Source organism: Anaerovorax odorimutans DSM 5092 (assembly GCF_000426305.1).
In the GTDB taxonomy this organism is placed as follows: Bacteria; Bacillota; Clostridia; order Peptostreptococcales; family Anaerovoracaceae; genus Anaerovorax; species Anaerovorax odorimutans.
Map to the genome: position 1 here is coordinate 57,672 of NZ_KE384518.1, position 57,671 is coordinate 115,342.

Annotated in this window: 52 protein-coding genes and 1 pseudogene (1 of these 53 only partly in view); 6 read left to right on the forward strand and 47 right to left on the reverse strand. The window is 31.2% G+C overall.

Going from position 1 to position 57,671, the window contains the following annotated elements:
* The 5 genes from ftsH to metG all read right to left on the reverse strand — a co-directional run.
* A protein-coding gene (gene ftsH, locus K292_RS0113005; RefSeq protein WP_027400186.1) for an ATP-dependent zinc metalloprotease FtsH crosses the window boundary here: on the reverse strand, nt 1-1,259 show its 5' portion. 817 nt of this gene lie to the left of the window's left edge; only the first 1,259 of its 2,076 coding nucleotides appear in the window; its start codon is at nt 1,257-1,259; its stop codon lies beyond the left edge, outside the window.
* Nucleotides 1,260-1,335: 76 nt separating this feature from the next.
* The gene (gene tilS, locus K292_RS0113010) at nt 1,336-2,727 is read right to left on the reverse strand and encodes a tRNA lysidine(34) synthetase TilS (RefSeq protein ID WP_051280744.1); all 1,392 of its coding nucleotides are present in this window, start codon (nt 2,725-2,727) and stop codon (nt 1,336-1,338) included.
* A gap of 116 nt (nt 2,728-2,843) precedes the next feature.
* Nucleotides 2,844-4,667: a SpoIIE family protein phosphatase gene (locus K292_RS0113015; RefSeq protein ID WP_027400188.1), complete on the reverse strand. Its 1,824-nt coding sequence runs from the start codon at nt 4,665-4,667 to the stop codon at nt 2,844-2,846.
* A 107-nt stretch (nt 4,668-4,774) separates the two neighbouring features.
* The gene (locus tag K292_RS0113020; protein ID WP_027400189.1) at nt 4,775-5,575 is read right to left on the reverse strand and encodes a TatD family hydrolase; all 801 of its coding nucleotides are present in this window, start codon (nt 5,573-5,575) and stop codon (nt 4,775-4,777) included.
* 36 nt (nt 5,576-5,611) lie between these two features.
* Nucleotides 5,612-7,525: a methionine--tRNA ligase gene (metG, locus tag K292_RS0113025; RefSeq protein ID WP_027400190.1), complete on the reverse strand. Its 1,914-nt coding sequence runs from the start codon at nt 7,523-7,525 to the stop codon at nt 5,612-5,614.
* Nucleotides 7,526-7,746: 221 nt separating this feature from the next.
* Between metG and K292_RS18750 the strand changes: the two genes are divergently transcribed.
* Nucleotides 7,747-7,983, forward strand: coding sequence for a hypothetical protein (locus tag K292_RS18750; RefSeq protein ID WP_156900544.1), 237 nt, complete (start codon nt 7,747-7,749; stop codon nt 7,981-7,983).
* Here K292_RS18750 and K292_RS0113030 read toward each other — a convergent pair.
* The 23 genes from K292_RS0113030 to K292_RS0113145 all read right to left on the reverse strand — a co-directional run bounded on the left by K292_RS0113030 (nt 7,980) and on the right by K292_RS0113145 (nt 34,387).
* Nucleotides 7,980-8,918, reverse strand: coding sequence for an AEC family transporter (locus tag K292_RS0113030; protein ID WP_027400191.1), 939 nt, complete (start codon nt 8,916-8,918; stop codon nt 7,980-7,982). The two genes, K292_RS18750 and K292_RS0113030, sit on opposite strands and share 4 nt — an antisense overlap.
* A 21-nt stretch (nt 8,919-8,939) precedes the next feature.
* Nucleotides 8,940-10,151 (reverse strand): CynX/NimT family MFS transporter, encoded by a 1,212-nt coding sequence (locus tag K292_RS17225; protein ID WP_037373217.1) that lies wholly within the window; start codon nt 10,149-10,151, stop codon nt 8,940-8,942.
* 112 nt (nt 10,152-10,263) lie between these two features.
* Nucleotides 10,264-10,614, reverse strand: coding sequence for a hypothetical protein (locus K292_RS0113040; protein ID WP_027400192.1), 351 nt, complete (start codon nt 10,612-10,614; stop codon nt 10,264-10,266).
* An 89-nt stretch (nt 10,615-10,703) separates the two neighbouring features.
* Nucleotides 10,704-12,269: a dipeptide ABC transporter ATP-binding protein gene (locus K292_RS17230; RefSeq protein ID WP_037373254.1), complete on the reverse strand. Its 1,566-nt coding sequence runs from the start codon at nt 12,267-12,269 to the stop codon at nt 10,704-10,706.
* Nucleotides 12,270-12,313: 44 nt separating this feature from the next.
* Nucleotides 12,314-13,861 carry an ABC transporter substrate-binding protein gene (locus K292_RS0113050; protein ID WP_027400193.1) on the reverse strand — a complete coding sequence of 516 codons (1,548 nt, stop codon included), beginning with the start codon at nt 13,859-13,861 and terminating at the stop codon, nt 12,314-12,316.
* Between the two features lie 57 nt (nt 13,862-13,918).
* Nucleotides 13,919-14,773 (reverse strand): ABC transporter permease, encoded by an 855-nt coding sequence (locus K292_RS0113055; RefSeq protein ID WP_037373218.1) that lies wholly within the window; start codon nt 14,771-14,773, stop codon nt 13,919-13,921.
* A complete protein-coding gene (locus K292_RS0113060) occupies nt 14,770-15,756 on the reverse strand; it encodes an ABC transporter permease (RefSeq protein WP_037373219.1) in 987 nt (328 codons plus the stop codon). Before K292_RS0113060 ends, K292_RS0113055 begins: the two co-directional genes overlap by 4 nt.
* A gap of 251 nt (nt 15,757-16,007) precedes the next feature.
* Nucleotides 16,008-16,940: a DUF4097 family beta strand repeat-containing protein gene (locus K292_RS0113065; protein WP_027400196.1), complete on the reverse strand. Its 933-nt coding sequence runs from the start codon at nt 16,938-16,940 to the stop codon at nt 16,008-16,010.
* Nucleotides 16,941-17,531 carry a DUF1700 domain-containing protein gene (locus K292_RS0113070; protein ID WP_027400197.1) on the reverse strand — a complete coding sequence of 197 codons (591 nt, stop codon included), beginning with the start codon at nt 17,529-17,531 and terminating at the stop codon, nt 16,941-16,943.
* Nucleotides 17,524-17,844 carry a PadR family transcriptional regulator gene (locus K292_RS0113075; RefSeq protein ID WP_027400198.1) on the reverse strand — a complete coding sequence of 107 codons (321 nt, stop codon included), beginning with the start codon at nt 17,842-17,844 and terminating at the stop codon, nt 17,524-17,526. The genes K292_RS0113070 and K292_RS0113075 overlap by 8 nt, the downstream gene beginning before the upstream one ends.
* 154 nt (nt 17,845-17,998) lie before the next feature.
* Nucleotides 17,999-18,343 carry a GIY-YIG nuclease family protein gene (locus K292_RS0113080; RefSeq protein WP_027400199.1) on the reverse strand — a complete coding sequence of 115 codons (345 nt, stop codon included), beginning with the start codon at nt 18,341-18,343 and terminating at the stop codon, nt 17,999-18,001.
* Nucleotides 18,344-18,436: 93 nt separating this feature from the next.
* A complete protein-coding gene (locus tag K292_RS0113085; RefSeq protein ID WP_027400200.1) occupies nt 18,437-19,120 on the reverse strand; it encodes an NAD(P)H-dependent oxidoreductase in 684 nt (227 codons plus the stop codon).
* Nucleotides 19,101-19,625, reverse strand: coding sequence for a flavodoxin family protein (locus K292_RS0113090; protein WP_027400201.1), 525 nt, complete (start codon nt 19,623-19,625; stop codon nt 19,101-19,103). The genes K292_RS0113085 and K292_RS0113090 overlap by 20 nt, the downstream gene beginning before the upstream one ends.
* A 27-nt stretch (nt 19,626-19,652) precedes the next feature.
* Complete coding sequence (locus tag K292_RS0113095) at nt 19,653-20,138, reverse strand: DUF6530 family protein (RefSeq protein WP_027400202.1); 486 nt, start codon at nt 20,136-20,138, stop codon at nt 19,653-19,655.
* Between the two features lie 314 nt (nt 20,139-20,452).
* Complete coding sequence (locus tag K292_RS17235) at nt 20,453-21,619, reverse strand: 4Fe-4S binding protein (protein WP_051280746.1); 1,167 nt, start codon at nt 21,617-21,619, stop codon at nt 20,453-20,455.
* A 542-nt stretch (nt 21,620-22,161) separates the two neighbouring features.
* A complete protein-coding gene (gene recQ / locus K292_RS0113105) occupies nt 22,162-23,973 on the reverse strand; it encodes a DNA helicase RecQ (RefSeq protein WP_027400203.1) in 1,812 nt (603 codons plus the stop codon).
* 10 nt (nt 23,974-23,983) lie between these two features.
* Nucleotides 23,984-27,316 carry an SNF2-related protein gene (locus tag K292_RS0113110; RefSeq protein WP_037373220.1) on the reverse strand — a complete coding sequence of 1,111 codons (3,333 nt, stop codon included), beginning with the start codon at nt 27,314-27,316 and terminating at the stop codon, nt 23,984-23,986.
* Nucleotides 27,317-27,474: 158 nt separating this feature from the next.
* On the reverse strand, nt 27,475-28,317 hold the full coding sequence (locus tag K292_RS0113115; RefSeq protein WP_027400205.1) for a MetQ/NlpA family ABC transporter substrate-binding protein: 843 nt from the start codon (nt 28,315-28,317) through the stop codon (nt 27,475-27,477).
* A gap of 73 nt (nt 28,318-28,390) precedes the next feature.
* Nucleotides 28,391-29,029 (reverse strand): methionine ABC transporter permease, encoded by a 639-nt coding sequence (locus tag K292_RS0113125; protein WP_456318588.1) that lies wholly within the window; start codon nt 29,027-29,029, stop codon nt 28,391-28,393.
* A gap of 16 nt (nt 29,030-29,045) precedes the next feature.
* Entirely contained in the window at nt 29,046-30,080 is a 1,035-nt protein-coding gene (locus K292_RS0113130) for a methionine ABC transporter ATP-binding protein (RefSeq protein ID WP_037373221.1), read from the reverse strand.
* 207 nt (nt 30,081-30,287) lie between these two features.
* Complete coding sequence (locus K292_RS0113135; protein ID WP_027400208.1) at nt 30,288-30,713, reverse strand: RrF2 family transcriptional regulator; 426 nt, start codon at nt 30,711-30,713, stop codon at nt 30,288-30,290.
* A 99-nt stretch (nt 30,714-30,812) separates the two neighbouring features.
* Nucleotides 30,813-32,642 (reverse strand): ABC transporter ATP-binding protein, encoded by a 1,830-nt coding sequence (locus tag K292_RS0113140; protein WP_027400209.1) that lies wholly within the window; start codon nt 32,640-32,642, stop codon nt 30,813-30,815.
* Nucleotides 32,642-34,387 carry an ABC transporter ATP-binding protein gene (locus K292_RS0113145; protein ID WP_027400210.1) on the reverse strand — a complete coding sequence of 582 codons (1,746 nt, stop codon included), beginning with the start codon at nt 34,385-34,387 and terminating at the stop codon, nt 32,642-32,644. The genes K292_RS0113140 and K292_RS0113145 overlap by 1 nt, the downstream gene beginning before the upstream one ends.
* A gap of 232 nt (nt 34,388-34,619) precedes the next feature.
* Between K292_RS0113145 and K292_RS0113150 the strand changes: the two genes are divergently transcribed.
* Nucleotides 34,620-34,817, forward strand: a complete 198-nt coding sequence (locus K292_RS0113150) for an HTH domain-containing protein (RefSeq protein WP_027400211.1) — start codon at nt 34,620-34,622, stop codon at nt 34,815-34,817.
* Between the two features lie 254 nt (nt 34,818-35,071).
* On the opposite strand, the gene K292_RS0113155 is transcribed toward K292_RS0113150, so the two are convergent.
* Nucleotides 35,072-35,854 (reverse strand): hypothetical protein, encoded by a 783-nt coding sequence (locus tag K292_RS0113155; RefSeq protein ID WP_027400212.1) that lies wholly within the window; start codon nt 35,852-35,854, stop codon nt 35,072-35,074.
* 377 nt (nt 35,855-36,231) lie between these two features.
* Between K292_RS0113155 and K292_RS0113160 the strand changes: the two genes are divergently transcribed.
* Nucleotides 36,232-37,233, forward strand: coding sequence for a biotin--[acetyl-CoA-carboxylase] ligase (locus K292_RS0113160; RefSeq protein WP_027400213.1), 1,002 nt, complete (start codon nt 36,232-36,234; stop codon nt 37,231-37,233).
* Nucleotides 37,234-37,271: 38 nt separating this feature from the next.
* On the opposite strand, the gene K292_RS0113165 is transcribed toward K292_RS0113160, so the two are convergent.
* From K292_RS0113165 to hisZ, 12 genes and pseudogenes are all read right to left on the reverse strand, one after another.
* A complete protein-coding gene (locus K292_RS0113165; RefSeq protein WP_027400214.1) occupies nt 37,272-37,856 on the reverse strand; it encodes a PBECR4 domain-containing protein in 585 nt (194 codons plus the stop codon).
* Nucleotides 37,857-38,206: 350 nt separating this feature from the next.
* Entirely contained in the window at nt 38,207-38,533 is a 327-nt protein-coding gene (gene hisE, locus K292_RS0113170; RefSeq protein ID WP_027400215.1) for a phosphoribosyl-ATP diphosphatase, read from the reverse strand.
* A gap of 76 nt (nt 38,534-38,609) precedes the next feature.
* Nucleotides 38,610-38,933 (reverse strand): phosphoribosyl-AMP cyclohydrolase, encoded by a 324-nt coding sequence (hisI, locus tag K292_RS0113175; RefSeq protein ID WP_027400216.1) that lies wholly within the window; start codon nt 38,931-38,933, stop codon nt 38,610-38,612.
* Between the two features lie 13 nt (nt 38,934-38,946).
* The gene (gene hisF, locus K292_RS0113180) at nt 38,947-39,705 is read right to left on the reverse strand and encodes an imidazole glycerol phosphate synthase subunit HisF (protein ID WP_027400217.1); all 759 of its coding nucleotides are present in this window, start codon (nt 39,703-39,705) and stop codon (nt 38,947-38,949) included.
* A 64-nt stretch (nt 39,706-39,769) separates the two neighbouring features.
* Nucleotides 39,770-40,483: a 1-(5-phosphoribosyl)-5-[(5-phosphoribosylamino)methylideneamino]imidazole-4-carboxamide isomerase gene (hisA, locus tag K292_RS0113185; protein WP_027400218.1), complete on the reverse strand. Its 714-nt coding sequence runs from the start codon at nt 40,481-40,483 to the stop codon at nt 39,770-39,772.
* A 19-nt stretch (nt 40,484-40,502) separates the two neighbouring features.
* Nucleotides 40,503-41,117 (reverse strand): imidazole glycerol phosphate synthase subunit HisH, encoded by a 615-nt coding sequence (hisH, locus tag K292_RS0113190; RefSeq protein WP_027400219.1) that lies wholly within the window; start codon nt 41,115-41,117, stop codon nt 40,503-40,505.
* 3 nt (nt 41,118-41,120) lie between these two features.
* Nucleotides 41,121-41,702 (reverse strand): imidazoleglycerol-phosphate dehydratase HisB, encoded by a 582-nt coding sequence (gene hisB, locus K292_RS0113195; protein WP_027400220.1) that lies wholly within the window; start codon nt 41,700-41,702, stop codon nt 41,121-41,123.
* A gap of 184 nt (nt 41,703-41,886) precedes the next feature.
* Nucleotides 41,887-43,062, reverse strand: coding sequence for an RNA-guided endonuclease InsQ/TnpB family protein (locus K292_RS0113200; protein ID WP_027400221.1), 1,176 nt, complete (start codon nt 43,060-43,062; stop codon nt 41,887-41,889).
* Nucleotides 43,063-43,078: 16 nt separating this feature from the next.
* Nucleotides 43,079-43,252, reverse strand: a pseudogene (locus K292_RS0113205) (MerR family transcriptional regulator); the annotation flags it as partial.
* A gap of 84 nt (nt 43,253-43,336) precedes the next feature.
* Nucleotides 43,337-44,398 carry a pyridoxal phosphate-dependent aminotransferase gene (locus K292_RS0113210; protein ID WP_027400223.1) on the reverse strand — a complete coding sequence of 354 codons (1,062 nt, stop codon included), beginning with the start codon at nt 44,396-44,398 and terminating at the stop codon, nt 43,337-43,339.
* Nucleotides 44,399-44,420: 22 nt separating this feature from the next.
* Entirely contained in the window at nt 44,421-45,728 is a 1,308-nt protein-coding gene (hisD, locus tag K292_RS0113215; protein ID WP_027400224.1) for a histidinol dehydrogenase, read from the reverse strand.
* A gap of 30 nt (nt 45,729-45,758) precedes the next feature.
* A complete protein-coding gene (gene hisZ, locus K292_RS19415; protein WP_084146016.1) occupies nt 45,759-47,399 on the reverse strand; it encodes an ATP phosphoribosyltransferase regulatory subunit in 1,641 nt (546 codons plus the stop codon).
* A gap of 376 nt (nt 47,400-47,775) precedes the next feature.
* Between hisZ and K292_RS0113230 the strand changes: the two genes are divergently transcribed.
* The 3 genes from K292_RS0113230 to K292_RS0113240 all read left to right on the forward strand — a co-directional run bounded on the left by K292_RS0113230 (nt 47,776) and on the right by K292_RS0113240 (nt 49,946).
* The gene (locus tag K292_RS0113230; RefSeq protein WP_027400226.1) at nt 47,776-48,342 is read left to right on the forward strand and encodes a biotin transporter BioY; all 567 of its coding nucleotides are present in this window, start codon (nt 47,776-47,778) and stop codon (nt 48,340-48,342) included.
* 128 nt (nt 48,343-48,470) lie between these two features.
* A complete protein-coding gene (locus K292_RS0113235; RefSeq protein ID WP_084146017.1) occupies nt 48,471-48,893 on the forward strand; it encodes a YbaN family protein in 423 nt (140 codons plus the stop codon).
* A gap of 105 nt (nt 48,894-48,998) precedes the next feature.
* Nucleotides 48,999-49,946: a DMT family transporter gene (locus K292_RS0113240; RefSeq protein WP_027400228.1), complete on the forward strand. Its 948-nt coding sequence runs from the start codon at nt 48,999-49,001 to the stop codon at nt 49,944-49,946.
* Nucleotides 49,947-50,004: 58 nt separating this feature from the next.
* Here K292_RS0113240 and K292_RS0113245 read toward each other — a convergent pair whose 3' ends face one another.
* The 6 genes from K292_RS0113245 to K292_RS0113270 form a co-directional block, all read right to left on the reverse strand.
* Nucleotides 50,005-51,393: a citrate/2-methylcitrate synthase gene (locus K292_RS0113245; protein ID WP_037373222.1), complete on the reverse strand. Its 1,389-nt coding sequence runs from the start codon at nt 51,391-51,393 to the stop codon at nt 50,005-50,007.
* A gap of 227 nt (nt 51,394-51,620) precedes the next feature.
* Nucleotides 51,621-52,388: a 4-hydroxy-tetrahydrodipicolinate reductase gene (gene dapB / locus K292_RS0113250; protein ID WP_027400230.1), complete on the reverse strand. Its 768-nt coding sequence runs from the start codon at nt 52,386-52,388 to the stop codon at nt 51,621-51,623.
* A 123-nt stretch (nt 52,389-52,511) separates the two neighbouring features.
* A complete protein-coding gene (locus K292_RS0113255) occupies nt 52,512-53,300 on the reverse strand; it encodes a hypothetical protein (RefSeq protein WP_027400231.1) in 789 nt (262 codons plus the stop codon).
* Between the two features lie 269 nt (nt 53,301-53,569).
* Nucleotides 53,570-54,406 carry an undecaprenyl-diphosphate phosphatase gene (locus tag K292_RS0113260; protein ID WP_027400232.1) on the reverse strand — a complete coding sequence of 279 codons (837 nt, stop codon included), beginning with the start codon at nt 54,404-54,406 and terminating at the stop codon, nt 53,570-53,572.
* 322 nt (nt 54,407-54,728) lie between these two features.
* Nucleotides 54,729-57,263 carry a M56 family metallopeptidase gene (locus K292_RS18045; RefSeq protein ID WP_051280748.1) on the reverse strand — a complete coding sequence of 845 codons (2,535 nt, stop codon included), beginning with the start codon at nt 57,261-57,263 and terminating at the stop codon, nt 54,729-54,731.
* A 4-nt stretch (nt 57,264-57,267) separates the two neighbouring features.
* A complete protein-coding gene (locus K292_RS0113270; RefSeq protein ID WP_027400233.1) occupies nt 57,268-57,654 on the reverse strand; it encodes a BlaI/MecI/CopY family transcriptional regulator in 387 nt (128 codons plus the stop codon).
* Nucleotides 57,655-57,671: the final 17 nt, after the last annotated feature.

The following is a 57,671-nucleotide window of genomic DNA, read 5'->3' on the forward strand; positions in this document are numbered from 1 at the left end:
TTTCTTTCTGTTTCACTTATTACTCTGCTCTTCTTTTCCGGTCCTGCAATTACCTTTGTAATGGATTCTTCAATTTCATCCATACGAATTTTTCTTCCGTTTCTTCTTGCAGTTAAAAGCGCTGCTTCATTTAATAAGTTTTCTATATCAGCAGGAGTAAATCCTGGTGTTCTTCTTGCTAAAACTTTAGGATCAACGGTCTCATCTAACGGCTTATTCTTTGAATGTACTTTAAAAATTGCCTCTCTGCCTTTAATATCAGGAATTCCGATAACAACTTGTCTGTCAAATCTTCCCGGTCTTAATAATGCAGGATCTAATACGTCCGGTCTATTTGTAGCTGCAAGAATGATAATTCCTGTATTTTCACCAAATCCATCAAGTTCTACAAGCAATTGATTTAAAGTTTGCTCACGTTCATCATTTCCTCCGCCTAAACCTGCGCCTCTTTTTCTGCCCACTGCATCAATTTCATCTATAAAAACAATACATGGTGAACTTTTCTTTGCCTGTTCAAATAAATCTCTTACTCTGGAGGCACCAACACCTACAAACATTTCTACAAAGTCTGAACCACTTATGCTGTAAAAAGGTACGCCGGCTTCTCCCGCTGCTGCTTTTGACAAATATGTTTTACCTGTTCCCGGAGGACCTACAAGTAAAACACCTTTTGGTATCCTTGCACCTAGATCCCTATATTTTTTAGGATTTTTAAGAAAATCCACTATTTCAGAGAGTTCCTCTTTTTCTTCGTCTAATCCCGCGACATCGTTAAAGGTCACTTTTTTTAAGTCCTCATCCTTATGCAGCTTGGCCCTGCTTTTACCAAAGGACATGACTTTTCCGCCGCCCTGGCCTTGATTCATAAACATGAGCCAGAAGATGACGAAAATAACAATAATCACAAGAGTAGGAAGCATAGATAAAAATATGGATTGCTTTTTCGGTTTTACACCGGCAACTTTTTTAATTTTTCCTTCCTTCATTTGAGGGAAAATATATTCTTCCTCAAGCATTTGTATTTCAAGGAAAGAAGGTGAATACATCACTACTTTTTCTCCTGATTTCAAGGTTCCTGATAATGTGGTATCAACTATTGTTATTTCTTTTACTTTTTCCTGATTTAAATATGAAGCAAAATCTGAATATGCTATCTCTTTTACCTCCTGTTGTTTACTGCCTTGATAAAACCAAGCTACTGCAAGAACAATGGCAAAAATAATAATATATATACCTAAATTTTTAAAATTTCTCTTCAATGTATGTTATTCCTCCCTTTACAATATATATGATTTTATTTTTTTGTACAAAATCACGTTTAACAGTTTATCATATCTAAATACTATATTCAAGTAAAAGGATATGCGCCGTTTCCTCTTTTAACCTATAATTTTCGCTGATCCTATAACCAATTATCCATATCACCTCTGAACCTAAGCAAACTAATGGGATAAAATCTCTTCTTTCTTTTTTAATTTTAGCATCTACAAAAAAATCTTGTAACTTCTTTGTACCTTTCATCCCTTTAGGACAAATATAATCACCTTGTTTCCTTGTCCTCAAAATTAATTTGCATCCACTATTTTTAATTTTATCATAATCAAAAGCCTGTGTATTCTCATTTAAACAAATATTCTTTAAATCCATTAAGATTTTTGACTTAAGATATCCGTTTAATTCATAATAATTATCTTTGTCATCATTTTTTTTATAAAGCTCTGCATTTCCATAAGATATCCTTATACCATAGTCATTAGGAAAATCTACACTAGATGAAGTTTTTGCTTCTTCTAAAATATTCTCTGCAGCTTTAAGATGTACTGCAGAAATATCTTGAATCAATCCGATTTTTTTAAAAAGCCTAATGATAACTCTATTTCTAACAGCAGGATATAAATTTTTAAGAATATTAAGATCAATGCTAATTAAATTTTCTTCATTTTGCTTAGCATACTTTTCAATTATTTTGTCAACAACACTATAAATATATTCTTTATCCTCTTTTGCAATATTAGCCAAACGATTTAATGCCAGCATAATATTTTTATTAAAGTTTTCCTCAATATATGGTATCAATTCAAGTCTCACTTTATTCCTTGTATAAATAGCCTGTAAATTTGTATGATCAATTCGGGGATTTAAATTATTCACAGCACAATATTCTTCTATTTCTTTTCTGCTTATATCAAGAAGAGGTCTTATTATTGAAAATCCTCCCTCACCACTACGCATATATTCAATTCCCGAAAGTCCATCTGTACCTGTACCACGTATTATTCTCATTAACAAAGTTTCTGCCTGATCATTAAGATTTTGAGCTACTGCTATTTTAACTTTTTGAGAATTTATTTTATTTGCTATTTTATAAAACGACTTATAACGGACATTTCTTCCTGCCTCTTCACCTGAAATTCCTTCATCACTTGCAATCTTATTTACATCATATGTAAAGCTATAACAAGGTATATCATATTTTTTGCAAAGTAATTCAACATAATTTTGATCCTCTTCTGCTGCACCTGGTCTAAATTGATGATTAACATGTACTGCATGAAGAGTAATATTAAATTCTTCCCTGATTTCATTAAGAACATGAAAAAGGCACACCGAATCTGGACCTCCTGAAAGTCCTATTACGATATGCTCTCCTTTTTCTAACAATCCATTATTTAAAATAGTATTTTTTACTTTTTCTATAATCATAATTTTATTATATTGTTTCCACATTATATAGACCACTTTATAACTGCAGACATGATTTCAATAATTTCCAACTTACAGCAACACTGTATCAATCATAGAAATCATTATAACATATTTTTCTATATTAGAGTTATTAATATTTAATTTACCACTGCTGTAATAACTGTCATATCATCTTTTTCTTTTAATCCATAACGTTCAACTGCTTTATTTATAATCAGATCAGACATGGTCTGCGGATCTTTTGACTTGATATTTACAATAGTATCTATAAGCCAGTCAAGCTGCCTGTCTTCTCTGTCTGCATCTGTAATCCCATCAGATACAATTATAATTTCATCACCTTTACGAACTTTAATATCTATAGAATCCACAGAAATCCTGTTTATTATACCTATTGGAAGTGCTGCAATTTTAATAGCCTCAACATGATCGCCTCTTTTAATAAAAGTAGCCGCCGCGCCGATTTTAAACAATTGCAGATTTCCCGTATTTCTATTCAAAATACCCATATCCACAGTGGAAAAAATTTCTTCTGTGGAATTAGCAAGAAGTAAAGAATTTATTGTTCTTAATGCAAGTTCTATATCGAAACCTGCTTTCAATAAATTATGCAAGGTTGAAATAGTAAGACCACTCTCATCTGCTGCCCGTCTTCCTTTTCCCATTCCATCACTCAAAGCAAGAATATAATCTCCATTTTTCATTTCCGTGCATAAATAACTATCACCCGAAATATTATCTTCTTTTGCATAACCTGAAACTCCCACGTCTACGTTATATCTCGGTTTTTGCATTATATTTGCCTTCTCGGGCTTGTCCAAATCCAAAATCATATTTTTTGTTAATCTTGTCAATGCTTTAAACTGCATAGGAATTATAGATTGACTATCTTTTGTTCTGCCATACAATGCAGCAAGTTTTTCAAAAGTTTCTAAATATCCATGCAATGTATTTTTAATTTTTTCTCTGGAAATAAGATCATAATATTGCTCACAATCTCTTAATCTTGCTAAAAGTATCTCCAATTTATAAATCAATTTTTGAGGCAGGAACATAAAAATTACAGCTGCGATAATAGGATCTGCCGCAGTTAAATAAAGTTCCGGATATCCTTTTATCATTCCAAATCCCAAACAGACTGCAATAAAACATGTTCCCGTCACTATTCTGCTTAATCCTGTAAAAAATCCTGCAACCATACCGCTACAGGCAAAAATCCCTATAATCGCAGGAGTTCCTGAAGCTACCATCATAAGTGTAAGTCCTGAAGCAATACCTGCCAAACCACCTTCCATTACACCCATTTTATACCCAATAAAAAGTGATATAAAAAGTGATACTACATACACAGGAGAAAAAAATGCAATCGTATCTATTCCGAGTCCGCCTACGGCAAGAATAGAAACTGCCGATAAGACTACAATGCCCTGAGCAATAGGTTTTTCTTTTTCATTGCTTTTATCCATTATATTAAAAAAGAAATAAAATAAATATACAAAACCAACAACTAATACAGCTTCCATACATAACATTATAATGTCATATTTAAAAACAATTGGTCCGGTAATAATTATAAATGCTTTTACAATACTGGTAATAGCAGCCGTTATTATCCCTACTCCAAGCAATGAAAGTTTTCTCTTATTCAACAAAAAGAATACTGCACCACAAATTACAGTGGCAATTATATCTCCCCATACATCATAGCCTGTCCACTTATTAGTAAACGATCCGAGAAGAATAAACGGCAGTGCATAAACATTGATTTTACCTCTTGACATTAATACCGCCGTTAACGCAGGTCCGCATGGGAAAATATTTTCAAATAAAGCTACTCTTCCAAGAAGAAATGAAACACCTGCCAAAGCAATTAAGTTTATATAATACCCTATTTTTATTTTTGTTCCTGCTATCGCAGATTTTTCTTTTTTATTAAACAATGCATCTAACAACAATTCCACTAAAATCACCCCTTTGTAAGTATTATAGCGAGATGATTTGTATAAATATGTTGTAATTTGCATAATATACGTAGTATTTTCCATCAATTTCTACGTAGTTTTTACAATTAATCTTGAATGTCGAAAAATTTCATTGCATTTTGACAAGTTGTATTCACCACTTGCTCATAACTGATACCTTTTATTTCTGCAATCTTTGCTGCTGTGTACTCTACAAAAGGAGGCATATTTCTTTTCCCTCTATGAGGTACAGGTGTCAAATATGGTGAATCTGTTTCTATTAACATTTTTTCTAAAGGAATAGTTTCTACAACCTCTATTCCTTTTTTTGCATTCTTATAAGTTATAGGTCCTGCTATAGAAATAGTACCTCCAAGCTTAATATATTGCTTTGCAAGTTCACTGCTTCCTGAAAAACAATGAATTAATAGCTTTGCATCTCCGTTAAACTTATCCAACCTGCTTTTACTGAAAACGCCTTCTTCTTTCAAAATTGTAAGCACATCTTCGTGTGCATCTCTGTCATGTATTACAATTGGCATACCAAGTTCAATGGCAAGTTGAATTTGACGTCTAAACCAATATTTTTGAACATCTCTTTCAGAATTGTCATAATAATAATCAAGTCCAATTTCACCAATTGCCTGCACTTTCTTTTTCTTAGCAAGTCCCTTAAACATAATCATAGCTGCCTCATCCATACTATTTGTGTCATGGGGATGACATCCTACAGCTGCATAACACCAAGGATATTTTGCAGCATGTTCTGTAGCTTTTACAGAGCTTTCCAAATCAAACCCAATATCCATAACATACGACATCTTGGCATCTTCTATTGCCTTTATAATTGTTTCTCTGTCAGAATCATATTCTTCTGAATTTATATGAGCATGTGAATCAAATAACATAAATAGACCATCCTTTTATTAAACAAATAGCTGTTATTATTGTACATTGTTTCCGTTCTGTGCTTCTGTAGTAACAAATTCAAGCTTATCCTTATTATCTGCAAATAATATCATACCTTTTGATTCTTCGCCTCTCAATTTAATAGGTTTTAAGTTGGCTACTACAATAACTTTTTTACCAACCATTTGCTCAGGTGTATAATGCTTTGCAACTCCGGAAACTATTTGTCTTGTATCTGTTCCGATTTTTACTTTAGATACTAGAAGTTTGTCTGCCTTAGGGTGTTTCTTACATTCTAAGATTTCACCAACCTTCAAATCTATCTTATCAAAATCTTCTATTGTAATTTCTTCTTTAAATTGTGTAGGAGGCTCATCAGGCTGTGCACTTGGCTTCATAGCTTCTAATTCTTCCAATTCCTTTTCAATATCAAGTCTTGGGAAAATAGCTTTGCCTTTTTTAACCTTTTCCATACCAAGCATATCGAATACAAAAGCATCCTTCCATTCTACATCAGCATACCATATTCCAAGTTGTTTTCTTATTTCTTTTGATGTAGTATGCATAAATGGATAAATTAATATTGAAATTATTCTAATTGATTCACAAAGATTATGAAGTACTGTATCCAATCTATCTTTTGTGGATTCGTCTTTAGCAAGCACCCAAGGCATAGTCTCATCTATATATTTGTTTGTTCGTCTTACGAGAATCCAAATTTCTTCTAACGCTTGACTAAAAGCAAATTTATTCATATTTGCTTCAACTTTAGAAGCTGCACCTATGGCAATTTCTTTTAAATCAGCATCAAATTCTCCGTCTCCCTTTACCGCAGGAATTGTTCCATCATTGTATTTTTCAATCATAGCAACAGTTCTGCTGACTAAATTTCCAAGGTCATTTGCAAGATCAAAATTCATACGGTTCAGCATAACTTCATTTGTAAATAATCCATCTTGACCAAAAGTATATTCTCGAAGCAAGAAATATTTTAAAGCATCAACTCCATATCTATCAATTAGAGCAACAGGATCTACAACATTTCCCTTTGATTTTGACATTTTACCGCCTTCAAGAAGCAGCCAGCCATGTCCAAGTACCTTCTTTGGAAGTGGTAAATCCAATGACATAAGCATTGCCGGCCAAATAATTGAGTGGAATCTTACTATTTCCTTTCCTACCAAATGAACATCACAAGGCCAATATTTATCATATTTTTCAGGATCATCGGGATATCCAAGGGCTGTGATATAGTTTGAAAGTGCGTCAAGCCATACATAAATAACATGTTTTTCATCTATTGGAACCTTAATTCCCCAATCAAAGGATGAACGTGAAATACAAAGATCTTCAAGACCTTGTTTTGCAAAGCTGATCATTTCATTTCTTCTTGTATCCGGTTGTAAGAATTCAGGGTTATTCTCAAATAAATCTATTAGCCTATCCTGATATTTAGAAAGCTTAAAGAAATATGCTGATTCCTTTGCCTTTTCCACAGGTCTTCCGCAATCAGGACATTTGCCGTCAACTGCTTGTGTTTCTGTCCAGAAGGCTTCACATGGAGTACAATACCAACCTTCGTATTCACCCTTATAAATATCTCCCTTTTCATACATCTTATTAAATATATATTGAACCCTCTTCACATGACGAGGTTCTGTAGTTCTTATAAAATCATCATATGATATTTCCATAGTTTTCCAAAGTTCTTTTATACCGCTGACAATTTCATCAACATGCTCCTGTGGCGTAATTCCTTTTTCATCAGCAATCTTTTGAATTTTTTGACCATGTTCATCAGTACCTGTTAAAAACATTACATCATAACCGCATAAGCGCTTAAAACGAGCCATAGCATCTGCCATAACAGTACAATACGTGTGTCCAATATGAAGATTGGAACTTGGATAATAAATAGGTGTAGAAATATAATATGTTTTTTTTGTCATCTCTTTATCTTCCTTTCATGCCCTGATTCGTATGGGAATCAGCAGCTTTATTATATTAAACAGCAACGCTGTCTCAATCATAGAAACCATTATAACATGACACAAGTTAACAAACATGTTTCAATGGTTCCTTCCTTGCAGCAACGCTGTCTCAATCATAGGAACCATTATATCATGTTTCCATATTCTGCAGACCACTTTATAACTGCAGACATGATTCAATGATTTCTTCCTTACAGCAACGCTGTCTTAATCATAGAAACCATTATAACATGACACAAGCTAACAAGCATGTTTCAATGGTTCCTTCCTTGCAGCAACGCTGTCTCAATCATAGAAATCATTATAACATGACACAAGCTACCAAGCATGTTTCAATGGTTCCTTCCTTGCAGCAACACTGTCTCAATCATAGGAACCATTATAACACAATTTTTAATGCTTACGCATGTCTTTAAATAAAACCTCCTACTTTTAGAACAGCTACCCATAAAAAAACAGTAATTATTGAAAAAGTGGAAGTAAAAACAACAATTTGACCTGCCAATTCATCATCAGAGTCCATCTGCTGTGCCATTACAAATGAAGAAATCGCTGTAGGTGATGCAAATACTGCAAGCAATGCTCCAATTTCAATACCTCTGAATCCAAGGTAAATCCCAATAGGCAGTACAACACCGGGTATAATTACTAGTCTTCCCATAACAGCAAAAATTAAAGGTTTTAAATTATGCTTTACACTGAAAAAATGGAAACTTGCACCTAAAAGTATAAGGGCCAGGGGAGTAGCAATATTTGAAATACTCACCATTGTACTTTCTAAAAATTCAGGTATTCTTATATGTAATAACAAGGACAAAACTCCTAAAGCAGAAGCAATTATTAAAGGATTAGTTATAATTCCTTTAATTAATTTTTTAAAATCTGCCTTCGTGCCCCTAAAAGTTTCTAATACAATAACTGCCAAAAAATTATATACAGGAACTACTGCTGCAATAAGTAATGAAATATGTCCTGCACAAGAATTTCCAAACAGTTCTATTGTAATAGGCAGACCGAAAAGAACAAAATTACTTCTAAAACAGCCTTGTATAATTGCACCGCATCTTTTTCTATTTTTACTTAAACGTGGTATTAATACAAATAATATCATATATTCCAGAAGAATACATATTAAAGCATAACTAACAAGTTTTATATTAAATGCTTCTTTTAAATTTGTTTGATATACATTTATAAAAAGCAGTAATGGTAAAAACACACGGAAGACCACATTATTCATTACCTTTAAAGTTTTGTCATCAAACATCTTTATACATTTCAAATAATATCCCAAAAACATCATTCCAAATATAGGAAATACTACTTCAAAGGATAAAATTAAGATATTCATATAAATAGCCTTCTTTCCTGCCTAGAGCTTATCTGTCCTCGTTATTAAAATACCAGAAAAAAGCATAATAATTACTATAGCTAATAAAAATCCGATAGTCATATTCCAATTACCATAAATATCATAGAGTATTCCTGATAAAGTTGGGCCCATGGCTGCAAATAAATAACCAACTGATTGTGACATTCCTGAAAGCAGTGATACCTCCCATGCATTTTTTGATTTTAAAGTCAAAATAACTATAATCCATGAATACGTAGCTGATGCTCCTATTGACGTAAAAACAAGTTCTGCCATAACTATTAAAACATGATTGCCAAAAGGAAGTGTAACAATTCCAATAAAGTAAAAAATACACATGGCAGCTGCAATGAAAGTTTGTCTTTCCTGCATTTTAGTTGATAGGATAGGTACTATAAAAGATATTGCAAGTCCTACAAGCTGAAACCAAAACGCCATATATCCGGCAGCCTGCGAAGTCATTTCTTTTGATATAAGAATTGACGGAAGCCATGCAGTTACGGAATAATAACAAAGTGACTGACTGCCCATAAAAATTGTAATATACCATGCTAATGGAGATTTTAACAAATGTTTTCTGGCCTCTTTTATTGTGTTTGTTTTCTTATTTTCCGTATGATCAGACGATAATTTAAATGAATCCTTTCCCAAATCAGAATCCACCTGCGGAAGCCACAGAAAAAGGGCAATGAGTGCCACTACTGACCATATTGACAAAGATATTTTCCACCCAAGACCGAAATTATCTGCAAGGGGATAGCTCAATCCAGCTCCCACCCCCGCAAATATACCTTGGCAAGTGATATATACACTTGTCACAATACCAATTTTATTTGGAAATTTCTTTTTTATAATACTTGGAACAAGTACATTTCCAACTGATATACCAATTCCGATTAGACCGGTTCCCAAAATAAGTCCTAAACTTCCTGTATACGAACGTATTATCCCTCCTGCTATTATGGCAAACATACCAAATGACATGGTTTTTTTAATGCCATATCTGCCTGCAAGATTAGAGACAAATGGAGAAAAAAACGCAAAAGCAAGCAATGGCAGTGTTGTAATAAACCCAATAAATCCGTTAGAAACTTCCAAATCATTACGAATAAGATCAGCAAGTGAGCCTACAGATGTAATGGGAGCTCTCAAATTAAAGCTTATAAATATAATAGCACTTATTAATAAAACTCTTTTGTTTGTTTTTGTCATTTAACCACCCCTTTATCGTCATGCATACTAGTATACAACATTTTTCAACATTTTACCAATAAAAGAGACAGACCTAAACATAAAGGTCTGCCTAAATTATATATATTTATTTTTACTTATCTTCTGAATTAATTAATTCTACAGTCTTCTGCAATTCTTCTTTAGCGCTATTTTCATCCTGGCACTTCTTGATTATGTAAGTTTCGCCATCAAACAATTGAGCATAAACTGAAAAGTTTTCTAAATATATGCTTTTTATGTTATTTATATTTATTAAAAGATTGCCATTTGCATTCATCAAAAATCTGGGTTTACCCCCAACCATTATAGTGAGTTTTTCTTCCCTTGGTTTTCTATTTGTATACTTTATAATAGAAATCAGGGCATAAATACCAAGCCCTATAAGGGCACCCCATATAATAACCATTAATAAAATCGGCAATATACTTGCGATAATTCCCATATTAACCTCTAACTTTCCCTAATATATAATTCTTAAATATAACTAACTATTATATATTATTATAGGTTTCTATATTTTTCAACAATATATTAACTAAGCCTGCCATTTTCCATGGACAAAATTCTGTCACTTATATGTCTTACCATAGGTAAATCATGAGCAATAAACAATATGGTTAAATTACGTTCTTTCTGTAATTTTTTGAACAAATGTACTATTTGAGCCTGTATAGATACATCTAAAGATGAGATAGGTTCATCTGCTACTATCAAGTCCGGATCTAAGCTTATGGCTCTTGCAATTGCCGCTCTTTGCCTTTGTCCTCCCGAAACATCATAAGGATATCTTTCTGCTAAGCCTACATCCAGTTCAACCTGTTTCATAAGACTGTAGACTTTATCTTTAAGTTCTTTTTTATTTTTATATATTTTTTTGATTCTAAGAGGTTCTGCAATAATTTCTTCTATAGTCATTCTTGAATTTAAAGCTGACATAGAGTCTTGAAAAATAATTTGTTTATTATCGCCATAGTATAAAATTTCTCCTGCTGTAGGTTTATAAATTTCCATTATGCACCTTGCCAATGTTGATTTTCCACACCCGGATTTACCTATCAAACCAAGTATTTCTCCCTTATAAATTTCTAAGGAAACATCATTTACAGCCTTGGTTATATTATGCTTGTCTAATTCAAAGTACATCTTCAAATTTTTTATATCAACTAATTTCTCTTTTACATTTCTATCTTGATATAAACTACTTTCAGTAATATCCCCTGTACTATGGGCATGTTTCTCTTTTTCAGAATGTTCATGGGCATGTTCATATCCATTGTGAAAATGAATTTTCCCATGAGTGTGACCTCTCCCTTTAGTATAATCTAAATAGCCAAGGAGTTTTTTTGTATACTCCTCTTTAGGGTTTTGAAAGATTTGTGAAACTATGCCTTCTTCAATTATCTTTCCGTCATACATGACTGCTACACGATCTGCCATATCTTCTACTAAGCCTAAATCATGGGTAATAAATATAACAGAAATATTTGTCTTCTTCTGAATGTCTTTAATAAGTTTAATAATCTGATCCTGTGTATTTAAATCTAACGCAGTTGTAGGTTCGTCAGCTAATAATATTTTCGGACTTGCGGCAAGAGCGATGGCAATGGCCACCCTCTGCCTCTGTCCCCCTGAAAAATGATGAGGATACTGTTTAAATCTTTTTTCGGCATTATCAATTCCAACTGTTTTTATCAGCTCTAAAGTTCTTTTCTTAGCTTCATCTTTTGTTATATTTTCATGAATCTGCATAACTTCCATTATCTGTTTTCCAATGGAAACAGTTGGATTAAGTGATGTCATAGGATCTTGAAAAATCATAGCAATATCTTTACCTCTTATTTCCATAATCTCTTTATCAGACATGGTTATAAGATCCTTACCGTTTAAAAGGGCATTTCCATCTTTTACCCTTCCTCTTTTGCATAATAATTTCAACATAGTTTTGCAGAGCACAGTTTTACCGCAGCCTGACTCCCCCACAAGTGCTAAAGTTTCTCCCTCATTTAAATAGAGAGAAACACCTTTTACCGCTTGAGTCTCACCAATCTGAGTTTGAAAAGATACTGTTAAATTATTAATTTTTAATATCTGATTCATGCTGTGCTCCTTAATGTTTAACCGGATTTTATTTTACTGTTATTTTATTTAATATCCCAGTCTTGAATATTCCAAAAGATTCCCACTCCATGATGTCCTAATACAGTCTCTGGAGTTATTCCTGTAACACCTTCCTTAGATACATACATGGCATCTATATAAGCTATGAAAGTATACGGAGGATCATTAGATAATTCCTTTTGAAATTCTTCATATAAAGGAAGCCTTGCTTCAAAGTCTTCTGTTTCTCTTGCTTTTTGAAGAATTTCATCTACCTTTTTATTTGAATATCCATTATAATTTGAGCCTTTATCTGTTCCAAACACTTTATAAGTATGATCATCCGGGTCAAATGGACTTCCCCATCCTACTAAAAATGAATCTTGATTCGCCCAATCTATTTTTGAATTTACTTCTACCTTTGCATTTACTCCTATATCTTGTAAATTCTGTGCACAAATGTTTGACATATCAACACGAACCTGATCTCCCTGTTTATTATTTATGGTAAATCCTAGTTCCTTGCCATCTTTTTCATAATATTCACTGTCTCCTATAATCCATCCTGCTTCTTCCAATATTTGTTTTGCTTTTTCAGGATTATATTCATATTTTTCTATATTAGGATTATTATACTCACTTATTTGAAGTGGAGAATAAGCAACTTCACCATGTCCTAAAAGTACACTGTCCACAATTGCCTGTCTGTCAATAGCATAGCTGAAAGCCTTTGGTAATTCTTTATTATTGCCAAATAGAGGATTATTGAAGTTGTACATAATTCCTCTGTAATCCGCCGTCTTCATTATATTTAACTTAAAGCCATCTTTATTTTCAAATTCCTTAGCAGCCTTTGGTGTTACTTGTGCCAAATCAAGCTCGCCTGATTTAAGCTGCAACGCTCTTGCATCATAATCTTCAACAATTTTAAATATTACTTTATCAAGCTTAGCTGCACCAAGATAAAAATCATCATATTTTTCTAAAGTAATACTTTGTCCTTTATCCCAATTAGAAAGCATAAATGGCCCTGTCCCTATAGGCTTTTGGTTAAAATCATCCGTTATTATATCTTTTCCTTCTAAAAGATGCTTTGGAAGAATCCCTATTGTCAAATAGTCTAACATAGCTACATTGGGAGCCTTCATTGAAATTTTTACAGTATAATCATCTACAATATCCACACTTGTAATGTCTTCATAATTTGAAGCAATCTCTGAACCATTATCAGGATTCATAATTGTTTCAAGAGTAAATTTTACATCTTCAGCTGTAAAAGGTTTTCCATCATGGAAAGTTACATCATCTCTTAAATGAAAAGTATAAGTATAAGAGCCTTCATCATAATCCCAACTTTTAGCAAGACTTGGAACCACCTTATTTTCACTGTTATGTGCAGTTAATCCTGTAAAAATAAGAGAATTAATTTCTCCATGTTCATATAGCGCCGGATTTATACTTGTATAATCTCCACTGCCATAAACAAGTACCTTTTCATCTGTGTCACCCTTAGTATCAGAGCCACAGCCTGCAAAAGTTCCAACTACCAGTGCTAAAATCAATACTATAACACCTATTTTGTTTAATTTCATTTCCTTTTCTCCTCTTTAAATTTTATTTAAATATACTCTTGAAAAATTAAAAGCTTTTTATAAATTGCTAAACTCTCTGTTATTTTTCTTTCGTATATAGTTACCTATATTTGTAATACAAACTAAAGTAGTTATTAAGAATATTCCCGGAATCAATATTATCCACCAAAAGTTAGATAATAAAGCTTTTTGTGAAAGTGCCATTAAACTTCCCCATGATATTATTTCCACGGGAAGTCCAATTCCTAAAAAGCTTAGAGTTGCTTCAGTTCCTATTGCATATCCAATATTTGTTACAACCATGAACATAATGGATGAAATAAAGTTAGGTAAAAGATGTTTTCTTAGAATATAGAAAAATCCGCCTCCCATGCTGCGTGCTGCCAAAATGTATTCGCTATTACGAATTTGTCTCACTTCACTTCTGACTATTTTGGAAATATTCATCCAGCTGGTAATTCCTATAGAAAATGCAATAGAGACTGCGTTGCTTTGACCTATTATAGCTTGAATAAAAATGACAATCAGTATTGACGGAATACTTAAAACTATTTCTGTAAAACGCATCATCGCATCATCTATATGTTTGCCCATAAGACCACTAATACAGCCATATACAATTGCAATCGTTGTTGAAATTACAGTGGCAAGTATGCCAATAAACAATGAAATTCTGCCGCCGTACCAAATCATGGAAAAAATATCTCTGCCTAATGTATCTGTACCGAACAAGTGATTTACCCTTGGACTTTGACTTATCTGTGCCAAATTCATATATGTTGGATCATAAGGCATGATTATATTTGCAAATATACATCCTAATATAATGATGGCAAGAATTGTTATTGAATAGTATGGTATTTTTCTGCTCTCTTCTATTATATTCTCTTTAGAACTTCTTAAGATATTCATTGTAAATCACCCCTCTCATACTTCATTCGAGGGTCAATTATTTCATTAATTATCTGAGCAGTTATATTTGCTGTTACCACCACAGCTCCTGTAATTAGGCATAATACAAGCAGCATATTATAATCATGAAATTGAGCACTTTCAAAACTCAAAGTTCCAAGACCGGGATAAGAAAAAACTTTCTCGACTACATAGGTTCCTCCTAAAATATGAGGAATAGAAATAGCCATAATGCTTATAAAAGACGGCATAATATTTTTTAAACAGTGTTTCCACATAATTTGTCTTTTACTTAAACCCTTTACTTTGCATAATAGGACATAATCTTGTCTTGTCTCTTCCAATAATTTATTTCTCACCATGTACGTATAATACCAGAGATGTCCTAATACAAGTACTGCCAGTGGTAATATTAAGTGAACTAATCTATCCATAATATTTTGAGACTGCCCTATAGAATAAGCACCGCTGGTAGGCAGTATTGCCAAATTTACTCCAAAGATGAGAATAAACACTAAGGAAATAAAGAATGCCGGAATACAATTTGTCACAACTCCTATTTTGCAAATTATTCTATCTATCCATTCTTCTTCATGAAGGGCACAGAAAACTCCAAGAAGCAATGCTAATCCAAAGTTTAAAATATAAGCAAGGCCTCCCAAGATCAATGTATTTTCATACACATCTCCTATTACTTTCATTACATCCTGCTTATATTTAAAGGAAATTCCAAAGTCCCCTGCTGCTGCATTCTCAATCCATTTTGTATACTGTAAATATATAGGTTCATCTAAACCCAGTCTTTCCATAGCTGCCTCTTGCTGGGCTATGCTCATACGTTCCACGCTTTCACCATAATATGATTTAAGCGGATCTCCCGGAGAAAGACGTGCCATATAAAATACAATTAAGGATAATAAAAACATAACCAATAAAAACTGAAATATTTTATTTAATACTAATTTTATAATTCTTTTTCTCATAAGTCTCTCTTTTGCTGTTTCTTTAATATTTTCTATTATACATAAAAAAATCCACGAAAATTATGCCCTATGTATTGATAAGACTAACCTTCGTGGTTAAATTTAAAGCTTCTTGCTTATTCTTTCTGTTTTAACTTTTAGTAGAATACCATTAAAATTTTTGTTTGTCAATGTAATTTTATATAAATTATATTGCTATATTTCTTTAAAAGTTAAATATTTATGTTTTTAATAATTATGTTTAAAGTTTCTTATTTTGCAAAGTTGATATTAACCTCTCCTCCAGAAATTTCTGCTTTAATACTGTTATTAGAGGATGTATTGTTTACAATAGTTGAATCTACTGCTTTACCGTTTATCTTTACACTACCTAAATCAACATCAATGCTATAGCTGCAATCTTCTTCCTTCAAACTAGTATCTATATTAATACTTCCCAAATCACATTCAATATTGTTTTTTCCTTCAAAGGTTCCATGCAAATTAATTTCTCCGTTACGGTTATCAACCTTTAATCCTTTAGTTTTAAAATCTCTTGTAGATAATTCTCCCAAATCTAAAGAAATATTACTTTTCCCTGCCTCAACGTTATTTATATTGCATTTACCCCCATCAATTTCTATTTCTAAATTATCCGTCTCTATGTCAGAAATATCTGCACTCCCTAAATCAATATTCAAATCAATCTGTTTTGCAATCAGATCTTTTATCACAAGTTCCCCTGAATTCTCTATTTCAACATTATTAAACTTAGTAGTTTCAGGATAATATATTTTGATTCTTGGCTTGGAATTTTGAGAAAAGATTCCTATACGATTAAATCCTAAAAAACTAAAGTTATTTTCTTCATCATTAATAATCAGAGTATCATCTTTTAAATAAATATTAGGTTTTTCATAATTTTCATCATAAGAAAATTCAACTGCATATTCATTTCCTCTTACGAACTCAATCTTATATAAATCTGCATCAACTTTTACATTTATGAATTTCTCAAAATCATATTTATCTGTAACTAAATTTTCTGAGGAATTTTCGCCTAATTTTGGTCCTATGGAAATTCCATTTTTGCCAAATGTAACAGACCTCATACCGCCTGTAAGACTTCCTATAAGTGCAAATATTATCCCAATTACTATTAATATAATTGCTATTAAAACAATCTTTTTAGTTGCTTTTTTCATTTATTTAACTCCTTTTCTCTTTTTTAAAGCTTTATTCATTAATTTTACTAAACCTCTAAAAATGCATTTTGTGGCCAAAACAACCACGATTCCAAAAAGTAAACATAAACCTAATGCAATCAGACCTACTCCCATTGTGAACAACCCCGTAGGAACACTTGTGACAATCACTGCTATTCCTAAAACTACTATAATAAAACCTGTTGCAAATAATGAAACAACCAATGCACCTAATGACAGTATAATTATAACGGCTGCCACAATCAGTACAACAATTAAAAGAATTGCCGTAATGGCTACGGGCAGTGCTACAGGTGCTGCAAAGATTGCAAGGATAACCCACCAAATTGCAGAAATGCCTTTTTTAACAGAAGGAGACTTCTCTTTGTCAAGCTCTTTAATAGCAACTTCTGCTTTTAACTGAGTTACTATTTTGACCGGTGAGCCTAATTCCTCTATTATTTTCGACTCATTCTCAGGCCCGGCTTCATCAAAATATTGTTTATAAAATTCCAATGCATCTTCTGCTTCCTCTTTTGGAACTCTCCTCAGCTGCTGTTCTAATTGTCTGAAAAACTCATCTCTATTCATTTTTATCTCCTCCGCACAATAATTGATCTATTTGATTTTTATATACTATCCAATCTTTTTTGTATTCTTCGTACTTTAATCTTCCGCTTTCTGTTATTGTATAATATCTTCTGTTTCGTCCTTGAAATGGTTTATCATAAGTAGATAGGCAACCTTCCTTTTGTAATCTTCTTAATACAGGATATAAAGTTGATTCGGAAATATCTGTCACATCTCTCATGGTTTGAGTTAGTATATATCCATAGGTATCTTCTTTAGACAACACTGCAAGAACACAAGCATCCAACAAAGCTGACCCAACTTGAAACGCCATAATGTATCTCTCCTTTTTCTCATTATATATAATATTATTTTAACATCAATACTATACGACATATAATATTGTTTGTCAACAGTATTATATGATAAAAATAAAAGCCTTGAATTAATTCAATTAACTCAAAGCTCTTATTTTTATTTATATTATATTAATACATTTTTTCTAATCCCAATTTTTCAATCCAATTTTCTTCTAATTTTTTTAATTTGTCTCTAAAATTTTTAGGACTTTCTTCGTTCTTTTTTTCTAATTCCTCTAAAAATTCTAATTCAAATGCATCTACCCCATACTCTTCAAAATCGGCTTTCATTTTAGGATTAAAACAACTTCCTATTTTTTTATTAAATTCAAATCTATTTTGTAATGATTGTAAATCTATTTCTGCTTTGATGAAATATCTTCCATTGATAGTATTAGTTATTTTATATACTCCCCCTGTAGTTTTCTTTTGTTTATATTCTGAAACTATTTCTTTTTTTGTTTCTTTATCCATTTTTTTATCCTCCTTCCTATTGACTTTTTATTTGCAGGCTATATTTATTTATCAATCTGTTATCACTCTGTATTAAAATAATGCTGACTGCAATTAATTTTCGTCTGATAAAGGTTTTGCAAAGCTTTCTTTTAAGCTGATGCCATTCTTTTTAAGCTGCTTTTGCCAATAAATTTTATTTAACAATTTTACTAATATCTTTAGAATAAATATATTATGCTTTTTCTCAGTTTCAGGCTCTGAATATTTTTTAAGCTGCTCTTTATCAAAATGTCCATTTTCTCCAAAATATTTGCCGATTTCTTTTGCTCCTTCTAAAAACTTAATTTCATTTTTATTTCTTGGCTTATCTGCATTTTTAGTTAATCCATCACAACCACCTCTAATAATAGTGCCTATATATTTTGCACTTAATTTTTCAGTTATATATTTTAAATACCCCTCCAAAGGTCGTGCATGAACTGCTTCCACAAAACCATATTGAACAAGAAATCCTATTTTTTTATCTTGACATTTTCCAATTAATGGTTCCAATTCCTCTATAAAAAGTTTTACTCCTGCAGGCATGGAATAACTATATAAAGGAAATCCAATTAAAATATTGTCTGCCCCTTGAAAATATTCTGCTGCTTTTTTATAAGTTTCTTCCGTATTCATTCTAACTCTTTCAACATCATTGTTTTTATTGAGGTTAAATCCTTCTATAAAGCTTTCTAACAAAATCTCAGTATTATTCTCTCCCAACTTTGGCGACCCATTAATAACTAGCAATTTCATCACATATCACCTCTAATTCCTGATCTGTATTAAATATATTTCTTATATCTCTTTGAGAATTACCATAAATCTCTTTTACAAAATCCAATTCATTGCTTTCATCTAATAATAAGACCTGCTTTGGCAGCTTATTATATCTCATTATATGGCCCATTCTGTCTTCTCTCATAATTAGAAAGGGATGTACAAGAGGTAACATTCTGTCACTAAATCTCTTAGTCAAAGAACTGATAAATCCCATAACTATAGGTGATGCCATTACAACAACTTCAGATTTTAAATACTCTTTTAAAATACTTTCCATTCCATCATGAAAACAACAGTGTCCCGGCGTTTTAAGCCAACATTGATAACATCCTATGCAATCATGTAATTGGTAATTTCTTATATTAATTATTTTTACATCATTATCTTTTTGTTCTAAAAAACTTTTAAGTTCATTTATATAGTTCTCAAAATCCATATATTCAGTTTTGCTGTTACCATTTAAAATTAATATTTTCATAAACAATCTCCATTCCCACTTTGCTGTTTATGCCCCATACCCTAGCTCTTTTAATAATCTTGCTAATACAGCAAAGCGCTCTCCTAATAATTCACTGTCATCAGCCAGTGCTTGACGTACAGTTTGAATATCCTCATCTAAATAATCATTATCTTTACATACTTCAACAGTCATTGCATCTCCCTGAAGCCCAACTCTATCAATTATAGGATTTTCAGGATCATAAAGTTTTTCGTATCTATAGCTTTCTCTGAAATGCTGCTCTGCTCTGCATACAAATATGGCTAAATCAAGAACTCTGTGAAGTGGCATTTCTTCTGATTGTCTGGACCATTTTTCTCCTGTATATCTCCAGATTTTCGCAGATATATCCTGCTTACCTCTGTCATTCCATTGAGCCAAACCTAATGATAAGCCTTGTACATCGCTCTTTCCCACATATCTTCCATCTATTTCTCCATAATTCTCTGCTATAATAACAGGTTTATGTTTTAAGTTTGTTGGTATTTTCACTTTATTTGCCTCCCAATAAATTATATTTATAATAATTATTTATTATATTTAATATATCTTATTTTTTAATATTTACTAAATTACTAATTTAGTAAATTACTAGATTAGTATATTCTAGTTTATTTTAAATGTCAACATTAAAATATGAGTATGCTAATAATTACATAAAATTAAATCCTTATAAATGGAATTTTTACATAACAAAAGCACTTAAAGCTATTAATTAAATCAAAAAAGAGCACTGTTAGTACTCTTCTTTTTTATTTATCTAATTTATAATTTTATTTCATCTTTAATGATTTTATAATTTAATTTTAAATGTTGTTGTCTAAATTATTGATTTCTTCTACAACTTCTCTTAGATTGTCTGTTTCAAAATCAATTCCTTCTTCTTTTAAGCTTTCTTTTAAGTCTTTAACCGGAATATCTAATTCAGTGTCTTCTGGCAAGCCACAGTATTCAAGGAGTATAGAAGGTTCGATATTAAATTCTTCACAAACATCATTAATTGTCATATATCCTTTAATATTTTCCGGATCTAAAACTTCACTCTCCGTCAAAACTGCTTTATTAGACAGTGAAGTTTTAAAATTTCCTGTAAAAATATTTGCACCGATAAACAATACTAGGAATATAACTAATATTGTGGCAGTCTTACCAGGTGATACAGCTAATCTTCCTCTTTTAGTTTCAAGTGTTTTTTCAACAGGACATGAAGATATACATTCTCCACATGAAATACACTCCATACTTGAAGGAGAATCATCACTATGAACTGAAAGTCCCATTGGACAATTTTTAGTACATTCCATGCAACCTGTACATGATGAAGAATTTCTTTTTATTTTAAAGATTCTAATAGGAGATATTATTGCCAATGCAGCACCAAGAGGACAAAAATATCTGCACCAAGCTCTTTCAATAAATAAAGATGATATTATTATAAGAGCTAGAATTATTACCCCAATTAAAAATTCTTCAAATACTTCAAGACCACTTCCTAAATGCATAAATGAAGCCCATGGATCTAACGGTCTTAATATTAATTCTCCTGCTTTATATGTTATAAAAAGAACGACAAATAATACTACATACTTTGAATATCTTAAAATTTTATCAACATGCTTATTTGGTTTTAATTGTTTAATTTTTAATTTCTTTGCAAGTTTATTAAATAAAGACTGTATTGTTCCCAGAGGACAGATATACCCACAAAATACCTTTCCAAAAAGCACCGCAAGTATTAATACTGCTATTAAAAGGACTACTGATGATGGTGTTATTTTACTAATATAGCTTCCATCTTTTATGAGAGAAAATAAAGTTTCTAAGCCTCCGAAAGGACAAAGAGCATCAACTGAAGCAGAACCCGATGGACCTCCCCCTTTTATTTGATGCATAATCGCTGCAAACATTGCAAAGATTAAAAAGAATATGGAAATTATCCATCTCCATTTATTTTTTACTAAGTTATTTTTCATAATTGCACCTTCCCTTTTTAAATCATTAAATTTTATAATACCACAATACATAACGTCTATGTTTAAAGCACGGCCTAAATATGGCAAAACTGTGACATTTTTATAATGATATCTTTTTATATAAAAGAGATGATGTTTATGCTAAAGATAATTTGTTATACAACAAATATAAAAAATAAAGTATGCATTTAAAATACATACCTTATCTTTTAATATCTATAGATTCTTTAATTTTATTTTCTAACCCCTTCTGCCTTAATAATTCCATATATTTACCAAAAGGTCAATACTATTTGCGCAAGTTGCCATATATGTGCACAAGTTGCCACTTAAGTTCTATTAATAGTTAATCAATGGAATATTTTTACTAAATTTCACATTAATTTTGCTACCATTTAACATTTATTTAATGTAATAAGTGGTAATAATATAATTTATCTGCAAATAAATAATCTGAAATTCTATTTAAGAAGTGTCATAAATATTTAGATTCATATAAAAAAATACTTTCCAACACGACAATTGAAAAGTATTATTATATATTATTCTGCTGTAAATTTTAAAATCTCGTTTAAAAACTGTCCTCCGTATTTTTTTAATTTTACTTGTCCTACCCCATTCACTTCCAAAAGCTCTTCTTCATTTTTAGGTAACTTTTTACACATATCTTTTAAAGTTGCATCTGTAAAAATAATGTAGGAAGGTACTCGCTGTTTTTTCGCTATGTAATTTCTGATTGCTTTAAGGCCTTCGAACAATTCAGAATTAACATTATGTATTTTTATATCTTTATGTTCTTTTAATGGTATTTCTTTTATTAGCTTCATGGATAAATTTTTTCTTCCTTTTAGAATATCTGGCGACAATGGTGTCAATTTCAAAACAGGATATTCATCTAAAGTTGACCTAAGATATTCTTCCAGAATCAAATAATCAATAATCTTTCTGATTATTTTTTCAGAAGTATCTGCCATAATAGAATAAGTTGACAATTTATTTAGTCCAAACCTCATAAGTCTTTCATTTTTGCTGCCACGTAAAATATCCACAATCATTTTTATGCCATAATTTTCTTTAACACGATATACACAAGAAAGAATTTTTTGAGCCTCCACAGTAATATCCATAGTTTCAAAATTTGAATGACAATTACTGCAATTATCACAGAAACCGCTTGATTTTTCACCGAAATAGTTTAAAATATATTCCCTTAAACATTCTGTTGTGTGACAATAAAAAGTCATTGCTTTTAAACGCTCTCTGTCCTTTTCTTTTACAAGGAGTGCTGTTTCTTCATCCATTTCTTCATTCTCATTAGAATTTTCTATGAAAAACTGGTTAGTAACCACATCTTGACCACTGTATAACAATATACAGCTCGCATCTTCTCCGTCTCTCCCTGCCCTCCCTGCTTCTTGATAATAGCTTTCTATATTCTTAGGCATATTATAGTGAATTACAAATGATACATTAGATTTGTCAATACCCATGCCAAATGCATTTGTAGCAACCATAATCAAACATCTGTCATAAATAAAATCTTCTTGATTATTTTTTCTTTCCTCTTCACTCAAGCCTGCATGATACCGAGAAGCTAAATAACCTTCATTTTGCAGTTCAGTGCAAACTTGTTCAACATTCTTTCGTGTGGCACAATATATAATTCCACATTTGTTTTTATAATTTCCCAAAAGCTTATGAAGCTCTTGCATCTTATTTTTAGGTTTTCTTACTTCAAAATATAAATTTTTCCTGTCAAAGCCTGTAGTTACAGAAAAAGGTTCTTTAAGTTTGAGAATCTTAATAATGTCCTCTTTTACTGCCGCTGTTGCTGTAGCAGTAAATGCACTTATAATAGGTCTTTCTTTCAGTTTATGCACAAACTCCATTATTTTTAAATAGCTGGGTCTAAAATCCTGACCCCATTGCGAAACGCAATGAGCCTCATCAACAGCGATCATTGATATATTGGCATTTTTAGCAAAATGCAGAAATCCTTCTGTATTTAAACGCTCAGGGGCAACATAGATAATTTTATACTTTTCGTTTATGGAATTTTTTAATACCTGATTAAATTGGTTTGCTGTTAACGTGCTGTTTAAGTATGCCACAGAAACACCTGCTTGAGTTAAAGAATTAACTTGATCTTTCATTAAAGAAATCAAAGGTGAAATAACTAAAGTTATACCTTCAAGCATAAGTGCAGGTATTTGAAAACACAAAGATTTTCCCGCACCTGTGGGCATTATACCTAATACATCTTTCCCAAGGAGTATTTGTTCAATTAAATCTTCCTGTCCTTTTCTAAACTGTGTATATCCAAAATATTTTTTTAAAATTTCATATTTATTCATTTCAAATTCCTTAAATCTCTAAAATTCCAAGTAACTCTTCTTTACTCATTCCGCTTAATCCTGACATATCGTCTTTAACAATTGCATCTGCTAAATTCTTTTTGCTTTCCTGTAATTTTAATATTTTTTCCTCCACAGTGCCTTTCTCAATAAGCTTATACACTTGTACACTTTTTTTCTGTCCAATTCTGTGAGTTCTGTCTGTTGCTTGATTTTGTGCCGCCACATTCCACCAAGGATCATAATGAATAACCACATCAGCACCTGTTAAATTTAATCCTGTTCCTCCTGCCTTTAATGATATTAAAAAAACTTGTATATCATTTACATTAAACTGTTCCACCATCTCCATTCTTTTTTCTTTAGGAGTAGATCCTGTTAAAATATAAAATGAAATACCTTCTTTTTTAAGGCTTTGCATTATTAAATCCAGCATAGATGTAAATTGTGAAAACAAAAGAACCTTATGCCCTCCTAATGCAGCTTCTTTTATAAGCTCTATACAAGAATGGAGTTTTGCACTCCCCGACTTATAATCATCATAGCAAAGTGCCGGATGACAGCAAATTTGACGTAACCTTGTCAGCATTGCTAAAAAAGCAATCTTATTGATTTCTTCATTATTATTTATGTTCTTATTTAATTCTTCCTTTGTTTTCATCAAATTAGCGAGGTATAACTTTTTTTGTTCTCCCTCCATCTGCATATATATTACGCTCTCAACCTTTTCAGGTAATTCCTTTAATACATTGTTTTTTAATCGTCGTAACATAAAAGGTGAAACCATTTTACCTAATTGAGATAATTTTTCTTTATCTTGATTTTTTACAATATCTGTTTCATACGTATCTTTAAATTTTTGATAGCTTGATAAATAAAGAGGCATAAGAAAATCAAATATGCTCCACAGTTCGCTAAGTCTGTTTTCTATGGGAGTTCCGGTAAGTGCAAATCTTTGTTTGCTGTTTATTATTTTCACAGCTTTCGCATTTTGTGTTCCATGATTCTTAATATATTGTGCTTCATCAATTACATGATATCGGAATTCTTTATCTTTGTAAAATTCAATATCCCTTTTTAATAAATCATATGATGTAATAATAACATCATACTCATCCATATTTTTATGAAATTTCTTTCGTTCGGATAAATTACCTATTACTGCTTCAGCTTTTAGTAAAGGAGCAAATTTTTCAATTTCATTTTTCCAATTTAAGACAAGTGAAGCCGGACAGACTACAAGGGTTTTACAATTCTCTCCATTTTCTTTCTTTGAAAGAATTAAAGAAATCATTTGCAGCGTTTTGCCAAGTCCCATATCATCTGCCAAAATGCCTCCAAAACCATACTCATCCATAACCATCAGCCATTGATATCCATACTTTTGATAGTTTCTCATGATAGAATCCAAGCTTTTTGGTACTAGCAAATCACTGTAATCAATGTTATTAAAATTTCTTATTAATTTTTTAAAGTTTATACTTCTTTCAAAACTTATACTACTGGAATCCTTTAACAGCATATCCAAATACAAAGATCTGTATTTTGGCACACTAATTTCATTTGATAAATCTTTACCCGAAAGATCTAACCCTTCCATCATTTCTGATAGTTCATAGAAACCCTCATCTTCCAGTTTTAAAAAGCTTCCGTCTTTCATTCTGTAATACTTCTTTTTAAGATTATATTGCTTCAAAGCATCCATAACTTCATCTATTGGCAATTCTTTTGTATCTAAATCGATTTTTAAAAGGTCATTTTCCAATCTAACTCCAATGGAAATCTGAGAAGTTCTTTTTATTCCCATATTCTTAAATTTATCCGTGGCAAAGACCTCTCCCATGTCTGCCATCTCTTCTATGCCTTTTGTTACAAATTCATATAAATTTTCATCATTTCCTTTTATATATAAACATTTATTTTCATTATCATATCCGCTAAAGTATTTTGCCACTGCCATTTGTACTTTGCGTTCCTTTTTATCATTTCTGACTATCCCATTTTTTGATATTCCATGTAAATATGGATCAAATTCTTTATCTCCATATTTATACTTTATTACTGTTGTTATAACATCTTTTTTAGGACTATCTACATAGAACTTTATATCAAACTCATCAGGTATATATTTTTTTAACTCATCAACATCACCTTTAATAGTTATTAAATTCTCAAATTCAGCTAAAACATTACTGTAAAAGGATGACATATCATCATTTGAAATAGCAAGCTTTTCTCCTGCTCCCGATAAACTTTTCACCAAATCCCTGATCTTTACAGAAAAATCCTGATTACATCTGCACAAAGTTTTTGTAATTTCATTTGCTTTTCCATAATGTGATTTATCATCACAATGTATATAAAGATACTTTTCTCCCAATATATAACTACAATCAGGTAAATGAAGATAAAATCCCTTTGAACTTTTATCTTTCTCTAATTTTAATATAAATTCAGGAGTGTAATCAATTATATTTGATGCAATTGACTTGCTTCCATAAAGTCCAATGAAAGTTTCCATTCCTATAAGAATATCAAATAATTCATCTACCGCAGCTGGTGTTAAGCGTAAAAATTTCTTTTCTGAATCTAATCCATATCTATTATACCTATAACCATATCTATATGAATTGCCTCCTAAACCTTCAATGAAGCTCTCTTTTTCTGACTGCTTTTTTAAGACAAATTGAACTAAAGTTTTAGATTCTTTATCAAAAGCATTCATATTATGAACAAAAGCTAGTTCTTTTCCATATTCAACATTTGCGCTCATCTTAATATTTTTACAAAAAGATTCAATATTTCTTATAACATATTGCCTTTTCTTTCCTACTGTTAAACTAAGATATACTGTATCATCATAAAGTTCAAGTTTTGGAATAACCTTAACCGCTTCATAGTTTTCAGCCTTTACCATATCATCAGTCAAGTATCGATTAATAAGAGACTTAATTCTAATATCCGTAACAACTTTATCGTTTCTTCTTACTTGACGTTCTGCAAAACTCTCATCGTAGTAGTCTCTTGTATCTGTATTATAAAACCTATAAAGCAGTAATGCTAATATATGTTTGCAGGCACAAGGGCCATACGTATCAAAAGCAGGACATGTACAATCATAGCCTTTAATATTTCCATCTTCGTCTAACACAACTTTAGTATTATAGACAGAATTTTCGCTGCCTTTTACCTCAGCTGAAATAATCTCTTTTCCAAAAGCTTCAAATAGTCTAGGATGCTTTACTCTGTTTTCCTGATAGTATTTAACTGCTCTTGTAAATTTTTCTTTTGAATCCGATTCATCTCTAATTTTAAATATAGCTAAATTTGTTTTTAATTTCATAATCTGCATCTCCCACTAAATAGTTTGCCAAATTCTTATGTTTTATGCAAAAAATTAGCTTATACTTCTTTTATATTAATTTCCCCATAAAGATTCCTTTTATAATAAAAATAGCGGGAAACGAAACCCGCTATTTTTATATATTTAATCTTTATAATTTAGAATACGGGAACTACTGCTCCTTCATATTTATCCTCTATAAATTTTCTAGCTTCATCAGAAGTAAGTGCTTTTACTAAAGCTTTCGTTTTAGGATCATCTACATCTTCTGGTCTTACAACTAAAACATTTGCGAAAGTCTGTGCTCCGACAGATTCCTTGTCCTCACTTGCTATGGAATCTTTAGAAACGTTTAATCCTGCAAGAAGTGCATTATTGCCGTTTATAATACCAAAGTCAACATCAGGAAGTGTACGAGCAACTAAAGCTGCTTCCAATTCTTTAATCTGTAAATCATGAGGGTTTTCTGTAATATCCCTAACAGTAGCTTCTAATCCTACACCATCTTTAAGCTTTATCAATCCTTGATCTTGTAATAACTGTAATGCTCTGGCTTCGTTAGTAGTATCATTTGGAACTGCTATAACATCTCCATCTGCGATTTCATCTAATGACTTTTTCTTTCCCGGATAAATTCCAAATGGTTCATAGTGAATCGCCGCTACACTTTTCAGATCCATATTTTTTTCTTTATTAAAATCATCTAAATAAGGCTGATGCTGAAAATAGTTAGCATCTAGTGATCCATCATTTAATGCCGTATTTGGCAGTACATAATCGGTAAATTCTTGAACAACAAGTTCATAACCCTCATCTGCCAAAGTATCTTTTACTGCATTTAAAATTTCAGCATGAGGTGTTGTTGATGCACCTACTGTAATCTTTGTCAATTGATCTTTATCTTTATCGTCAGCAGTATTGCTGTCCTTATTTCCTCCGCATCCTGTTAATAGAGCAAAGGACATTACAAAGACTAATAAAATTGTAATAATTTTTTTCATTTTTTCTTCACGTTCCTTTCTTTTGTATGCTTTTTCGCACTTATATCAAAAAGTATTTTGTTACCTTTTGTTATCAAATATTCCTTTTATCACTTGATTTAGCAATTTTCATACCGATTTCCTGCAAAATCTGCACAACTATAACAAGAAGTATCACAGTAATCCACATAATTTCGGTTTCATATTTATAGAATCCATAATTTATTGCAATTTTGCCAAGTCCTCCGCCACCTACAAATCCAGCCATAGCTGAATATCCTAAAATAGTTGTACATGCTATGGCACTTCCCACAAGAAGAGAAGGCATAGACTCAGGAAGCATTACTTTCAAAAGAATTCTCAAAGGAGAAGCTCCCATACTATGTGCTGCTTCAATTACTCCTCCATCTACTTCTTGAAGTGACTGTTCAACCAATCTAGCGACAAAGGGTGCCGCCGCCACAACAAGTGGTACAATAGTAGCCGTAGAACCTATAGAAGTTCCTACTATAGTTCTTGTAAAAGGTATAATTGCTACTAACAATATTAAAAACGGAATAGATCTTAAGAAATTAACGATTACATTTATTACACTATTCAGCCAAGCAATAGGATGCATTCCTTTCTTATCTGTTAATATTAACAACATACCTAAAGGCAATCCAATAATATATGAAAACAATGTGGAAACAAGAGTCATATATAAGGTTTCAAGTGTACCCATCAAAAACATTAAAATCGTTTGACTATCAAACAAAATCATACACCTCCTCCAATTCTACATTCTGAGTTTTAAGATAATTTATCATTTTATCAGAAAGAGTATTGTCTTCTGGAAGCTGAACAATCATTTGTCCGAAAGCCTTTCCATCTATATTCTTTGTATCTGCAAACATAATATTTACAGGTGCTTTACACTTTAACACCATATTACTGATAACCGGTTCAAACGAGGAATTACCATTAAATACAATACGGACATGTTTACCTGCTTGTCCATGAAAATCAAGTAATTCTCCATCGGGATGCACAAGTCTCTTTGCAGATTGAGTCTTAGGATGGGAAAATATTTCCTCAACTGTCCCATATTCTGCAATCTGACTGTTGTCTATTATGGCAACATGACTACAAATTTCCTCTATTACACTCATCTCATGAGTAATGATTATAATTGTAATATCTAATCTTTTATTTATATCCTTTAACAGTGCTAAAATTGATCTTGTAGTTTTAGGATCCAAAGCACTAGTAGCCTCATCACAAAGAAGAACCTTAGGATTGGTAGCAAGAGCTCTTGCAATTGCAACCCTCTGTTTCTGCCCGCCTGACAGTTGTGAAGGATAAGCATTTATTTTATCCGATAAATCCACTATTTCCAACAATTCTTTTACACGTGCCTTCTGTTTGCTTTTATCAATTTTAGCAATTTCCATTGGGAAACAAATATTTTCCTCTACAGTTCGCTGCATAAGCAAATTAAATTGTTGAAATATCATTCCAATTTCCTGCCTTGTTCTACGTAATTCTATGGCAGACATTGAAAAGAGGTCTCTGCCATCAAAGAGAACCTTTCCTTCTGTAGGTCTTTCCAAAAAATTCATACATCTGACTAATGTACTTTTCCCTGCTCCGCTCATACCTATAATACCAAAAACATCACCTTTGTTAATAGTTAAATTGATGTCTTTCAGAGCATTTACTTCAGAATTCTTAGTCTTAAAAGTCTTGCTTAGTCCAACAATCTCAATAATCGAATCTTTATTAATTTTTTCATCTTCTGCCATGTTTGTAAGATTCCCCTTTCCATAAGCATTACTTTTTTACGCATTATATAATTATATTTAAATTGCAATAATTTGTCAAGAAATCCAAAACTGCTCTTTGATTACTGTAATAATATTAAATTGCATGTATCTATTTGAAATAAAAAACTAAAAGGCAAAGTAAGCTAAGCTTAAACAATGCAATTAAAAAGTTTCTTAATTATCACTTCAATGAGACATTTTTAAATTGTATTTTTTTACTAAATCTGCCAGTGTAATATTGTCTACAACCTCACTGATTGAATCACCTATTTTCTTCCAAACTTCTAAAGTAACACAATCAATAGCTCTGTTACAAGGATTGTCTTTTGAATCAAGACAGCTTACCATAGCTAAGCTTCCCTCCATTAATCTTATAATCATGCCTACGGTGTATTCTTCAGGAGGTTTTGATAACATATAGCCACCTTGCGCACCTCTAACACTTTTTACATATCCTGCCTTATTAAGCTGGGTAATAATCTGCTCCAAATATTTCTCTGAGATATTTTGTCTGGATGCAATACTTTTAATAGAAATACATTCTCCCGAATCATGAACTGCTAAATCTAACATTAATCTTAAAGCATATCTTCCCTTTGTTGATATTTTCACGTTACCACCCCCCTTGAGATTTATTAATTATACCATTATATCATTTAATTGAGTCCTTATAAACAGGATTCAATGATTCCCCTATTTTTATATCAAGCCTTACTGCTTAAATTGGCTGTTATATAAATTTGCATAAAAACCATTACGCTTCATTAATTCTTCGTGGCTCCCCTTTTCCACAATATCACCATTATTAATAACCAAAATAACATCTGCATCTTTAATAGTTGACAATCTATGTGCAATAATAAAACTTGTTCTGCCATGCATAAGATTGTTCATTGCCATTTGTATCAAAATTTCTGTTCTTGTGTCTACAGAACTTGTAGCTTCATCTAAAATCATAATTGACCTGTTAGATAAAATGGCTCTTGCTATGGTAAGCAATTGCTTTTCTCCTTGTGAAATATTTGAAGCCTCTTCATTAATTACAGTCTCATATCCTTGAGGTAAAGTATTAATGAAATGATCAATATGTGCTGCTTTAGCTGCTTTATATACTTCTTCATCGGAAGCTTCCAAATTTCCATATCTGATGTTTTCCATTATTGTACCATTAAATAGCCATGTATCTTGTAATACCATTCCAAACAAAGCTCTTAGATTGTCCCTTGACATGTCTGAAATATTAACACCATCTATTTCTATACTTCCTTTATTTAGTTCATAAAAACGCATAAGAATCTTTACCAGGGTGGTCTTACCCGCTCCTGTAGGTCCTACTATAGCAACCTTTTGCCCCGATTTAACTTCACAATTAAAATCATTTATTATAATTGTGTCTTCATTATAACCAAAGCTCAAATTATTAAACGTAATGTCTCCCTTAAATTTATTTTGATCTATTTTTGCATGTTTATTTTCTTCGGATAATTCCTCTTCCTCTTTTACAAATTCTAAAACTCTCTCTGCTGCTGCTGCTGTAGATTGTAGCACATTTACAACATTTGCTATTTGTGCGATTGGATGATTAAACTGCTTTATATATTGAAGAAATGCCTGAATTTGGCCGATACTTACACTTCCTCTTGCAGCTAACAACCCTCCTACGACACATACAAATACAAAAGCTAAATTTCCAACAAAATTCATCATTGGCATCATAAGTCCTGAAAAGAATTGCGATTTCCATGCTGAATTATATAATTTATTATTTACTTTCTCAAATTTTTTGATAGAATCTTCTTCCCCATTAAAAGCTTTTACAATAATATGACCTGTATACATTTCTTCAATGTGCCCATTAATTTCACCTAAAAATTTCTGTTGATTTGCAAAATACTTTTGGGAACGTTTAACAATCAGCATAATCAATCCTGATGAAAGAGGCAAAATAAGCAAAGCTACCAAAGTCATAATCCAGTTAATAGACAACATCATAACTAATACACCTACTAATGTACATACGTTAGTTACAATCTGTGTCAAACTCTGCCCCAGTGTGGTATTAATCGTTTCTATATCATTTGTAACACGGCTTAAAATTTCACCATGTGTTTTACTGTCAAAATATTTTAAAGGCAGGCGATCCATTTTTTCTGACATATCTTTACGTAAAGCATAAGTAACCTTTTGTGATATACCTATCATCATAAAGCTTTGTATATATAGGAAAAGTGAACTAAGTAAATATAAAGCACCCAATATAGTTAAAATATAAAATAATCTGCTGAAATCAACCATACCTGAAAGCTTTAAACTATCCACTATATAATCTGTGGCACTTCCCAAAATTTTAGGTGACACTATTGAAAAAATTGTACTTGCAATAGCAAAAATAAATATAAATACTAATTTTAATCTATAAGGTTTAAGATAAGATAAAAGAGCTTTCATTGTCTTTTTAAAATTCTTTGGCTTTTCCCCCGGCACTGCTGCTCTTCCGGGACCAAACCTCATGGAGTTATTCCCTTTTGTCTGCTTATTCATTATTGTAACTCCTCCTCATCTAATTGAGATAATGCAATTTCCTTATAAACCTGACAATTTTTCATAAGTTCACTGTGCTTACCTTTTCCTACCATTTTTCCATTATCCAGTACAATAATTTGTTCTGCATTTTTAATAGTACTGATTCTCTGAGTAACTATTATCTTTGTACTGTCTTTCTTTTTTTCTTTTAATTGATTTCTTAACAATGCATCGGTTTCATAATCCAGTGCAGAAAAACTATCATCAAAAATAAAAATTTTAGGATTTTTTACCAGAGCTCTTGCAATGGATAATCTTTGTTTCTGACCTCCTGAAACATTTGTGCCTCCTTGTGAAATTTCAGTATCAAAACCTTGTGGCTTCTCTGATATAAATTCCATTGCTTGAGCAATTTCAGATGCATCTATAAGTTCTTTTTCTGAAGCATTTTTATCTCCATAAAGTAAATTACTTTCAATTGTACCGGAAAATAATACTGCTTTTTGCGGAACATATCCAATTATATCTCGCAGATTATTTTGTTTCATATCTCTTATATCCACACCATCAATGAGAATTTCTCCTTGTGTTACATCATAAAATCTTGGAATTAAATTCACTACTGTAGATTTACCGCTTCCTGTGCTTCCTATTAAAGCAGTTGTTTCACCAGGCTTTGCTGTAAAGCTTAAATCATGAATAACATCTTCTGCTGCATCAGGATAATGAAAAGATACATTTTTAAATTCAACATAGCCTTTTAGCTCTGACTCTCCCTTATTCAAATATTTAGTTTTATTTTCTGCTGGATCTTTTATATTTGACTGTGTTTGTAAGACTTCTGCAATACGCTGGCCTGAAACCAAAGCTTTTGGCATCATAATAAATACCATGGAAATAAGCATGAAGGACATGATAATCATCATAGTATATTGAATAAAAGCAAGCATATCCCCTACTTCTAAAGCTCCCATATTTATCATCTTTGCACCAGTCCATACAATAAGAATAGAAACGCCGTTCATTATAAGCATCATCATTGGCATCATAAACGTCATGACTCTGTTTACAAATAAATTTAAGCTTGTTAGCTCCTTATTTGTTTTATCAAATCTCTTTTCTTCATAACTTTGAGTATTAAATGCTCGTATTACCAACATTCCTGTCAGTCTTTCATTCATAATAAGGTTTAGTTTATCTACTAATTTTTGCAGCTTTTTAAATCTAGATGAAGTTATGAAAAAAAATGTTATCATTATACTAAGTACAATAACCAAAGCAAGAAATATGGTCCAAGACATGGATGGAGAACTTTTATATGCCATAATAAGAGCTCCTATGCCCATTATAGGAGCCATACAAACCATTCTTAGAAGCATTACTGAAACCATTTGAATTTGCTGTATATCATTTGTAGAACGTGTTATCAATGATGCAGTGGAAAATTTATCAAATTCTGCATTTGAAAAATCGGAAACTTTTTTGAATACATCTTCTCTCATATGCATTGAAGATTTTGCGGCTATCCTTGAGGCAAAAAAACCTACACCCACAGCACACAGTCCACCTATAAATGCAATAATTAACATTTGTATTCCTTTTATTAATATGTAACTTATGTTACCCAAAGCAATTCCATTATTAATTATTTTAGCCATATAATTAGGTAAAGCTAAATCTGCCATAACTTGTAAGAATAACAATAACAAAGTAAGTAAAATCAACGCTGTATATGGCTTGTAATATTTTAATAATTTAATCAATCTATCCTCTCCCTTTATATATAATATTTTTTTATTTTCATTTCTGACCGGCGGGTCAGTTGGCTGACATTATTTATTATAATCTTTATTCTAAAAAAAACCAACCTTTTTTTAATTTAAACAAAAACCTATATTTAATGTGATAAAATTATAAAATTAATTTAGTTATTTAAAAAAAGGATTTAGTATTTATGGTATAATATTGGTACATGGCTGCTGAAAGGAGAAATCTATGACAACTACAAAGGATAAAGTACTGAAAATTTTGGAAGAAAATAAAGGCAACAGTGTATCCGGTGAAAACCTTGCTGAAATCATAGGTGTATCCAGATCTGCCGTTTGGAAAGCTATCAATGAACTTAGAAAAGAAGGTTATTTCATTGAGGCCATTACAAATAAAGGATATTATTTGGATACAAAAAATCAATAAATGTGGCTAAAGAAAGAAGACTGTATAGACCATATCTGTTTGCTGAGCCATAAAAAAATTAATGCTTTGTTCTATTTCATTTTTCTTTACTATAAAAACCTCTAAATTCAGGTTTATCCGTCAATTTAGAGGTTATGGCATTGCGTGTGCGTGTTATTTTTGAAAGTATTATATAATTTATTTTTGAAGATTCACTGTCTGAGACAGGGAATAAGAATATTCAAGCCCGTTAGCTTATCAAATTTCACTAAAGTCTATATTTTTTTATCAACACTAAATGATGAGAATTTTATTGCTTGCTTATATGTTCCTGTTTTTGTTTTTGTATCGTATAAAGTTTTATGTCCCGCATAATTATAATAAGTATTTTGGGTTTGCTTATAAGTTCCTACATTTTGATAGAATCTCATATAAAACTCTCGGCAATTATATGATGAACTTTCACTTGGGCCATTATATTTCGTTCCTTTTTTAAATTCTCCTGTTACCGTTGTTGTAACTCCTAAATCCCCTAGGTTTAGAGGTCTACCTGTATATGATCCCTTTAAAGAACCTTTATAGGATTGGCTTAATGTAACTGTTTCTCCTTTTGCTACAGAAAACTTAAATTCTTCCTTTGCAATTTGATTTTTAATAGTAACTTTCTTAGTTGTTTTAACAGGTCCAGTAGTAAAATATCCTTTTGAATTAATTTGTATATTCTCAGGATTAATAAAATTTTCTTCAGCTAAGTCAAATTGTTGCGATAAAGGACTAGTATTTTTGTAATTACCTTCATCTACATCTTCATAGTCTTTGTATTCATAAAATGTAATCTCCCCAGCATCCGGATGTTCTTTAATAATATCATCAATCATGAATTCTGGTATTTTTTCGTCTATATCATCAGATACAGTAATTGTTACCCCTGTTTTGCTTAAGTTTTTATCAATATGAAAATTCCCTTCTATGTCCCCCTCTCCTATTGCAAAAACAATTGAGCTACTTGTAACAAACATACATAGCATTAAAATTACACTAAAAATTTTCTTTTTCATTTTATTCCCCTTTATAATAATTAAAAATCAATAAGTCTTTTTAAACATATTTCTTGTTATAAATCTTTATTTAATAGATTTATCTTAATTTATAACATCATTATTGTTTAAAATATAAAATAAGTTTTTTGTGCACATGTATATTTTATCAAAAGTTTATATCATTATATGTCGAAAAAGGTTGTCGAAAACATTTTTTAATAAAAGTTGACTCATTCTTCAGCTTCATTAAATATTGAATTTTGAACTGTGCCACATTATAATAAAGTTAAACGAATTCTAGATTATTTTAAAATGGAATTCATCATTTATGGTATAATTGTTTCTATGATAGAAACAGCATTGCTAGAAGGTGAAAATATCTTAAGGAGAAATCTATGACAACTACAAAGGATAAAGTACTGAAAATTTTGGAAGAAAATAAAGGCAACAGTGTATCCGGTGAAAACCTTGCTGAAATCATAGGTGTATCCAGATCTGCCGTTTGGAAAGCTATCAATGAACTTAGAAAAGAAGGTTATTTCATTGAGGCCATTACAAATAAAGGATATTGCTTAGATAAGAAAAATGATGTTTTATCAGTCCAAGGGATTTTACCTTTCTTATCCGACTATGATACAAAGGATAAGATATTTGTATTTAAAACTTTAGAATCAACAAATCAGACTTTAAAAAAAATGGCAATAGATGGTGCTAAAGAGGGTACAATGGTCATTTCCCAAGAACAAACTAAGGGAAAAGGTCGTATGGGCAGAAGTTTTTTCTCCCAATCAAAAAGCGGAATTTATATGAGTATACTGCTAAAACCCAACTTTGGAATTTCTAAATCTGTATTAATTACAACTGCGGCTTCTGTAGCTGTTTGCCGTGCAATAAAAAAATTAACAAATGCTGACCCTAAAATAAAATGGGTAAACGATATATATATTAATAATAAAAAAATATGCGGTATATTAACAGAAGCAGTTACAGATTTTGAAAGCGGTCAAATCGAACATATCGTATTGGGAATCGGTGTAAATTTTAATACTGAGGACTTTCCAAAGGAAATATCTAATGTCGCTGGCTCTCTAAATACAAAAAATACCTCAAGAAATGAATTGATTGCTGAAATATACAAAGAAGTTTTATCCATAAATAACAATTTAGAATCCAGAGAATTTATAAAAGACTATAGATCCTTGTCCTTAGTTTTAGGAAAAGAAATCCGTATTTATAAAGCAGGAAAGGCCCCAGCAGGAAACGAGCCAGATGATAGAAGTACTGATTTTATTTGTGCCACAGCAATAGATATAGACAATAATGGTGGCTTAGTAGTCAAATATAAAGATGATTCTGTAGCCTCACTTAACTCAGGAGAAATATCAATACGGGTATAGTAAATTATATTTTTCGTACTTCAAAAGGTAATTTATAATTAAAAAAAAGTATCCTCCAAGTATAAATTTCCTTTACTGTCAAAGATTTGCACAGATTTAACTTTTACAATTTTCTGATTATTAATATAATCATTACTTTTTTCATAAAAAAAAGATTCAATATAATATTTACTTGCATCTTTAGCAATACAAAGATGTCTATATTCTGAATTTTCTTTTTCAAATAATATATACTTAGTCTTATATAATTTTGAATTACGTAATAAACTCCTATCAAAGTCTATAACTACTTCTGTATATGTAAGGGACATTAAGTTTTCTGCATTGAAATGGGAGTACCTATCTACAATTTTATTATAATAGCAACTACTTTTAACATCAATCTCTGTCAATTTACTTTGTTTAATCTTAGAAATAATATATTTAGAATTTATTATATGATTTTTGGGATCATTAAATCTTTGTATAAGTGGAAGGTCCACTAATTTATGTAATCCAATCAAATGTGGAAAATTTTCTTTCTTATAAATATATTTAATTTTAGCACCATTTTCTAATTCATAACAAATTGTAAAATTAATTAATTTTTTGTAGTTTTCAAATTTTGCTAATAATCCTGCCATAAATTCTCCTACGCATAGAAAACGCCCTCTAAAAGAGAGCGTTTTTTTTCAAATTAGGTTCATTACTTTTCGGATTTCTCCTATTTAGGGCTAGGCGAACCAACCTGCATTAGCGTCTCCATATGAACTATGCCTAAAACAGCACATATTTCGCTGACATTTATAGTATATGCAAAATATTTAATTTAGTCAATATTTATTATAATTTTCGTAGATAATTTATAAATAGTGATAAAAATTAATCAAACTTCTTTAAATTTACATTTTGAATTACGCTTACAATTTAACATAGTATAATGCGTTTTCATTTATTGATATTATCTTTATGATTATATGGATATTTATCTTTATCAACTATTATGGTCTGTGGTATGGAAGGTTTTTAAATTACCTATTTTTTTACTTCTCTCTTCCAATATGTTATTAATATCATCAAGTTTTATTCCCTGTTCTACCATAAGCACCATTAAATGATATATTAAATCACATATTTCATTTTCAGTATCTTTATTTTCTTTATTTTTTGCAGCTATAATTACTTCACTACATTCTTCTCCGCATTTTTTTAATATTTTATCTAATCCTTTTTCAAACAGATAACAAGTATAAGATCCTTCTGTAAAAGTCTCTTTTCTTTGCTGTACCACTTGATATAAAGATTTCATAGCATCACTCATAGATCACATTCTATAATGTATTTATAATAAAATACATCATTTTTCCTTTCTCCATTTAAACGTTATATAATTTAATCTATTTATAAATATGACCAACTTGATAAAAACAGCTCTTATTTCCTGTATGGCAAGCAGGTCCTGTCTGCTCAACTATAACCAATAAGGTATCATCGTCACAATCAGGGGTAATGCTTATTACCTTTTGTATATGACCAGATGTTGCTCCTTTATTCCAAAGTTCATTTCTTGATCTGCTGAAAAACCACGTATAACCTGTCTCTATAGTCTTTTTTAAACTTTCTTCATTCATATAAGCAAGCATTAGAACTTCGTTAGTATCTTTTTCCTGCACAATAGCAGGGATTAGCTCTGATTTAACAAAATATTTTTTTAAATCCATTGGTTTTCCTTCCTTAAATCCTTACAGGAATATTATTTTTCTTTAAATCTTCTTTAACTTCACCTACAGTTAACTCTCCATAATGAAATATGGATGCTGCAAGAGCCGCATCAGCACCTGTTTTTTCAAACACTTCAGTAAAATGGCTCAATTCTCCGCAGCCGCCGGAAGCAATAACAGGAATATTAACTGCACTGCAGACAGCATTAAGCATATCTAAATCAAACCCTTCTTTTACACCATCTGTATCCATAGAAGTAAGTAAAATTTCTCCTGCACCAAGGCTCTCTGCCTTTACTGCCCATTCAACCACATCTATACCTGTGTCTATTCTTCCTCCATTTATATAAATATGGTATTTACCATCTGATACTTTTTTACCATCTATGGCAACTACCACGCATTGATTTCCAAACCTCGCTGCCGCATCTGCAATAATCTGCGGATTTTTAATAGCTGCAGAATTAACAGAAACCTTATCAGCACCTGCAAGAAGCAAATCCCTGAAATCATCTACAGTTCTTATGCCACCGCCTACAGTAAGAGGTACAAATACATTTTTTGCAGTACGTCTTACAACATCAATCATAGTTCCCCTACCTTCATGGCTGGCTGTAATATCTAAGAATACAATTTCATCAGCTCCCTGTTTATCATATGCCACAGCACAGTCCACAGGATCTCCCACTTCTTTTATTCCCACAAAATTTATACCCTTTACTACCTTGCCATCTCTTACATCTAAACAAGGGATAATTCGTTTTGCCAACATAACATTATTACCTCACCTATCTGATTCCAACGCTTATCGTATATTAACAATAAGTAATATGGAGTTATTTACTATACTGAATTGCTTCTTTAAGTGATAACGTCCCTTTATAAATGGATTTACCGCATATTGCACCGTAAATTCCCATTTCCTTTAACGCTTTTATATCGTCTATAACGTGAATACCTCCACTTGCAATTATATTACAGCTTACAGCTTCATTTATTTTTCCTAGTTGGTCTAAATTAGGTCCTGATAAAGTGCCATCCTTTGAAATATCAGTAAAAATAATAGTAGAAACACCTATTGCTTCCATACTCTTGGCCATATCTATATAGTTTGTATCACTGTCTTCAAGCCAACCTGAAGCAGAAACCATACCATTTTTTGCATCAATTCCAATTGCAATTTTTTCTCCATACTTTTTTACAGCTTCCTTAGTTAACTCTGGATCTCTAAGAGCAGCTGAACCAAGAATTACCCTAGCAATTCCATTTTCTAAATAATGTTCTATACTTTCAATACTTCTTATTCCGCCGCCAATTTCTACCTTTAAAGATGTTTCCTTCGCCACATCTTTAAAAATTTTACTGTTTTCTAAATTTCCTTTTAAAGCTCCGTCTAAATCAACCATGTGAATCCATTCAGCACCGTTTTTCACAAAATCCAATGCCGTTTCCACTGGATCTTCCGCCACCTTTTCCGTTGTGGCAAAATCACCCTTTGTCAATCTGACACATTGTCCGTTTTTAATATCTATTGCAGGTAAAATAATCATACTAGACTCCTTATCAATACTAAAGATTTGCGAAATTTTTAAGAATACCAAGCCCTACTTTTCCGCTTTTTTCCGGATGAAATTGAGCTCCATATACGTTCCCATTGAATACTAATCCCGGTACAATTCCGCCATATTCACTGTACAAGGAAATATTCTCTTTTGGCGTTACAGCTTTATATGAATGAACATAGTAAAGCATATCTCCTTCTTTAATACCTACAGATAAAGGGCATTTATTTTCAATTTTTATATCACTCCATCCCATATGTGGTATTTTAAGTCCAGGTGCGTCTATGAATCTGACTTCTCCTTCTAATATCCCTAAACAATCGGTCTCTTCAAATTCATATCCTTTTTGAAAAAGCATTTGCATGCCAAGGCAAATCCCAAGCAAAGGTTTACCACTGCAATTATCTTTTGCAGCAATTTCATCGAGTATAACCTCTACAAGACCTGTTTCGTTTAATTTTTTCATAGCATCAGGAAGAGCCCCAACTCCAGGAAGGATCAACTTATCCGCACGTTTTAAATCTTCAGCAGAAGAAGTAATAATATTTTCATATCCAAGAAAATCCAAAGCATTTTTTACGCTAAATAAATTTCCTGCACCATAGTCTATAATTGCTATCATTATCTAAATAACTCCTTTCGATGAAAGAATCTCTGCCCTGTCTCCGATTTTCACCGCTTCTTTTAATGCATGAGCAACTGCTTTAAATATGGCTTCACACATATGATGATCATTATTTCCGTAATGAACGTTAATGTGCATGGTAACTTTAGAATTCATTGTAAATGCCCTGAAAAATTCTTCTACCATCTGTACTTCCATATCACCCATATAAAATCCTTTAAACTTGGAGTTGAAAACTAAATATGGTCTTCCACTTATGTCCACATTACAAGTAGCCAAAGCTTCATCCATAGGTATTGTAAAATTGCCGTAACGGGCAAGTCCTGTTTTATCTTTTATGACTTCATAAAATGCCAAGCCAAGTACAATTCCAATATCTTCGATTGTATGATGACAATCTACTTCTAAGTCCCCTTTACACTTGACAAAAAGATCAAATCCACTATGAGTGGAAAAAGCCGTTAACATATGATCAAAAAATCCAACACCTGTTTTTATCTCATTTATTCCCGTTCCATCAACGCAAAGGCTTAAATCAATATCCGTTTCCCTTGTCTTTCTTTTTATTTCTGATTTTCTCATTGTTTAACCGTTACTGAAAACTTATAAAAAGTTATAAACTTTTATGTTTCATTCCTACTTCTTAGTGTCTGTTTTTGTATTAATAAATTAACACTACTCACATTTGATACAACACTCCATAGGCTTAAATTCCTGTTTAACGTACAGTACATATCTATAGTAATTTTTAAAGATTTTTAAAGTATTAGGCTATAGATTTTAAAACATTTTCTCCATATTTTTCAAGATTTAATGAAGCTTGATAATCTCTATCAATTTTATTACCACATTCAGGACATATATAAATTCTATCTGATAATTTCAAATTTTTATTTATATATCCACATTCTGAACATGTTTTACTTGATGGGAAATACCTATCTGCTTCTATAAATTTTATATTATTCCATTCACTTTTATATTGAATTTGTCTATAAAACTCATACAAACATTGTTCTTGAATAGCTTTTGATAAATGTTTATTTTTCATCATATTCATTACAGCTAAATCTTCTAATACAATAAACATTGGTTTTCTATTTATTATTTCAGTAGTTGTTTGATGTAAATAATTATGACGAATATTCGTTAAACGTTTTTTAATCTTTAAAAGTTCTTTTTCGCTCTTTATATTATTGCTTGTTTTACAGTATTTTTCTCCTTTCTTATTTTGAATATATTTCCTGCTTATTGAACGTTGCAATCTACGTTCTTTCCTCTTTAATTTTTTAATTATGCTTGTTTTATTTATATTTTTATAAGTATTACCATCTGAACAAATAGCTAAATCTTTAATACCTAAATCTATACCTACACCTTGATTAGTTGGGATAACATTAGAATTTTCATACTCTATACCTACCGAAATCCACCAATTTAATCCATCAAACGTGATTCTAGGATTAGTATACTTACAATTAGTTGGAATTCTTTTCTTCTCAGCTAATTTAATCCAATTTATTTTTTGTTTGTTTTGCTTTTTACTTTCTGAAAATCCTTCAACTTTTACATGGGTATTACTAAATTTAATTTTAATATTATCTTGATAAAAGCTAGGTATAGACTTCTTTCTATTCTTAAACTTTGGATATTTGCATTGTCCTTTAAAAAATCTCTTATAAGTATTACAAGCATCTTTTATCGCTTGTTTAGTTACATTATTGCTAATATTATTTAGCCATTGATATTCTTCAGTTTTCTTTAATTCAGTAAACTCTTTTCTTAAATCATTATCAGAAATAAATTTATTACCATTTTTATATTTTTCTTGTTCTCTTGCAATCGCCCAATTATAAGCAAATCTTGCAGTATTAGCATATTGAAATAATTTAGTTTTTTGTTTATTATTTGGTAATAACATTACTTTAATTGATTTTTTCATTTTCCTCACTTCCTTTCAAATTTGGTTTTATATTCATAACCTGATTTAATTGTTCATGAGAATAATATATATATCCATTATTAGAAGTGTGGTGAGGATTAAGTTTATTTGCTTTATCCCAATTTTTTAATGTTTGTGGCGTTACACCTAATATTTTTGAAAATTCATTTATAGAATAGCATTTCATAATATATATCCTTTGATTTGATAATACTATTCTACTATAATAACTTATAAAAATTAACACTTGTTTATAACTTTTTATAAGTTGTCTTTAGCAGTTACACACCTTCAAAATTTCAAACATGGCATTAATTAATGCTTTATTTTCATCTGGATTCCCTGCTGTTATTCTAAGTGCATTTCCTAGTTTTCTTACAATAATAGACCTTTTGATTAATTCATTATAAACAAACTTTGCATTATCCATCTCCATATAAACAAAATTTGTATCAGGCTTTATAATCCTTTTAACTCCATTTTTGCCTTCAAGAGGCACAAGTCCTTTATAAAGCTCTTCTCTGGATGCTATTATTTTTTCAATAGACTCTTTTATATATTCTTTATTTGATAAAACTACTGTTCCAACTGCCTGAGTTAATGAATTAATATTATATGGTGATCTTACTGCATTTAAGGCATTAACGATTTTAGGAGAAGATACTAAAAATCCTAATCTTATAGCCGCACAACCTAGAGCCTTGGAACAAGTTTTTAAAATAATCAGATTATCAAATTTATCTGCTAAATCAAGAATGGATTCTGAAGAGAACTCCATATATGCTTCATCTAAAATAATAAGACAATCTGTGCTTTCTACAATTTTTATAACATCTGCTCTTTTAATTACAAGTGACGATGGACTGCATGGATTTGAAAACAATACCGCCTGAGGCTTCAATCTATTTATCGAATCAATTGCTTTATCAACAGTTAGAACTAAATCATCATTTTTTTCTATAACAATACCTTCTTTTTCATAAGCATGTCCATAAAACTGATACATAGAGAAGTCCGGCGTGAAGGTAAGTAACTTGTCTCCTCCCATGAGGAAAGCTCCCATTATAACAGTGATAAGCTCATCCGAACCATTTCCTGCTATTACATGCTCAGGATCTACACCATAAAGCTCACCGAATTTTTCTCTTAAAATTTTACAGCTTGCATCCGGATAACGATTAAAGGAAACTTTTGAAATTGCTTCCAATATTTCATCTTTCATTAATGTTCCGGGATTTATAAAGCTTTCATTTGCATCTAATCTTATTTTATAATTTTCTGTTACAGCATCATAGGCTACCAATCCTTTTACCTTATTGTTTAATTCATACGCCATTATATTCTCCTCTTATCTTTCTCTAAAATCTGATATTTATGGAATTAGCATGGGCTGTTAATCCTTCTCTCTTTGCAATCTCATTTATATCTTCTTTTGCATCCAATAAAGCTTCTTTTGTATAATAAGTGTAACTCATTTTCTTAATAAAGCTATGGACTCCAAGAGGAGATGAGAATCTTGCAGTACCTGATGTAGGTAGCACGTGATTAGTGCCTGAATAATAATCTCCAAGAGGCTCAGGTGAATAATCACCGCAAAATATAGAACCTGCATTTTTAATAAGAGGCAAATAATTCATAGGAAATTCCATCATTATTTCTAAATGCTCAGGAGCAATTCGATTTGCTAAATCTATCATTTGACCTTCTCTTCTGCAAACAATAATCGCACCGTAATTATTTAAAGACTCCTCTATGATTTCATGCCGTCCCATTATTTTCATCTGTTTTTCCAGTTCTATTTTTGTTTGACTTGCAATCTCATTACTTGTTGTAATTAAAATGGAAGCTGCCATCTTATCATGTTCTGCTTGGCTCATTAAATCCGCTGCAATATATTCTGGATTTGCAAATTCATCTGCTAAAATTAGTATTTCACTAGGCCCTGCTATCATATCTATATCAACCTGACCGTAAAGAAGTCTCTTGGCAGTAGCTACAAATATATTTCCTGGTCCTACAATTTTATCCACTACAGGAATGGATTCTGTCCCATAGGTAAGGGCTGCTATAGATTGAGCTCCTCCTACCAAAAATACCCTGTCAACGCCGGCAACATAGGCAGCAGCTAATATATCAGGATTTGCTCCATATACTTTTTCACCGTCAGCATTTGTTTTTACAATTGGCGGTGTTACCATAATAATTTCTTCAACTCCTGCAATTTTAGCCGGAATTGAATTCATTAGCACAGTGGAAGGGTATGCAGCTGTGCCCCCTGGAACATAAATACCTACTTTCCTTAAAGGTCTTATAAGCTGACCTAAAAGCACACCTTTATATTTTTTAAGTTCATAATCCTTTTGTACCTGTTTTTCATGATAAAACCTAATATTTTCAGCAGCATGTTCAAGTGCCATTCTATATTCAGGTTCTGAACAATCGTATGCTCTTTCCATGGCCTTTGGATTTACTTCAAAATGCTGCGGGCATCCTCCATCAAAACGATTGCTGTACTTAATTAACGCTGAATCTCCTTTTTGCCTTACTTCATTTATAATATTCGTAACTGTCTGTGTAACGGTATGATTTACTTCTCTTGATCTTTTTTTCATGTCTTCTAAAAATTCAAATTCCTGTGTACCATCAGCATAAATTGTTTTAATCATTCTAATTCTCCTTGCTTTTACGGGTTAATTTTATTTTTTAACCCTTCTTTCAATCGCCGCAATAATATCATCAATTGCATTTTTCTTTAGTTTCATACTGGCTTCATTTACAATCAATCTGGCAGAAATATCCCGAATATCTTCGATGACTTCCAAACCATTTTCTTTCAATGTAGTTCCTGTTTCCACAAGATCAACAATACCATCAGCCAAATCAAGTAATGGTGCAAGCTCTACTGAACCTTCTATTTTTATTATTTCTATATCCATGCACTTGCTTTCAAAATAGCTTCCTGCTACTTTAGGATATTTTGTAGCTATAGTCTTAGTCGAATACCCACTGTAAAAATCTGTTCCCTTTGGAGCTGCTAAAGCAAACTTACATTTACCAATACCAAGATCTATAACTTCATAGAAAGTTCCGCCATGTTCAACAATTGTATCTTTCCCCACCACACCTATATCGCATACTCCATGCTCTACATAAGTAATTACATCTGCTGCTTTTGCAAGTACCACTTCTATATTGGTATTTGGAATTGTTAACAAAAGTTTTCTTCCTTTTTCTTTAAGGTTAATTACATCATAACCAATTTCTTCAAAAAGTTCCACAATACTTTTCTCTAAGCGACCCTTTGTTAAGGCAATTCTAATTTTGTTTTTGTTAATATCATATTTTTTTTCAGGTTCTTCTAAAAGCCCGGCTGCCAGTTGATCTACATTGATACCAAAGCCTATAGCTGGAAGATCTTCACCAAAGTCTTTAAATAGTTCATCATATCTTCCTCCTGACAAAACAGGCTCTCCCGCAGAAGCTATATAGCCTCTGAAAATCAGTGAACTATAATACTCTGCTTGATTTACAAGTCCAAAATCTATCATTATTTTATCATGTAAATTCAATTTCATTAAGCCTTGATAAATTCTTTCCAAATATGAAATCATATTCATAAGTTTCGGATCATAACCATCAAATAGAGTTCTTGCTTTATCTAATGCTTCCTTTCCTCCAAACAGTTTAGGAAGTTCTTTTAACAGTTCTGCCGTACGATCGCCCGCAAAGCCTTCAAGCACATCAGACAAAGCTGCATAATTTTTTGAAGAAATAAGAGCATGGATATTTTCCTTCTCTTCTTCCGAAGTATTCAAATTCTTCATTAATAATTTAAATACACCAATGTGACCAAGCTCAATACGAAATTCATTTGTACTGCATGCAGACAAAGCTTCAATCCCTGTAGTCAAAACTTCAATATCCGATTCAAAAGTGGATAAGCCTATAAGCTCTATTCCCATCTGCATTATCTCACTGCTTTTTCCTCTTAATTCAGGCTGTGGCCTATATACTTTCTGCGCATAATACAGTCTTATAGGAAGTTTATGACCTTTTAATTTAGTTGCCGTCATTCTGGCAATAGGAATAGTAGAGTCAGGTCTCATCGTAATAAGACGACCTCTGTTATCCATTAATTTATACATGCTTTCTTGAGGAAAATACATAGCATTCGATGAAAAAACATCATAAAATTCAAATCCAGGCGTAATAACTTCATTATAGTCTTTTCCCTCAAATGTTTCTCGTAAATTATTTATTATTTTACGCTGAGCAACACATTCTTCAAACAGTAAATCTCTTGTACCCTCTGGTGTAATTCTATCATATTTTTTCATATTATTATTCTCCTTTTAACTATTTACTTAATTTTATATTAAAGAAATATATTCTTAATTCCTTATTTACGTTATTATGTTATCACTTTAAAGTGATAAAGTCAAGAATTCTTATCTAATTTAATATATATTCAATAAAAAAATCTTTTAATGTTTTTAATTGTCAACTTGCTATTTATTTTAAGTTGACAATCTCTTATATTTATCATATAATCTGAAAGACAGAAAAAGCAAATTAGGAAATCAAAGATTTTAATGCTTTCTATTATATCTATTGACTGTTATAGAATCTGATTTTTTCAATTATTTATTACGTCAATATCTTAAAGTAAATTTTTTCAATTATAATTATTATACAAAGAAGGAGTTAATCAACATGCAAACATCAACTAAATCAAACATTCGCACATTCCCTATTATACTTTGTGCTTTATTTGCTGCACTTACTGCAGTATGCTCTGCCATTTCGATTCCTATTCCCTTTACACCTATCCCTATAAATCTAGCTACTCTTTCAATTTTTCTTGCAGGAGGCCTATTAGGTGCAAAATGGGGCACAATAAGTCAAGTTGTTTATGTGCTGCTCGGTGCTATAGGTTTACCTGTATTTCATAATTTTACAGGAGGTTTTGGCATAATTGCAGGGCCTACAGGGGGTTACATTGTTGGATATATTGCAGCAGCATTTTTAATAGGTTATTTAACTGATAAATTTATTTTCAGCAAAGATAATAAAACATCAGCTATTTATGTTAAATTAATACTATCAATGGTTGCAGGAGGTATATTATGCTACACCTTAGGTACTATATGGTTTATGAAATTAACAGGTACTAGTCTCATTCCAGCACTTTTATCATGTGTAATCCCATTTTTACCGGGAGATTTAATTAAAATTTTAATTGCATCATTCCTAACGAAAAGGTTAAAAAATTTCTTATAATAATAATTTCCAATAAAAGTTTTATAAAAAGAAAATATATATAAATTTATGTTTACCGTAAGCCTGCTCTTAATATATAATATATTTAAAAAATTGAAAAGTTAAAATATTAATTATATGGAGTTATAATGGAAAATAAGACAACTGACTTTGAAAACAAAAAGAAAAACTGTAATAAGATAGCCTTAGAACCTAAAAAGATTATATTAATCATTTTAGGTTCTTTCTTCTTAATTCTAGGCTCAATTGGAATTTTTCTGCCTTTATTACCAACAACTCCTTTTGTATTGTTAGCAAGTATTTGTTATGGAAGCAGTTCTCCAAAGCTCTATGATAAGCTAAGATCATCAAAATATTTTGGACCTTTTATAGAAAATTATAAATCTAAATCAGGTATTCCAAAAAATGTTAAAGTTAAAGCAATCAGCTTTTTGTGGATTACTCTTTTAATATCAGCTATCCTCTCTAAAAAACTTTTTATTCACTTGATATTATTAATTGTAGGTATTAGTGTAACAATTCATATTTGTCTATTAAAAACAAAGAAATAAAATTAAAACAATTTTTTAGCTTAGAAATTGCACCTATTTTACTTTTTATGTATAATATATTAATTAACTTTAAGAAAAGTATCTAGTTATTAGGAGATGTATATTATGAATAAAAAAAGGATAATAGGAAATATTTTACTACTTGTAACAGCATTAATCTGGGGATCTTCCTTTGTAGCACAAGTAAAAAGCATGGAAAACATAGGGCCTTTCACATTTGTTGCAATAAGAAACTTCATCGCTGCTGCATCTCTTGTACCTGTAATTTTTGTTATGAATAAAATTAAGAAAAGTAATATCACCTCAAATGAGTGCGATGAATTAATAAATGAGGAATCAGAAAAATCAAAGACAGCAAACAGAAAAACTTATATTATCGGAGGTATATGCTGCGGAATACCCCTATTTATGGGATCAAGCTTACAACAAATAGGTCTTCTTTATACATCTACAGGAAAAGCAGGTTTTATAACAACCCTTTATATTGTCATTGTTCCTATAATCGGTCTTTTCTTACATAAAAAAATCAAAAAACAAACTTGGATAGGTATAGCCTTAGCAACAATAGGTCTTTATATGCTCTGCGTAAAAGAAGGATTTTCTATTGACTTTGGTGATTTTATAGTATTTATCGGCGCTTTCTTTTGGGCTAGCCATATACTTATCATTGATTATTTTTCTCCAAAGACAGATGGCATAAAGCTTTCTTGTTTCCAATTTATATTCTGCGGTATTTTTGCACTACTGCCTGCATTTATTTTTGAAAACATACTCTTAGATACAATTTTATTAAGTATGATTCCTATTTTATATGCAGGAATAATGTCATCCGGTGTAGCTTATACACTACAAATTATAGCGCAAAAAAATACAGATCCTACAATTGCATCATTACTCCTTAGCACAGAGGCAGTATTTGCAACTATTTGCGGCTTTTTAATTCTAAATGAGAGATTAACGTTAAGGGAACTCCTTGGCTGCTGTATTATGTTTACAGCTGTTATAATCACACAGCTTCCGGAAAGAAAAGTATACAAACTTGAAGAAGAATAGACAATAAAATAAGGTAATAAGACATTTTTACTTATCACCTTAAACTTTTGATTAATTACTAACGTTCTTTAATTGGTACATACTCACGTCTGTCTGCTACACTCTTGTAGGCCGGTCTGATAATTTTTCCTGAATTTGTCAATTCTTCTATACGATGCGCACTCCAGCCTGAAATACGTGCAATTGCAAATATTGGTGTGTATAACTCAAGAGGCAAATCAAGCATATTATAAACAAATCCACTATAAAAATCTACATTTGCACTTACGCCTTTATAAATTTTACGTTCCTCTGCAATTACTTTTGCTGCCAGTTTTTCAATTAGTGAATACAATTCAAATTCTTCTTTTCTTCCTTTTTCTTCGGATAAACTTTTTACAAATTTTTTAAATATATTTGCTCTTGGATCTGATAAAGAATATACTGCATGACCCATTCCATAAATCAATCCTGCTTTGTCAAAAGCTTCTTTTCTCAATAGTTTTAATAAATAAGCAGAAACCTCATCTTCATCTTTCCAATCAGATACATGTTTCTTTAAATCATCAAACATCTGAACAACTTTAATATTTGCTCCGCCGTGCTTTGGACCTTTTAAAGAGCCCAACGACGCTGCAACAGCTGAATAAGTATCTGTTCCTGATGAAGATACAACATGAGTTGTAAAGGTAGAGTTATTTCCTCCTCCATGTTCAGCATGAAGCACTAAAGCTACATCCAAAATTCTTGCTTCCAATTCCGTATATTTACAATCAGGTCGTAACATATATAAAATGTTCTCTGCAGTTGACAATTCAGGCTTTGGAGTATGAATAAAGAAACTGTCACCTTCAAAATAATGTCTATATGCTTGATATCCGTAAACTGCCAATAGGGGAAATACTGATGTAAGCAGTAAACATTGTCTAAGTACATTTGGTATAGAAATATCATTTGCTTTTGTATCATACGCATGTAAAGTCAGTACGCTTCTAGCCAGAGTATTCATCATATCTGCATTAGGAGCTTTCATAATAATATCTCTAACAAAACTAGTTGGCAGGGTTCTATATTTTGCCAACAGTTTTTGAAAATTTATTAAATCTTGTTCTTTTGGCATTTCCCCAAAAATAAGGAGGTATGTGATTTCTTCAAAACCAAATCTTTTTTCTTTAATAAATCCTTTTACAATTTTTTCAATATCATAACCACGGTAAAATAATTTGCCTTCACAAGGAAGCTTTTCACCCGTTGAAGTATCAAAGGATTGTATTTCAGATATTTCTGTAAGACCTGTTAATACTCCATTTCCATTTACATCTCTTAAGCCTCTTTTTACTTCGTACTCTTTATAAAGCTTAGGATCAATTTTACTGTTTGTTAAGCATAAATCCGTTAAATTTAATATTTCTTGAGTTATCTCTGAATACTTGCTGTCAAGAGTATTAAAACTTGTTTCTAAAATCATTTGAAACCCCCCTATTTTTTTGTATATTTAATCTATTTTTGCTATAAGATTCTTCTTTTTTATTTTATATTTTGCTATTATTTACCTATAAATATTTATCTTTTTTTAAAATTGTATAATTAAATAGTATACTATAAAAAGCCTTGATTCACAATATATTATTGCATATTAGACTCCCATATATTCTAAAAGAACTGTAGATCTTCTCAGTTTTTAATATTTACTGTTTAAATGCCTAAAACATCTTTCATATTATATAATCCTGGGGTCTTATCATATAAAAAACGAGCTGCAATGCAGGCGCCTCTTGCGTAACATTCCCAATTATAAGCATGGTGCGTTATTTCCAGTCTTTCTCCCATACATCCAAAGATTACCGTATGACTGCTTGGTATGTCTCCTGATCTAACAGAGTGATAAGCATTTTCTTTTAATTCTATTCCACTGGCTTCTTTTATTGCTTGTCCCATTTCCTTTGCCGTTCCGCTTGGAGCATCTTTCTTATTTTTGTCATGCATATCTATAATTTCAATATCAGCCTTACTGCCTAATGCTGAAGATGATATTTCAAGTAATTTACTCATTAAATTAACAACAAAAGATGTGTTGGCTGAAAATAAAACAGGTATTTCTTTTGAAGTGTTATGAATAATTTTTATTTGTTCTTCTGAAAATCCAGTAGTTCCGCAAACATAAGCTTTTTTATATTTTTCAGCTAAAGATAAAACTTCCATAGACAATTCCACTGTAGAGAAATCTATAATAATATCACATTGTTCTATTGCAGGTTTACCTTCTATTTTCGTTTCTAAACTATCAATAACAGGAGCTTTTATATCATATCCAAGTCCTGCAACCTGACCTGTGTCTTTCCCGATATAATCTCTTCCTTTTGTTCCCAGAGTGGCAATAATTTCTATATCATCACTTTCAGCAGCCACCTTTACTATAAGCCTGTCCATTTTCCCCTTAGGAGCTGTAATAATCACCTTCATAATCTACCTCCTCATTAATCAAAATACCATTACCAATTTCTTCTTATAGTATATATCAATATCATTAATTTACAATACTTGCAAATATATTAATATCCTCTGCTTATTATATAAAATTTTAATCTATAAATAATAGCTTATATACCTTTTGCTTATGGAATCTGCTGCAATTAATCCCATTGCCATTGTATAGTCATATAATATTTTTTTATTAATATTATTTTGAAAAAATTCCTGGTCTTTATCTAATATCTTTTGAGCCTTGATTAAACTATTGATTTCTTCATCAGAAACGCTGCTTTCATCTTTTCTTACAGATTCATTATATCCTGGACCTGTAACAACATAATCCGTTACGTTGCCATCCTTATCTAATTTTAGTAAATAACTATCTTCAAAAGTAGATAATTCCCCATTGTATCCATATCCTTCAGACAAAGATTTCTCTAATTTAGAATGATTTTTTTGCCATAGATAAACCTTCCTTAAAACTTGATCTGCAAAGGTTGAATCTGCTTCCATTTTTGAGGCCAACTCATCTGGTATTATAATAACCATTTTTCTGTTTTCGGTACCTTTCCATGAACTTAATACATCACTGTCCATAGAAGAAACATCATGACCAGATGATTGCCAAGAATTAAGCACATCAGCTGTTGTACTATCATCAAAATATTTCCACGAAGGGAAGTCATTTCTCACCCAGTCTTCATGTGATATATTACAATTTCCAACTTTGCATGACACATTATATGTTGAAAAGAGATTCTGAAATAATTCACTAGCTGAATTACTGCATGTTTTTTCATTTAAAATATCCCCAAAAGAAACAGAAGACGTATTTTTTCCACTATTCATTCCGTTTATATTCGCTTTAGTTAAATCTAAATCATTTACTGAATTTATTCTCATAGTTACCCTTTACCCCCTAATATATAGTCAATAAAATAATTTAAAATATATAAGTCAATCTTTACATTATTTCTATTTTATCATACTAGCCAAACATTTTCCACTAGCTACTGATGGCAGCGTTTTTCCTATTTTTAATCTTTTTAATATAAAATAAAAACTGTAAATCAATTGTATAATTTACAGCCTTTAATAACTATTATTAAAATATATTAAATTTATCAAGAATTGCTTTGCTTCTAATCTCAAAACAATTTCACAAATTAAAATTATGAGATTAGATAATTATTTAATGCAAAATATGCGATTACAATGATACCAAGTACAATTCTATACCACCCAAACACTTTAAAGTCATGTTTTTTAATATATCCCACTAAGAATTTTATTGCTAATATTGAAACAACAAAAGCCACAACCATACCGGTAATCAAAATAATAATTTCATTGCCGGTAAAATCAAATCCGAATTTTACTAGTTTTAAAAGACTTGCTCCAAACATTACAGGGATAGCTAAAAAGAATGTAAACTCTGCTGCTATGGTTCTTGATGTCCCTATTAATATGGCACCTAGAATTGTAGCACCCGATCTTGATGTTCCTGGAATCATAGAAAGAATTTGAAATAAACCGATTATAAATGCGGTACTATATGTAACCTCTGATAATTTATTAATTTTAAAAACTCTATGTTTATTTCTATTTTCTATTACAATAAATAATATTCCATATACAATTAATGTAACTGCAACAGTTTGGTAATTATAAAATAGTTCATCTAATTTATCATCAAATAATAATCCTATTATTGCCGCCGGCACACATGATACAATAATTTTAAACCATAATGATATGGTTTCTTTTTCAAGCCTTAATCCACCTTGTGATGAAAAAGGAAAGAGTTTTTTCCAATATAGTACAACTACGGCCATTATTGCGCCAAGCTGTATAACTACACGAAACATTTCCATGAAAGACTTACTCACATTTAGTTTTAAAAATTCATCAACTAAAATCATATGTCCCGTACTGCTTATAGGAAGCCATTCTGTAATCCCCTCAACAATACCAAGAACGATAACCTTTAAAATCTCTATTATTTCCATTAATTAATACCTCCTCATATCCTAATTTCATATTTTAACATATTTTTTGTTTCTATTAAACTAAATAATTTCTTAATATTTTTATTTGCCTTTTTCTGATTTTAAAACTTGCTTAATACTAATATGCATTATTTAAAGCACAATTAATCATATATACACTGTAAAAAACAAAATAAGCATCTCATCTGCGATAGACAAGATACTTATTAATGTCCCGATATTCAATTTGAAAAGGATATATGTATCTAATTTCTGTGTTTAAGATATTATTGGCTGATCATAACTCTAATAGCTTATTTCAAACAATGAAAATAAAGTTCTTTTACCTTTTTACTGTAATACTTTTTGCTATTTCTTCCATTCTTTTATCGCCCCACGAAGAGTCATAGCACAGTGCATAAGCATATTCACTGTTTTTAGGAATTAAATAAATACATGTATCAAACAAATATGAAGTGTCTTTTAAATTATCTGTATTCATATATTTTATTTTAACTTTTACAGCAGAGTATTTATATCCTTTTAATTTTTCAATGTTTATTATTTCTGTATTCTTGCCATTGAATTGAGAGATTGACTTTGATGAATTATATGGTAAAATTTTTAGATTTCCAATTTGCTGTTCATCGCATGATACATGTGTAAAGCTGACAGATTGATTATCTAAAGCTGTTGCCAGCCATTCAATTGGCATTGAAAAAGTATATAATCCCATATCTAAAGACTTCCAGTCAGACGTATCGGAATACTCTTCCATATCTATTTGAGTTTTGCAGTTCGTTACGACAATACGCCCATTTTCCTTACTAAAAGTAATACATTCAACACCTTTATACAGAGACCCTGTGGAATCCGTATAGTAATAAGTAATTACTGCATTTTCTTTCTTTAAAGCTATGTCATAACTTACTACCCATGGACTTGACCATCTGATTACAAAATTATCTGGAGAAAACTGCTGCGAGCGGAAATCCTCCTGCATTTTCTCACTCATAATGTCGTATCGCATCTTCCCATCTCTTGTGCACCAAGCTTCTGCCCAAATATGGGCAAGATTATATTTTTCATTGAAAGTCCATGTTCTTCCCCAGTCTGAAGTTTCATATTGCACCATGACATCTGTAAAGTTACCATTCATGTCATTAATATGAAATATAACCGGCAAAATACCTTTTGAGCCATTGAAAACGGCAGATAAGGGAGTAGCATAGCGGGTTATACTTTTAAACGATTCTGATATCTCAAGATAACATTTCTCCCAAGTTTTACCCCTATCTTCTGTACGATATACTATAGGATTAATATCCGTATCATATCTAAATGAAACAAAACCTATCTTTTTATTGGCAAATCCAACACCTGTTACAACACGTGAATAAATTTCATTCGTATTGCCTATTTCTTCCCAAGTTTTACCGCCATCTGACGTTTGGAAGATTCTGTTTTCCTCATGACCCATAGCAACATCACCTGCAATAAGTAACCATCCTTCATTCTTTGTAGTAAAACCTATATATTTTTGTATATTATCATTATTTACTATATCAGTAACTTCATAACTGCTCCAACTTTCACCTTCATCATTACTGATTAATACTGAAACAGGCATATCATTATAACCTCCGTATGCAACTGCTGTTACTGTACTTGATATATATATATCTTTTTCTTCTAAATATGAGTTTTTATCCTCATAATTCAATAATTTTATATCTTTACCCACTTCAAGAGGTACTACAACATTATTTTTATTACCATAAGAGATTATAATTTTATCATTGTCTATATAATATTCATTAGAATTGATAAGATCAATGTTATCAATTGCTCCTTGTTTCTCATTGCTGTCATTGCTCACACCGTAACTTAAAGATCCCCCTGTAACCATTACGATTATTATTATTGCACATAAGGTTATAATGCCTCTGCGTTTTTTGTTCATATCTAAAATGTTCTCTAATCTTTCTTTCATAGTTTTTTTACCCCCATAAAAATAAGTGGAAAATGCTGATTGATGTTTATTTTCATTTTGTACAGCTGATAAAATCGTTTGACTGTATCGTTTTCTGAATACTGTATCAGAATGTTTTATTAACTCATAGTCACAAGCCATTTCAAGATCTCTGTTTGAAATTCCCCTTAAAAGATATACCATAGGATTAAACCAATGCACTGCATTTGCACATACAAACACTAGCTTATACCATATATCTTTTCTTTTATAATGAATAAGCTCATGTTTTAAAATAATTTTCAGTTCTTCATACCCATAATCTAAATTTGGCAAGCAAATAAAAGGTCTTAAAAATCCTGACATCATGGGACTTTTTATTTTCTTGCTAGTAAACAATCCAACATTGCGGATAATTTTCATTTCACTTTTTACTTCCTCAAAAATCTCTATGGCTCGTTTATCTCCAATAAATCTTGAAAATCGAAGAACCGATCTTTTAAATACAATATATCCTATCATATAATAAAGTATAAATATAACAGCGCCGGTAGTCCATACAGCAAGGATTATTTCTTCCCATTCTATATTTTTATGCGTTGCTTCGGAAAGAACTTCTGTATCCTGCCAAGCATCTATTTGATTATTTTCTTGATGTACAAATGATACGCTCTGCAACGGCCGTTCAATATCCATGTTGTTCAAATAAGGGATTATCTCTGCTTGAGTTTGCGGCAAAGATATGTTAAATGGAATCAGCAAGCGAAGTGCAAGTATAAGCCATATCCAGTACCTCCATTTCACCGTATAATTTCTGTGAATCAAAGGCATTAAAAGAAGCAATAACGCTATAACCAAAGAAACTGTAAGTGAAACTTTTGTTATATTGATAAAAAAAGCTTGCATAAAACTATTCCTCCTCACCTGCCTTATCAATAAATTCTCTTAGTTCAGCAAGGTCTTTGGCACTTATTGATTTGCTTTTATAAAGGGATGAAACAAAGGCTGTAAGAGAATTACCATACATTTTTTCTAAAAAAGATTTACTTTCGCTTTCCAGATAATTTTGTTCATTGATAGCAGCAGAATAAATATTAATCTTTCCCTGACGTGTACTCGTAATAAATCCCTTTGCTGTGAGACGCGCAAGAAATGTTAAAATAGATGTTATTTTCCATTCCTTTCTATTTTTTAATTTTTCCTGAATATATGCAGAAGTAACCGGTTTATTTGCTTCCCATATAATCATCATAATTTCCAGTTCTGAATCAGGCAGACGTTTTATCGATTTATTCATACGATTTCCTCTTTCTC

Bases quoted from the DNA above. Each gene is read 5' to 3' on its own strand.
- tilS (WP_051280744.1), bottom strand. From the start codon at position 2,727: ATGTGGAAACAATATAATAAAATTATGATTATAGAAAAAGTAAAAAAT.
- K292_RS0113020 (WP_027400189.1), bottom strand. From the start codon at position 5,575: ATGTTATTTGATTCACATGCTCATATAAATTCAGAAGAATATGATTCT.
- metG (WP_027400190.1), bottom strand. From the start codon at position 7,525: ATGACAAAAAAAACATATTATATTTCTACACCTATTTATTATCCAAGT.
- K292_RS18750 (WP_156900544.1), top strand. From the start codon at position 7,747: ATGATTTCTTCCTTACAGCAACGCTGTCTTAATCATAGAAACCATTAT.
- K292_RS0113030 (WP_027400191.1), bottom strand. From the start codon at position 8,918: ATGAATATCTTAATTTTATCCTTTGAAGTAGTATTTCCTATATTTGGA.
- K292_RS17225 (WP_037373217.1), bottom strand. From the start codon at position 10,151: ATGACAAAAACAAACAAAAGAGTTTTATTAATAAGTGCTATTATATTT.
- K292_RS0113040 (WP_027400192.1), bottom strand. From the start codon at position 10,614: ATGGGAATTATCGCAAGTATATTGCCGATTTTATTAATGGTTATTATA.
- K292_RS17230 (WP_037373254.1), bottom strand. From the start codon at position 12,269: ATGAATCAGATATTAAAAATTAATAATTTAACAGTATCTTTTCAAACT.
- K292_RS0113050 (WP_027400193.1), bottom strand. From the start codon at position 13,861: ATGAAATTAAACAAAATAGGTGTTATAGTATTGATTTTAGCACTGGTA.
- K292_RS0113055 (WP_037373218.1), bottom strand. From the start codon at position 14,773: ATGAATATCTTAAGAAGTTCTAAAGAGAATATAATAGAAGAGAGCAGA.
- K292_RS0113060 (WP_037373219.1), bottom strand. From the start codon at position 15,756: ATGAGAAAAAGAATTATAAAATTAGTATTAAATAAAATATTTCAGTTT.
- K292_RS0113065 (WP_027400196.1), bottom strand. From the start codon at position 16,940: ATGAAAAAAGCAACTAAAAAGATTGTTTTAATAGCAATTATATTAATA.
- K292_RS0113070 (WP_027400197.1), bottom strand. From the start codon at position 17,531: ATGAATAGAGATGAGTTTTTCAGACAATTAGAACAGCAGCTGAGGAGA.
- K292_RS0113075 (WP_027400198.1), bottom strand. From the start codon at position 17,844: ATGGCGTTTCAAGTTGGGTCAGCTTTGTTGGATGCTTGTGTTCTTGCA.
- K292_RS0113080 (WP_027400199.1), bottom strand. From the start codon at position 18,343: ATGGATAAAGAAACAAAAAAAGAAATAGTTTCAGAATATAAACAAAAG.
- K292_RS0113085 (WP_027400200.1), bottom strand. From the start codon at position 19,120: ATGAAATTGCTAGTTATTAATGGGTCGCCAAAGTTGGGAGAGAATAAT.
- K292_RS0113090 (WP_027400201.1), bottom strand. From the start codon at position 19,625: ATGAAAATATTAATTTTAAATGGTAACAGCAAAACTGAATATATGGAT.
- K292_RS17235 (WP_051280746.1), bottom strand. From the start codon at position 21,619: ATGAAAAATAACTTAGTAAAAAATAAATGGAGATGGATAATTTCCATA.
- recQ (WP_027400203.1), bottom strand. From the start codon at position 23,973: ATGAATAAATATGAAATTTTAAAAAAATATTTTGGATATACACAGTTT.
- K292_RS0113110 (WP_037373220.1), bottom strand. From the start codon at position 27,316: ATGAAATTAAAAACAAATTTAGCTATATTTAAAATTAGAGATGAATCG.
- K292_RS0113115 (WP_027400205.1), bottom strand. From the start codon at position 28,317: ATGAAAAAAATTATTACAATTTTATTAGTCTTTGTAATGTCCTTTGCT.
- K292_RS0113125 (WP_456318588.1), bottom strand. From the start codon at position 29,029: ATGTTTTTGATGGGTACACTTGAAACCTTATATATGACTCTTGTTTCC.
- K292_RS0113130 (WP_037373221.1), bottom strand. From the start codon at position 30,080: ATGGCAGAAGATGAAAAAATTAATAAAGATTCGATTATTGAGATTGTT.
- K292_RS0113140 (WP_027400209.1), bottom strand. From the start codon at position 32,642: ATGAATAAGCAGACAAAAGGGAATAACTCCATGAGGTTTGGTCCCGGA.
- K292_RS0113150 (WP_027400211.1), top strand. From the start codon at position 34,620: ATGACAACTACAAAGGATAAAGTACTGAAAATTTTGGAAGAAAATAAA.
- K292_RS0113155 (WP_027400212.1), bottom strand. From the start codon at position 35,854: ATGAAAAAGAAAATTTTTAGTGTAATTTTAATGCTATGTATGTTTGTT.
- K292_RS0113160 (WP_027400213.1), top strand. From the start codon at position 36,232: ATGACAACTACAAAGGATAAAGTACTGAAAATTTTGGAAGAAAATAAA.
- K292_RS0113165 (WP_027400214.1), bottom strand. From the start codon at position 37,856: ATGGCAGGATTATTAGCAAAATTTGAAAACTACAAAAAATTAATTAAT.
- hisE (WP_027400215.1), bottom strand. From the start codon at position 38,533: ATGAGTGATGCTATGAAATCTTTATATCAAGTGGTACAGCAAAGAAAA.
- hisI (WP_027400216.1), bottom strand. From the start codon at position 38,933: ATGGATTTAAAAAAATATTTTGTTAAATCAGAGCTAATCCCTGCTATT.
- hisF (WP_027400217.1), bottom strand. From the start codon at position 39,705: ATGTTGGCAAAACGAATTATCCCTTGTTTAGATGTAAGAGATGGCAAG.
- hisA (WP_027400218.1), bottom strand. From the start codon at position 40,483: ATGATTATTTTACCTGCAATAGATATTAAAAACGGACAATGTGTCAGA.
- hisH (WP_027400219.1), bottom strand. From the start codon at position 41,117: ATGATAGCAATTATAGACTATGGTGCAGGAAATTTATTTAGCGTAAAA.
- hisB (WP_027400220.1), bottom strand. From the start codon at position 41,702: ATGAGAAAATCAGAAATAAAAAGAAAGACAAGGGAAACGGATATTGAT.
- K292_RS0113200 (WP_027400221.1), bottom strand. From the start codon at position 43,062: ATGAAAAAATCAATTAAAGTAATGTTATTACCAAATAATAAACAAAAA.
- K292_RS0113210 (WP_027400223.1), bottom strand. From the start codon at position 44,398: ATGGCGTATGAATTAAACAATAAGGTAAAAGGATTGGTAGCCTATGAT.
- hisD (WP_027400224.1), bottom strand. From the start codon at position 45,728: ATGATTAAAACAATTTATGCTGATGGTACACAGGAATTTGAATTTTTA.
- hisZ (WP_084146016.1), bottom strand. From the start codon at position 47,399: ATGAAAAAATATGATAGAATTACACCAGAGGGTACAAGAGATTTACTG.
- K292_RS0113230 (WP_027400226.1), top strand. From the start codon at position 47,776: ATGCAAACATCAACTAAATCAAACATTCGCACATTCCCTATTATACTT.
- K292_RS0113235 (WP_084146017.1), top strand. From the start codon at position 48,471: ATGGAAAATAAGACAACTGACTTTGAAAACAAAAAGAAAAACTGTAAT.
- K292_RS0113240 (WP_027400228.1), top strand. From the start codon at position 48,999: ATGAATAAAAAAAGGATAATAGGAAATATTTTACTACTTGTAACAGCA.
- K292_RS0113245 (WP_037373222.1), bottom strand. From the start codon at position 51,393: ATGATTTTAGAAACAAGTTTTAATACTCTTGACAGCAAGTATTCAGAG.
- dapB (WP_027400230.1), bottom strand. From the start codon at position 52,388: ATGAAGGTGATTATTACAGCTCCTAAGGGGAAAATGGACAGGCTTATA.
- K292_RS0113255 (WP_027400231.1), bottom strand. From the start codon at position 53,300: ATGAGAATAAATTCAGTAAATGATTTAGATTTAACTAAAGCGAATATA.
- K292_RS0113260 (WP_027400232.1), bottom strand. From the start codon at position 54,406: ATGGAAATAATAGAGATTTTAAAGGTTATCGTTCTTGGTATTGTTGAG.
- K292_RS18045 (WP_051280748.1), bottom strand. From the start codon at position 57,263: ATGCAAGCTTTTTTTATCAATATAACAAAAGTTTCACTTACAGTTTCT.
- K292_RS0113270 (WP_027400233.1), bottom strand. From the start codon at position 57,654: ATGAATAAATCGATAAAACGTCTGCCTGATTCAGAACTGGAAATTATG.